Origin of the sequence: Streptomyces sp. NPDC093600, assembly GCF_044764755.1 — a bacterium.
Taxonomy (GTDB): domain Bacteria; phylum Actinomycetota; class Actinomycetes; order Streptomycetales; family Streptomycetaceae; genus Streptomyces.
Genome location: NZ_JBIWIU010000004.1, coordinates 253,192 through 310,862, shown reverse-complemented (window position 1 = coordinate 310,862; position 57,671 = coordinate 253,192). Strand labels below are relative to the sequence as shown.

Genomic DNA, 57,671 nt, shown 5'->3' with positions numbered 1-57,671 from the left:
CCGCTCCCTGGAGGGTACCTTCCTCGGTGGCTGCGTCTTCTCCGGCCGCGCGGCGGGCCGCGCCGCCGCGAAGGCGGTCGGCTAGGGCCGTGGTGCCGCCGGGCTTGCGCGGCGCGTCGGCGGGTACGACCCCTGCCGTACGGATGTCGCGGAAGCGGCCGAAGAGCGAGGAGTGTCAGAAGTGATTCGAAAGCTGCAGGCGGTAGCGCTGGACTGCGCCGATCCGGTACGGCTCGCGGGGTTCTACGCGGAACTGCTCGGCGGCCGGGTGGTCGCGGACGCCGGCGACGACGACTGGGTCGAGGTGCACGGGTTCGAGGGGACACCGCTGGCCTGCCAGCGGGTGGACGGCTACCGACCGCCCGAATGGCCCGGCCAGGGGCGCCCGCAACAACTCCACCTGGACTTCGACGTGGACGATCTCGACGGTGAGGAGAAGCGTGCGCTCGCCCTCGGCGCGACCGTGCTGGAGCGGACGGACCAGCTCCGCCCGGGGGCCAACTGGCGGGTCTACGCGGACCCGGCCGGCCATCCGTTCTGCCTCTGCCTCCACTGAGTCCACCGGACCCCCTGCCCTGGCTGCCAGGCGGTGGACGCGACCCTAGGGCGCGTCCCGCCTCGCGGTCGGCCGCTTCGGTGACTCCTCGGAGGCGGGCGCGAGCCGTTCCACCACCCGGAAGCGCTCCGCCACCACCATGGTCGCGTCGTCGACCGTGAACGCCGGGTCGCCCATCGCCTCGCGCATCTCGTCGCTGTGCCAGAAACGCTCGTGGTCGGCCCGCCACTCGGCCACCGACGTGTGTCCCTCGCCCTCGTCGAGCGCGTGCTGGAGATCGACGTCACCCAGCGGCAGGACCCGTACCTCCGTCACCTCCACGATCGCCACCTCGCGCCCGTCGGAGTCGATGAGCGCCGAGCGCTCGCCCACTTCGGGCAGCTCCTCCTTCTCCGCCTCCCACTCGGCGAAGAGCCCGGTCGTCGAGGTCTTCTCGCCGGAGAGCACCGCGGCCACGAGCCGGTCCCGCAGCGGTCCGGGAAAGGCGAGCAGGAACGGTTTCAGCGCATGAGGGCCGGTCATGGCCGACAGTGTGTCAGCCACGACCGGCCCGCGCCGCTCGATTTCGTACGGCTACGACATCAGGGTTCGTACGGCTACGACACCAGGGGTTCGGGCGGCTACAACACCAGCGAGAGCAGCAGCACGAAGACGATGCCGACGACCGAGATGATGGTCTCCATCACCGACCAGGTCTTGATCGTCTGGCCGACGTTCATCCCGAAGTACTCCTTCACCAGCCAGAACCCCGCGTCGTTCACATGGCTGAAGAAGAGCGATCCGGCACCGATCGCAAGGACCAGCAGCGCGCTCTCGCTCGCCGACATGCCCTCGGCGAGCGGGGCCACCAGACCGGCGGCCGAGATCGTCGCCACCGTCGCCGAGCCCGTCGCGAGCCGGATCGCCACCGCGATCAGCCAGGCGAGCAGCAGCGCGGGGATCGACCAGTCCTTGGAGAAGTCCAGGATCATCTGGCCCACGCCGACGTCGATCAGGGTCTGCTTGAAGCCGCCGCCCGCACCGACGATCATCAGCACGCCCGCGATCGGGGCGAGGGACTTCTCGACGGTCGTGGAGAGCCGCTGCCGGCTGAAGCCGGCCGCGCGGCCCAGGGTGAACAGACCGACGATCACGGCCGCGAGCAGCGCGATCAGCGGCGAGCCGATGACGTCGGTGACCTTCTGCAGACCGTTGGCCGGGTCGTCGACGACGATGTCGACCAGCGCCTTGACCAGCATCAGGACGACCGGCAGCAGCACCGTGGCGACGGTGGCGCCGAAACCGGGGCGCTTCTCCAGGTCCTCCGACGGCCGGGCCGGGATCATGTTCTCGGGTGCCGGGATGTCCACCCAGCGCGCGGCGTACCGGGCGAAGAGCGGACCGGCGATGATCACGGTCGGGATGGCGACGAGGACGCCCAGCGCGAGGGTGATGCCGAGGTTGGCGCCGAGCGCGTCGATGGCGACCAGCGGTCCGGGGTGCGGCGGGATCAGCCCGTGCATCACGGACAGGCCGGCGAGGGCGGGGACACCGATCCGCATCAGCGAATAGTTTCCGCGCTTGGCGACCAGCAGCACCACCGGGATCAGCAGCACGATGCCGACCTCGAAGAACAGCGGCAGGCCGATGACGGAGGCGATCAGCACCATCGCCCACGGCATGGCCCGGCCGCCCGCCCTGGCGAGGATCGTGTCGACGATCTGGTCGGCGCCCCCGGAGTCCGCGAGCAGCTTGCCCAGGATCGCGCCGAGGGCGATCAGCACGCCCACACCCGCGACGGTGTTGCCGAGCCCGGTGGTGAAGGAGCCGATGGTCGCCGCGAGCGGGGCGCCGGCGAAGGCGCCCAGGCCCAGGGACCCGATGGTCAGCGCCAGGAAGGCGTGCAGCTTGAACTTGGTGATGAGCAGGACGATGACGGCGATGCCCGCGAGCACGGCTATGCCCAGCTGGGCGTTGCCGGCCGAGGTGATCGGCTCGACGGCGTCCGCTGCCAGCATCTCGACGCTGAGACTGGTCACGGCGGGTTCCTTAGGTGACGGGTGGGCGGAGGAAGCTACGGGAGGTGGGGCGTACGGGCTGCGGTGGACAGGCCCGGGGCCGCGAGCGCGCGCAGCGCGGCGACGGCCCGGTCGGTGATCTCCTCGGGGCATCCGGAGACATCGACGGCGACGCCGGCCTCGTCGTCCTGGAGGGGCTGCAGGGCGGCGAACTGCGAGTCCAGGAGCGCGGTCGGCATGAAGTGGCCCCTGCGGGCCGTCATCCGCCGCTCGATCAGCTCGCGCTCGCCGGTCAGATGGAGGAAGACCACCCCGGGGGCCGCCGCCCGGAGCCGGTCCCGGTAGATCCGCTTGAGCGCGGAGCTGCTCACCACGCCGCCGCGCCCCGCCCTGCCGTGCGCCCACTGTCCGATCGCGTCGAGCCAGGGGCCGCGGTCCTCGTCGTCCAGCGGGACACCGGCCGACATCTTGGCGACGTTCGCGGCCGGATGGAAGTCGTCGCCCTCGGAGTAGGGGACGCCGAGCGCGTCGGCGACCAGCGGACCGATGGTGGTCTTGCCGGTGCCGGCGACGCCCATCACGACGACGACCGGGGGCGCCGGGCGTGCCGTCTGCGGGGTGGTGCTCATGGATGGTGCCTCGCTGTCTTCTTCGACATCGATTCCGTCGCGCTCATGAAACCCATTGGGTACGACTTATTCAAGAGCCTGTGACTTAAAAGTCATACTTTTCGTTCGGGCTTTTCGTTCCCGCGTGGGGCCCCCGCATAGGCTGACCCCATGACGACACCGGCCCAGGGGCTCCACACACACGTCCTCGCCGCCCTGGGCCTCGCGATCACCGCGGGGGAGTATCCGCCCGGCAGCGTGCTGCGCACCGACGAGCTCGCCCAGCGCTTCGACGTCTCCCGGACGGTGGTCCGCGAGGTCGTGCGCGTCCTGGAATCCATGCACCTCGTCGAGTCCCGCCGCCGCGTGGGCGTGACCGTCCTGCCGACGCAGCAGTGGAACGTGTACGACCCCCAGGTCATCCGCTGGCGCCTGGCCGGCGCCGACCGTCCCCGCCAGCTGCGCTCGCTCACCGTCCTGCGCTCGGCGGTCGAACCGGTCGCGGCCGGCCTCGCCGCCGTCCACGCCACCCCCGAGCAGTGCCGCGAGCTGACCGAGCAGGCGCTCGGCATGGTCGCCACCTCGCGCGGCCGGCAGCTGGAGGCGTACCTCGTCCACGACATCGCCTTCCACCGGGTCGTGCTCAACGCCTCGGGCAACGAGATGTTCGCCAGGCTCGGGGACGTGGTGGCCGAGGTGCTCACCGGCCGCACGCACCACCAGGTGATGTTCGAGGACCCGGACCCCGCCGCCGTCACCCTCCACGTCCAGGTCGCCGAGGCGGTACGGGAGAGGGACGCGACCCGCGCCGAGGAGCTGACCCGCCAGATCGCGGTCGGCGCACTGAAGGAACTGGACGTTCTCGCGCCGTAAGACCTGCGGACCCCAGGCATTCGCTTGGAGGAACCTCAGAATTAGCTCAAATATGGGCGAGCAGTGACATTGGCCACTGCCGAATTCCCGCCTTGACGTGACGATGTGCGCTGGCCGTAAACGGTGGACGACCTCCACGCGCGGCCGGGTACCGCACAGACCCTCCCCCTCACGAAGGCGAACAACTCCATGAGTGACCGCATCTCCCCTGCGGCCGACACGCTGTCCGCCACGCCACCGGCACCGGCGGGCTCCCCCCACGTCGACGCCGGTGACGCCGGGTACCGCAAGGACCTGAAGTCCCGGCACATCAACATGATCGCCATCGGTGGCGCCATCGGAACCGGCCTGTTCCTCGGTGCCGGCGGCCGCATGGCCAACGCCGGGCCGTCCCTCTTCATCGCCTACGCGGTCTGCGGCGTCTTCGCCTTCTTCGTGGTGCGGGCCCTCGGTGAGCTGGTCCTGTACCGCCCCTCCTCCGGCGCCTTCGTCTCGTACGCCCGTGAGTTCATGGGCGAGAAGGGCGCCTACACCGCCGGCTGGCTGTACTTCCTGAACTGGTCGACGACCGCGATCGCCGACATCACCGCGGCCGCCACCTACGCCCACTTCTGGGCGATGTTCAGCGACGTCCCGCAGTGGATCCTGGCCCTGATCGCCCTCGCGGTCGTCCTCGCCGCCAACCTCATCTCGGTGAAGTACTTCGGCGAGATGGAGTTCTGGTTCGCGATCATCAAGGTCGGCGCCCTCGTCGCCTTCATGCTGATCGGCATCTTCCTGATCGTGACGTCGCACGACGTCGGCGGCCACACCCCGGGCTTCTCCACCATCACCGACAACGGCGGCATCTTCCCCAGCGGTGTCATGCCGATGCTGCTGCTGATCCAGGGTGTCGTCTTCGCGTACGCCTCCGTCGAGCTGTGCGGCGTCGCCGCCGGTGAGACCGAGAACCCCGAGAAGATCATGCCGCGGGCGATCAACTCGATCATGTGGCGCGTGGGCCTCTTCTACGTCGGTTCCGTCGTCCTGCTCGCGCTGCTGCTTCCGTACACCGCGTACTCCGGCGACCAGAGCCCCTTCGTCACGGTCTTCGACAAGCTCGGTGTCCCCGGCGCCGCCGGCGTCATGAACCTGGTCGTCCTCACCGCCGCGCTCTCCAGCCTCAACTCGGGTCTCTACTCGACCGGCCGGATCCTGCGCTCCATGTCCCTGGCGGGCTCCGCCCCCAAGTTCACCGGCGTCATGAACAAGGGCGGCGTCCCCTACGGCGGCATCCTGCTCACCGCCGCCTTCGGTGTCCTCGGTGTCGGGCTGAACTACGTCATGCCCGGCGAGGCCTTCGAGCTCGTGCTGAACTTCGCCTCCATCGGCATCATCGGCACCTGGGCCATGATCATGGTCTGTTCGCTGCTGTTCGTGAACCGCTCCAAGGAAGGGCTGGTCACCCGGCCCGGCTACCGGCTGCCCTGGGCGCCCTACACCCAGCTCGTCACGCTGTTCTTCCTCGGCTCGGTCCTCGTCCTGATGTGGATGGACGGCGGCATCAGCCGCACCACGGTGAACTGCCTCCCGCTCATCGCCCTGATGCTGGTCGGCGGCTGGTTCCTGGTCCGCAAGCGGGTCCGCGCGACCGCGGTCACGCACAAGGACTGAACCCGCTTCCGTCCCCGCGAATGACGAGACCCCCGCAGACGCGCTCTGCGGGGGTCTCGCGCCGCGTCAGGAGATAGTGGTACCCAAGAGCCTTACCAGCGAAGGGGTGTCTGCCATGCCGCAGCAAGTCCAGGGGGTCGTCGCACCCGGCAGGAACGAGCCCGTGAGGATCGAGACGATCCTGATCCCCGATCCCGGACCGGGTGAGGCCGTGGTGAGGATCCAGGCCTGCGGTGTCTGCCACACCGACCTCCACTACAAACAGGGCGGCATCAACGACGACTTTCCCTTCCTCCTCGGCCACGAGGCGGCGGGCGTCGTCGAGTCGGTCGGCGCGGGAGTGACCGACGTGGCCCCCGGCGACTTCGTCGTCCTCAACTGGCGCGCCGTGTGCGGCGCCTGCCGGGCCTGCCTGCGCGGCCGCCCCCAGTACTGCTTCGACACCCACAACGCGCGGCAGAAGATGACCTTGTCGGACGGGACGGAGCTCTCCCCGGCGCTCGGCATCGGCGCCTTCGCCGAGAAGACCCTCGTCGCCGCCGGCCAGTGCACCAAGGTCGACCCCTCCGTCGCCCCCGAGGTCGCCGGTCTCCTCGGCTGCGGCGTCATGGCCGGCATCGGCGCCGCCATCAACACAGGAGACGTCGGCCGCGGCGACACCGTCGCCGTCATCGGCTGCGGCGGCGTCGGCGACGCGGCCGTCGTCGGCTCCCGGCTCGCCGGAGCGGCGAAGATCATCGCCGTCGACATCGACGACCGCAAACTCCACACGGCACGCTCGATGGGCGCCACCCACACGGTCAACTCCCGTACCACCGACCCCGTCGAGGCCATCCGCGACCTCACCGGCGGCTTCGGCGCCGACGTCGTCATCGAGGCCGTCGGCCGCCCGGAGACGTACAAACAGGCCTTCTACGCCCGCGACCTCGCCGGCACCGTCGTCCTCGTCGGCGTCCCCACCCCCGAGATGACGCTGGAACTCCCGCTCCTCGACGTCTTCGGCCGCGGCGGCGCGCTCAAGTCGTCCTGGTACGGCGACTGCCTGCCGTCCCGGGACTTCCCCATGCTCATCGACCTGCACCAGCAGGGCCGCATCGACCTCGGCGCCTTCGTCACCGAGACCATCGGCCTCGGCGACGTGGAGAAGGCCTTCGCCCGCATGCACGACGGCGACGTCCTGCGCTCGGTGGTGGTCCTCTGATGGCCGCCCGCATCGACCATCTGGTCACCTCCGGCACCTTCTCGCTCGACGGCGGCACCTGGGACGTCGACAACAACGTCTGGATCGTGGGCGACGACTCGGAGGCGATCGTCATCGACGCCGCCCACGACGCCTCCGCCATCCTCGCGGCGCTCGACGGCCGCACCCTGCGCGCCATCGTCTGCACCCACGCGCACAACGACCACATCGACGCCGCACCGGCCCTCGCCGCCGCCACCGGCGCCCGGATCCTGCTCCACCCCGACGACCAGCCGCTGTGGAAGCAGACCCACCCCGACCACACCCCGGACGGCGACCTCACCGACGGCCAGACCCTGACCATCGCGGGGACGGACCTCAAGGTCATCCACACCCCCGGTCACGCCCCCGGAGCGGTCTGCCTGTACGCCCCCGACCTGGCCACGGTCTTCACCGGCGACACCCTCTTCCAGGGCGGCCCCGGCGCGACGGGCCGGTCCTTCTCCCACTTCCCGACCATCGTCGACTCGATCCGGCACCGCCTCCTGACCCTCCCGCCGGAGACGGTCGTCCGCACCGGACACGGCGACCCCACCACCATCGGCGCCGAGGCCCCGCACCTGGAGGAGTGGCTGCGTTAGATGTGCGGCTCCGCCGCGTGGCCGAGGCCACTGAGCCGCTGCCGGCTCTCGAACCGCATACCGGCACCCGTGACCGGGTCGGTGAACTCCAGTCGCCGCGCGAGCAGTCGCAGCGGACGGCCGAAGTCCTCCGGCCCGTCCTCACGGACCACGGGATAGACGGGGTCGTTCTGGATCGGCAGGCCCAGGGCGTTCATGTGCACGCGCAGCTGATGGGTCTGCCCGGTCGTGGGCAGCAGCCGGTACCGCCCCAGACCGCCCCGGTGCTCCACCAGCTCGATCCGGCTCTCGCTGTTCGGCTCGCCCGGCATCTCCCGGGCGGCCATCACCCCGCGCTCCTTCACGATCCGGCTCCGCACCGTCACCGGCAGCGCGACCGCGGGATCGTACGGTGCCACCGCCTCGTACTCCTTGCGCACCAGCCGGTCCCGGAAGAGGTTCTGGTACGCGCCCCGGTCCTCCGGCCGCACGACGCACAGCACCAGGCCCGCCGTCAGCCGGTCCAGCCGGTGCGCGGGCTGCACGTCGGGCAGCCCCAGCTCCCGCCGCAGCCGCGCCAGTACCGTCTCGGTCACATGCCGCCCGCGCGGCATCGTCGCCAGGAAGTGCGGCTTGTCGACGACGACGATCCGCTCGTCCCGGTACACGACCCCGATCTCGAACGGCACCCGCTCCTCGGGCGGAAAGTCCCGGTGGAACCAGAGATACATCCCGGCGGTGTACGGCTCCTCCCCGGTGACGACCCCGTCCACCCCGACGAACCGCCCACCCCGCAGCATCTCCGCCACCCGCGCACCCCCGACGGCACCCCCGAAGCGATCCCGCAGATGGTCCCCGACGGTCACCCAGGCCCCGCCCCGGTCCTCGGGCAGCCGCACCCGCACCGGATCGACCCCCTCCCGCTGGGGCAGCGGGGCGGCGGGGGGCTTCGTCCTGCGTCTCACCGGATCACCCCGCCTCATCCACGAAGCCTCATCCACGAAGCCTCATCCACAAGCAAGAAGGACCCCACATGACGTGGGGTCCTTCGTTGGTGTCCGAGGGGGGACTTGAACCCCCACGCCCGATAAAGGGCACTAGCACCTCAAGCTAGCGCGTCTGCCATTCCGCCACCCGGACAAGGTGTCTGCCGTTCCGGCCGCTGGGCCGTTCCGACGTGGAAAACCATAGCAAACAATCGAGGCGGCCGATCACCACCCCGTGCCCACCCCCGGCCCCGCCCAAACCCGCCGCGGCGGGTGACGGCCCCATTCCGGCCGGGGACCGCCCTTGGGCGGGGGGCCCGGCCGGGGGAGGATGAGGGGGATCACCAGCAACCACGTGGGGCACGTAGTGGGAGGAAGCAGCGTGAGCGAGTCGAACACGGGCCGGAGCGCCAACGGCGGGGCGGCCGAGGACGAGGTCGTCGACCTCTGTCGCGACCTCATCCGCATCGACACCAGCAACTACGGCGACCACTCGGGCCCGGGGGAGCGCGCGGCGGCGGAGTACATCGCCGAGAAGCTGGCCGAGGTCGGTCTCGAGCCGAAGATCATCGAGTCGCACAAGGGGCGGGCCTCCACCGTCGCCCGCATCGAGGGCGAGGACCCGTCCCGGCCCGCCCTGCTCATCCACGGCCACACCGACGTCGTGCCGGCCGACGCGGACGACTGGACGCACCACCCCTTCTCCGGCGAGGTCGCCGACGGCTGCGTCTGGGGCCGCGGCGCCGTCGACATGAAGGACATGGACGCGATGACCCTCGCCGTCGTACGGGACCGGCTGCGCAGCGGCCGCAAGCCCCCGCGCGACATCGTCCTCGCCTTCCTCGCCGACGAGGAGGCCGGCGGCACCTACGGCGCGCGCCATCTGGTCGACCACCACCGGGACCTCTTCGACGGGGTGACGGAGGCCATCGGCGAGGTCGGCGGCTTCTCCTTCACCGTCAACGAGAACCTGCGGCTCTACCTGGTCGAGACGGCCCAGAAGGGCATGCACTGGATGCGCCTGACCGTCGAGGGCACGGCCGGTCACGGCTCGATGACCAACAACGACAACGCCATCACCGAGCTCTGCGAGGCCGTGGGGCGCCTGGGCCGCCACCAGTGGCCGGTCAGGGTGACCAAGACCGTACGGTCCTTCCTGGACGAGCTCTCCGACGCGCTGGGGACCCCGCTCGACCCCGAGGACATGGAGGCCACGCTCGCCAAGCTGGGCGGCATCGCCAAGATGATCGGCGCCACCCTGCGCAACTCCGCCGCCCCGACCATGCTCGGCGCCGGCTACAAGGTCAACGTGATCCCGGGACAGGCCACGGCGCACGTCGACGGGCGGTTCCTGCCCGGGTACGAGGACGAGTTCCTGGCCGATCTCGACCGGATCCTGGGGCCGCGGGTCAGGCGTGAGGACGTGCACGAGGACAAGGCCCTGGAGACCAGCTTCGACGGTGACCTCGTCGACGCCATGCAGCTGGCTCTCCGGGCCGAGGACCCGATCGCGCGGGCCGTGCCGTACATGCTCTCCGGCGGCACCGACGCCAAGTCCTTCGACGACCTCGGCATCCGCTGCTTCGGCTTCGCGCCGCTCAAGCTGCCGCCGGAGCTGGACTTCGCCGGCATGTTCCACGGCGTGGACGAGCGGGTGCCGGTCGACGGCCTCAGGTTCGGTGTCCGCGTGCTCGACCGGTTCATCGACGCGTCCTGATCAACCGATCTTCATATTCGTTCACGCGTGCGCGTGTGACCGGAAAGAGTGAATGCACTCATACAGTCGTAGCTTGGTTACCTCCCCCTCGTTACAGGTGGTGCGGTCGGCGGTAACGCGTGACCGCATTGCCAACAAGGAGGAATAATGATCAAGAAGGTCGTCGCTGCTGCGGCTGCCACCGGCGGTCTCGTTCTCGCGGGTGCGGGCATGGCCGTTGCCGATTCGGGTGCCCAGGGTGCCGCTATCGCGTCCTCGGGCGTGCTCTCGGGCAACGTCGTCCAGGTGCCGGTTCACATCCCCGTGAACGTGTGCGGCAACACGGTCTCCGTGATCGGGCTGCTGAACCCCACCTTCGGCAACACCTGTGTCAACGCCTGACGTTGAGTCTCGACCCACGAGGGTCTGAGCCCAGGCCGGCCCCGGAGTGCGTGCCATGCACTCCGGGGCCGGTGGGCATTTCCGCCTCGGGCGCGGTGTCCGAGGCCCTCTTCCGAAGCCGCGAAGGCAGAAGCCGAAAAGGCAGGGAAAACCTATGCGACAGGTCACACGCAAAGGCCTGATCACCGTTGCGGCCGCGGGCGGAGTACTCGCCCTCGGCGGCGGTTACGCGCACGCCGACTCCGGTGCGACCGGTACGTCCTCGAATTCCTCGGGCATCGCGTCCGGCAATACCGTCCAGGTGCCGGTACACATCCCGGTGAACGCGTGCGGAAACAGCGTCAACGTCGTCGGACTGCTCAACCCGACGTTCGGCAACTCGTGTGCCAACACCTCCAAGCCGGATCGCCCGGGCAATCCGGGCGGCGGCTCCTCGGCCGAGGGCGGCACCGAGAACTCGTCCGGCATCGGCTCCGGCAACACCGTGCAGGCGCCGGTCGACGCCCCCGTGAACGTCTGCGGGAACAGCGTCACGGGCGTCGGTGCCATCAATCCGGCGTTCGGCAACGAATGCGGCAACGGCGTCGAGCCGACGCACCCGGGCCACCCGGGAGAGCCGAGCAACCCCGGCAACCCCGGGAATCCGGAGAACCCGGGCAACCCCGGTAACCCCGGTAACCCGGGCAACCCCGGCGGTGACGGGGAGACCCCCGGCGGCCCCGCCACCCCGCAGGGGCCGAACACGCCGGGTACGCACACCATCACGCAGCCGGAGGCCACGGAGGAACTCGCGGCGACCGGCGCCGGGTCGCTCGGGCTGATCCTTCCGGCCGGCGCCGGGCTGCTGCTCGCCGGCTCCGTGCTCTACCGCCGCGCCCGCCAGTCCGCGTAGGACGGCAGGCGTACGCAGGGGCCCCGCCGCGGCGGGGCCCCTTGTCGTCTCACCAGGTGGCGCGGACCTGACGGATGATGCGCCGGCGCAGCCGCACCCTGCGGCTGCCGTCCCGGTGCAGGGTCAGGCGGTCCAACTCCCAGTGTCCGTACTCGGCATGGTCGGTCAAGAGCCGCGTCGCCTCCTTGCGGGAGACGCCGCGCGGCACGTACACGTCGACAAATTCGTATTCCGGCATCGCATCTATTGTGCGGGCACCGGCCCGGTACGGATAGCGTCTGTCCCATGTCTGATGCTGCGCAGCCCACCGCTGCCGAGGTACGTGCCGCCGCCGAGGCGGTCAAAGCCGCACTGGACCGTCACCTCGAGGCGGTCGAACGCCGCACGGGGGACGACGACCCGGCCGTCTACGAAGCCTTCAACGCCCTCGCCGCGGCGGCCGAGGCCTACGACGAGCGGCTCTACGACCGCTACGACGAGGTCACCCCCTTCGAGATCCCCGGCGCCGACGACTCCCTGCCGCCGTACGCCGGACCCGAGGAGCCCCATGCCCTCAGCGTGCTGATCCGCCGCGACTACGCCGTGGTGGAGCCGCAGCGACTCCTCGCCCAGGCCCAGCGCATCGCCGACCTGGACAGCGACGAGGAGGGCCCGGACGCCACCCCCGTGGTCGCCGCCGGCGCCCACGCGGCGCTCGGACTGCTCTTCGGTGAGTTCGAACCGGACGAGATCGCCTCACGGCACAAGGAGTTCGGCCTGGAGGAGGGCGACTCCACCCTCTGGGTCTGTGCCGCCGACGAGCTGCCGGACCCGGGGGACTGGCTCGCCGCCCCCTTCGAGCACGCCGATCCGGAGCGGATCGTCTGCCGCTTCGACGTCAGCGCCGTCTTCGACGACGAGCCGGACGACGACCTGAAGGGCCGGGGGGCCTGACCGCCCCCGCGAAGGGCGGGGCACCTCACGGGGCGCCCCGCCCTTCGCCGTCCCCCACGCCGCACAAAGGCGGCCTCAGCCCTCCGCGTCGGCCAGCAGCGCTTCGAGGAGCGGGCGCAGACGGGTGGTGCGGTCCTGGGAGACGCCCTCGGCGACCGCCCGGGGCAGCGCCTGATCCACACCGTGCACCACCGACAGATGACGCTCGCCGCGACCGAACGCTGTGTAGACCCAGGGCCGACTGAGCCCCTGCGCCGCGTCCCCCGGCAGGACCACGACCACGGCGGGCCAGCGCATCCCGGCCGCCTGGTGCGCGGTCAGCGCCCAGCCGTGCCGCAGCGCCGTCTCCACCCGCTCCTTCGGCACGAGCAGCTTCTCGCCGCTCTCCGACTCCAGCCGCAGCCCCTCGGCGTCCGCCGAGAGGACCGTCGCGCCCACCGTCCGCCCCGGAGCGGGCACGTAGGCCACCCGGTCGCCCGGGTCGAAGCCGCCGAAGCGGCCGGGACCCGGGTTGAGACGCTGCTTCAGGGCGGCGTTCAGCGCGCGGGTTCCCGCGGAGCCGCTGTGGCCGACGGTGATCACCCGCGTCTCCTCGGGCGGCACACCGATCGCCCGCGGGACCGAGTCGGCGACCAGCTGCACCGTGCGGTGCACGGCCTCGCCCGCGTCCCTCACCGGGACGATCACGACCTCCTTGCCGGGGGCCTCCACCTGGTTCAGCTCGCCGATGCCGATGCCCGAGACGAGCTCCCCGATCGGGCCCGGGTCGGGGACCCGGGAGGCGATCTGAGGGCACACCCGGGCCGCCAGCACATCGGCGAACACCCGGCCCGCGCCCGCGGACCCGAGGACGTTCGGGTCGCCGCTGAGGACCAGACGGCAGCCGTCCGGCAGGGACTCCACGAGCATCGCGGCGCTCTCCACGTCCAGCTGCGGGGCGTCCAGGACGACGAGCAGGTCCAGGGCGAGCGCGCCCTCCTCGTCACGGCCGGGACCCGCCTCGCCCGACAGCAGGGCGGCCACCGTCACCGCGTCGCCGCCGAGACGACGGCGGCCGTTCTCGCTGTGCACGGCGACCGCGACCCGCAGACCTCGCTCACGGGCCACCCGGGCGAGCGCCACGGCTTCGCCGCGGGCCGCCTCACCGCCGGTGTGGAGCACCAGACCGTGCGCCCCGGCGGCGGTCACCAGCTCCGGGCCCTCCCAGCTCTCCCCGGAGACGGTCCTGACCAGCCGGGCCAGCCCGTCGGCCAGGCTCTCCTCGGCGAGGGCGTACCGGTCGAGCCCCAGGAGCACGGGAACGTCGGCGGCCGGTGCCTCCTCGGCCGCCGCCGCCTCCCCCTCGTCCAGGGGCTCGTCCTCCGACGACGGCGCTTCCTCCTCCTGGAAGACGAGCACCGCCCCCTCGGAGATCGCCTCCTGGACCGCCGCGTCCGGGTCCGGCAGGGAGAGCTTGGCGAGGCCCGCCCGCACCTCGGCGGCCTCCAGGGCCGTGTGCCCCCGCACCGCGGCCCGTTCGAGCAGCCAGACGACCAGGGCGACGGCCCGGCGCGGGTCGCCAGGGCCGCACTCGGCGCCGAGCAGGGCCCGGGCGAAGCCGTCGGCGTGCTCAGGACCCACCCCGGGCACGGAGAGCAGCCGCCAGGGATCGTCGAGCAGCGCCTGCGCGGCGCCCTCGCCCAGGGTGGCCGCGGTCGGTCCGGCCAGCGTCTCGGGCGCCCCGCCGCGCGCGAGGACCTCCCGCACGGCGGCCAGCGTCTCGGGGACGGCCGTCGGCTGCTTCGGGGTGGGCCGCGCCGTCACGGCCGGCGCCGCGGCGGCGGGACGCCTGGGCGCGGGCTCCGGCTCCTCGAAGAACGCGGTGCCCGATGTCGTACCGCTCTCCACGGCGCGTACCGCCGCCAGCAGATCGGCGGCCTTGCCCCTGAGCTTCGCACCGGCCTCGATCGGCGCGTCCTTCTCGGACTTCCGCTGCTCGATCCGCGCCCGCAACTCCCGCTGCGCGGCCAGCTCGGCCTGCGCCTCGGAGACCCCGGCGGCCTCCGCCGCGCCCTCGCCGGATCCGGCACCATCCGATTCGGTACCGCCCGTCTCGTCACCGACCGCCGCGTCCTGGCTTTCGTCGCCGCCGCCGTCACCGTCGGCGGCCACGGGCTCCGCGGCGGACGGGCTCGCGAGGGCGTCGTCGTTCTCGCCCCGTACGGGCTCGGCGGCCTCGGGAGTGGTCTCCCGGGAAGGCTCGGTCACAGGGTGCTCCAGTCCTGGTCCGGATAGCGGTGCACGGGCGCCGACACGTCGTCGAGAGCCCGGCGGATCTCGTCAGGAAGACTAAGGGTCTCCACTGACAGCGCGGCCGTGAGCTGCCGGGTGTTGCGCGCGCCGACGACGGGAGCGACCACCCCGGGCCGGTCGCGCACCCACGCGAGCGCCACCTGCAACGGCGTGGCCGCGAGGCCGTCCGCGGCGGTGGCGACCGCGTCCACGATCCGGCCGGCCGCCTCGTCCAGATAGGGCTCCACGAACGCAGCCATGGTCTCCGAGCCGCCCCGGGAGTCCGTCGGCGTGCCGTGCCGGTACTTGCCCGTCAGCACACCGCGCCCCAGCGGCGAGGACGGCAGCAGGCCTATCCCGAGATCGAGGGCCGCCGGGAGCACCTCCCGCTCGACGCCCCGTTGCAGCAGGGAGTACTCCATCTGGGTCGCCGCGAGCCGGGTTCTCGCCCCGCTCCCGGCGCCGAGCTGCCAGGTGCCCGCCTTCGCCAGCTGCCAGCCGCAGAAGTTGGCCACCCCCACATAGCGGGCGCGACCGCTGCTCACGGCGATGTCCAGAGCCTGCAGGGACTCCTCCAGAGGGGTGTGCGGATCGAAGGCGTGCAGCTGCCACAGATCGACGTGGTCGGTCCCCAGCCGCTCCAGCGACGCGTCGAGGGCCGCCAGCAGATGGCCGCGCGAGCCGTCCGTCCGCCGGTCGGGATCCGGCACGCTGCCCGCCTTCGTGGAGATGACCAGATCCCGCCGCGGCACCAGCCGTTCCACGAGCTGTCCGAGCAGATACTCCGCCTCGCCCCCGCCGTACACGTCCGCGGTGTCGACCAGCGTCCCGCCCGCCTCCCAGAACGCCTTCAACTGGTCGGCGGCGTCATGCTCGTCGGTGTCCCGGCCCCACGTGAGGGTGCCGAGCCCGATGCGGGACACGCGCAGGCCGGTACGTCCGAGATGCCTCTGCTCCATGGGCGGGAGATTACTGGCCAGGGCCGTACGCGGAGAGAGCCTGTGGACAACCTCCTTCTGTCGGATCCCGCACCCGCGCGCTAGAGTCCGCCCCAAGAGACGTTACTGATCAGTAAAGACAGTGAAGAGGGAGCGGTCATGAGGCTCGGCATCAACCTCGGCTACTGGGGCGCGGGTATGGACGGCGACAACCTCGCCGTCGCCCAGGAGGCGGACCGCCTCGGCTACGACGTCTGCTGGGCCGCCGAGGCCTACGGTTCCGACGCGCCGACCGTGCTCGCCTGGGTGGCCGCCAAGACCGAACGGATCGACGTCGGTTCCGCGATCATGCAGATCCCCGCCCGCCAGCCCGCCATGACCGCGATGACCGCCGCCACCCTCGACTCGCTCTCCGGCGGCCGTTTCCGTCTGGGCCTCGGCGTCTCCGGGCCGCAGGTCTCCGAGGGCTGGTACGGCGTCAAGTTCGACAAGCCGCTCGCCCGCACCCGCGAGTACGTGGAGATCGTCCGCAAGGCCATGTCCCGCGAGCGGCTCAGCTACGAGGGCGAGCACTGGACGCTGCCGCTGCCGGACGGCCCCGGCAAGCCCATCAAGCTCACCGTTCACCCGCAGCGCGAGCACATCCCTCTCTACATCGCCGCGATCGGCCCCAAGAACCTGGAGCAGACCGGCGAGATCGCCGACGGCGCGCTGCTGATCTTCCCCTCCGCCGAGCACCTGGAGGACACCGCCCTGCGCCATCTGCGCGCGGGCCGCGAGAAGGCCGGGCTGACCATGGACGGCTTCGACGTCCACCCCACTCTGCCGATCGCCCTCGGCGACGACATCGACGCCCTGGCCGACGTGTTCCGCCCGTACACCGCGCTGTACGTCGGCGGCATGGGCAGCCGCAAGCAGAACTTCTACAACCAGCTCGCCCAGCGCATGGGCTACGAGAAGCAGGCCGCCGAGATCCAGGACAAGTACCTGTCCGGCGACAAGACCGGCGCCGCGGCCGCCGTACCGCGGCAGCTGATCGACCAGACCACCCTGCTCGGCTCCGTCGAGCGCATCGCCGACCGGATGAAGGCCTACGCCGCCGCCGGCGTGACCACCCTCACCCTCGCCCCGGCCGGCTTCACCCTGGACGAGCGGGTGGCGGCGCTGCGGGCCGGCACGGAGGCCCTGGAGCTGGCGGGCCTGGCCTGACGTCCGCGGCCGTGGTGGGGGCTCGGGGGTCTTCCCCGCCACGGCCGTCACGCAGCACAACGCTCCACCGCCACGCCCGGTTACGCACCGGCGACTCCGTCTTTCGGGCGAGTTGCGGGCTCCGGTTGTTGCCCGCGCCCCCGCGGCGCACTTGACTCGTGCTCTGCGGACGTGCGGCGTGCGGACGCCCGTATGAGAGGTGGCGGCAATGCTGACGGCCAAGGGGCTGTTCCAGGAGATCATCGACGACGACGAGGCCTTCCGGCTCTTCTGTTCCATCGCCGCCAGCGGCGAGGCCCAGGGAGGCTGGGAGAACGGCCGGATCGCCGCACTCGTCCCACCCGGCATGCGGGAGATGACGCCCAAGATCACCCGGCACGGAGCGGACGAGGACAAGCACGGCCGGATCTTCAACGCGTTGATGAGGAAACGCGGCCTGGAGCCCGTACCGGTGCCGCCGGACACCGACTACACGATGCTGCTCGAACAGCGTGGCATCGGACTCGCCCACGACAAGCTCCGCCGCGACGAACCCCTGAGCGAGCGGGACATCATCGTCTACCTCGCGCACAGCCGGGTCACCGAACAGCGGGCCGCCGCGCAGATGGACATGCTGGCCTCCCACTTCGGGGACCACCCCGACCTCGGCAAGGCCGTCCGCATGATCGCCGACGACGAGGTCAACCACCTCGCGTACTGCCACGAGGAGCTGCTGCGCCTCGCCTCCGCCGGACACGGCCCGCTCATCCACCGGACGCTGCGCGAGGCGGCCCTCGCCGAGATCCGGGTCCACCGCGACGTCAGCCTCGCCGTGATGCGGCACATGGGCCGCATCCTGAAGTGGCCCAAGGCGAAGTCCGCGGCCCTCGCCGCCGGTATCCACGTCATGTACGCGTACGAACGCGTCGCCGGCCGGCGCACGATGGTCGGCCTCCGGATGCCCGAGCGGCGCAACGCGCTGGGCGGCCCGCCGACTCCGGCCTCGGCCGTCTGAGCACTCCTCAGGCCCCGAGGGCCCGGTGAGCGGCGGGGCGTGGTGGCCGGGACCGGCTACATCCAGCCCCTGCGCTTGAAGAGGCGGTACAGGCCGAACACGGCCCCCGCCATCAGCCCGACCACCGCCGGGTACGACCACACCCACCGCAGCTCGGGCATGTGGTCGAAGTTCATGCCGTAGACACCCGCGACCATCGTGGGGACCGCGGCCATGGCCGCCCACGCCGAGATCTTCCGCATGTCGTCGTTCTGCCGCACGCCCATCTGCGCCAGATGCGCGGACAGCACGTCCGAGAGCAGCCGGTCGAGCCCCTCCACCTGTTCGTTGGCGCGGATCAGATGGTCGCTGACGTCCCGGAAGAACGGCTGCGCGTGCTCGTTCACGAACGGCACGGTCCCGGCCGCCAGCCGCTCCATCGGCGCCGCCAGCGGACTGGTGGCCCGGCGGAACTCCAACACCTGCCGCTTGGCGGTGTAGATCCGCTCCGCCGTGTTCGCCGGATTCCCGCCGGTCGGCGCGAAGACGTCCGCCTCCAGCTCCTCCAGGTCGATCTGGAGCTCACCGGCCACGTCGAGATAGTGGTCCACGACCGCGTCGCTGATCGCGTACAGCACGGCCGTCGGACCGTGCCGCAGCACCTCGGGCTCGGCCTCCAGACGGCGCCGTACGGCCGCGAGCGGCGCGCCCTCGCCGTGCCGGACGGTGACCACGAACGAGTCGCCTATGAACACCATCAGCTCGCCGGTGCTCACCCGGTCGCTCTCCGGCTCGTACAGCACCGGCTTGAGGACCACGAAGAGCGAGTCGTCGTACACCTCCAGCTTGGGCCGCTGATGGGCCTTCAAAGCGTCCTCGACCGCCAGCGGGTGCAACGCGAACTCGTCCGCGACATGGTCGAACTCGTCGGCCGTCGGCTCGTGCAGACCGACCCACAGGAAGGAGTCACCGATCGCCCGCGCCTGCGCGAGCGCGTCGGACAGGTCGGCGGGCCCGGTGGCCCGGGCACCGTTCTTGTACAGGGCGGAGTCGACGATCACGCGGCGTATTCTCCCCCGCCGGGGAACGGCCCGCACGCCTGCCGTGGACCGGCCACGGCGCCCGGCCCCACGCGCGCGTGCGGCGGCTGTTCCGCCCGACCACCACCCACCCGCGCGTGCCTCCGCCTACCCTTGCCGCCATGGCCACGCTGATCCTCGTCCGTCATGGACGCTCCACCGCCAACACCTCCGGAGTCCTCGCCGGGCGGACGCCCGGGGTGGCGCTCGACGAACGGGGGACCGCTCAGGCCGCCGCGCTGCCCGGACGGCTGGCGGGCGTGCCGCTCGCCGCCGTCGTGAGCAGTCCGCTGCAGCGCTGCCGCGAGACCCTGCGGCCGCTCCTCGACGCCCGGCCGGGGCTGCCGCTGCACACCGACGAGCGGATCAGCGAGTGCGACTACGGCGACTGGTCGGGGCGCAAGCTCGCCGAACTCGCCGACGAGCCCCTGATGGAGATCGTCCAGGCCCACGCCTCCGCGGCGGCCTTCCCCGGCGGCGAGTCGATGCGCGCCATGCAGGCGCGGGCCGTCGACGCCGTACGCGACTGGAACGCCCGGATCGAGGCCGAGCACGGCGAGGACGCGGTCTATGCCATGTGCTCGCACGGCGACATCATCAAGTCGGTCGTCGCGGACGCCCTCGGCATGCACCTCGACCTCTTCCAGCGAATCCATGTCGACCCGTGTTCCCTGACCGTCATCCGCTACACCCGGCTGCGCCCCTTCCTCGTACGCCTCGGCGACACCGGTGACTTCGCCGCCCTCGCCCCGCGCGAGAGCGGTGACAACGGCGGCGCCGCGGAGGTAGGGGGCGGTGCGGGCGCACCGTGATCCATCCGCGCAGTAGGGTGGACGGGCCGCTGTAGGCCCCCGATTGTCGAGAACCAAGGGAGACAGGGACGTGTCCCGTCAGGTGTTCCTCTACGACCCACCGGAGCGTTTCGTGGCCGGCACGGTCGGGCTGCCTGGCCGCCGTACGTTCTTCCTCCAGGCGTCCGCGGCCGGCCGGGTCACGAGCGTGGCCCTGGAGAAGACCCAGGTCGCGGCGCTCGCCGAACGCATCGACGAACTGCTCGACGAGGTCGTGCGCCGCACCGGCGGCAACGCCCCCGTCCCGGCCATGGCCCCCGCCGACATCGCCGACACCGCCCCGCTGGACGCCCCGGTGGAGGAGGAGTTCCGGGTCGGCACCATGGCGCTGGCCTGGGACGGCGAGGAACAGCGCATGATCGTCGAGGCCCAGGCGCTCGTCGAACTCGACGCGGATTCCGAGGAGGACCTCGCCGAGGCCGAGGAACGGCTGCTGCAGGACGAGGAGAACGGCCCGCCGATGCTGCGGGTCAGGCTCACCGGTGCCCAGGCCAGGGCCTTCGCCAAGCGCGCCCTCGACGTGGTCAACGCCGGCCGGCCGCCGTGCCCGCTGTGCAGTCTGCCGCTCGACCCGGAGGGCCATGTGTGCCCGCGCCAGAACGGATACCGGCGCGGAGCATGACCGACGTGCCGACCCCGCCGACCACGCCCGCCGCGCCGTCGGCGACCGACGTAACGCCCGTGCCTGACGCGCCGACCACGCCCGCCGCGCCGACCACGCCTGACGCGCCGACCACGCCCGCCGCGCCGACCACGCCCGCCGCGCCGTCGGCGACCGCCGCGCCGACCACCCCCGACGGGCCCGCCGCGCCGGGCCCGTCGGGCGTCGCGGTCGTCGAGCTGCTCGCCAAGGGGGAGCTCACCGTCCGCGGCCAGGTCCGTGAGGCGTCCAACGCCGTGCTCTTCTGCTCCGTCGCCCTCGACGGCGAGGAGACCGCCTGCGTCTACAAGCCCGTCGCGGGCGAGCGGCCGCTGTGGGACTTCCCCGACGGCACCCTCGCCCAGCGCGAGGTCGCCGCCTACGAGGTCTCCGAGGCGACGGGCTGGGGACTCGTACCTCCCACCGTGCTGCGCGACGGCCCCTACGGCGAGGGCATGGTCCAGCTCTGGATCGAGGCCGACCCCGGCGCCGGCCTGCTCGCCCTCACCGAGGCCGAGGAGGCGGAGGAGGGCTGGAAGGCCGTCGGCCCCGCCCAGATCGGCGAGGACCGCACCGCCCTCCTCGTGCACGCCGACAGCCCCGACCTGCGCCGCCTCGCCGTCCTGGACGCGGTCATCAACAACGGCGACCGCAAGGGCGGCCATCTGCTCCCCGCCCCCGACGGGCGCCTGTACGCCATCGACCACGGCGTCACCTTCAACGTGGACGACAAGCTGCGTACCCTGCTGTGGGGCTGGGCCGGCGAGGAGCTGCCCGCCGAGGCCACCGAGGTGCTGGACCGGCTCGACGTCTCACTCGCCCCCGGCACCCCGCTCGCCACCCGGCTGGCCGAGCTGCTCACCGCGGCCGAGGTGGACGCGCTGCGCGGCCGGGTCGCCGCGCTGCGTGCGAGCGGCCGGCACCCCGAGCCCTCCGGGCAGTGGCCCGCGATCCCCTGGCCGCCGGTGTGAGCGACCGGATCCGGCCATGCCGGAAACGGCCGCTCGCACCCCCCAGGGGTATGCATGGACGGCCCTGAGCCGCAAGACCGCCTATTCGGTCAAGATCCCGGATCCGGTTCGTATCCGGAACAGGTGTCCGGTTACGCTCAGGACATGCATGCCTGGCCCGCTTCTGAGGTCCCCGCCCTGCCCGGCAAGGGCCGCGACCTCCGGATCCACGACACCGCGACCGGCGGACGAGTGACCCTCGCCCCCGGTCCCGTCGCCCGTATCTACGTCTGCGGCATCACGCCGTACGACGCGACCCACATGGGTCACGCGGCGACCTACAACGCGTTCGACCTCGTTCAGCGCGTGTGGCTCGACACCAAGCGGCAGGTGCACTACGTCCAGAACGTGACCGACGTGGACGATCCCCTCCTGGAGCGGGCCCTGCGCGACGGCATCGACTGGGTCGGCCTCGCCGAGCGCGAGACCGCCCTGTTCCGCGAGGACATGACCGCCCTGCGGATGCTGCCGCCGCAGCACTACATCGGTGCCGTCGAGGCCATACCGGGCATCGTTCCGCTCGTCGAGCGGCTGCGTGACTCCGGCGCCGCCTACGAACTGGACGGCGACATCTACTTCTCGGTCGAGGCGGACCCGCACTTCGGCCAGGTGTCGAACTACGACACCGAGCTGATGCGGCACCTCTCCGCCGAGCGCGGGGGCGACCCGGACCGCCCCGGCAAGAAGAACCCGCTCGACCCCATGCTGTGGATGGCCGCCCGCGAGGGCGAGCCGAGCTGGGACGGCGGCAGCCTCGGCCGGGGCCGTCCCGGCTGGCACATCGAGTGCGTCGCCATCGCCCTCGACCACCTCGGCATGGGCTTCGACGTGCAGGGCGGCGGCTCCGACCTGATCTTCCCGCACCATGAGATGGGCGCCTCCCACGCCCAGGCGCTCACGGGCGAGTTCCCCATGGCCAAGGCGTACGTCCACGCCGGCATGGTCGCGCTGCACGGACAGAAGATGTCCAAGTCCAAGGGCAACCTGGTCTTCGTCTCCGCGCTCCGCCGCGACGGCGTCGACCCGGCCGCCATCCGTCTCGCGCTCCTCTCGCACCACTACCGCGCCGACTGGGAGTGGACCGACCAGGTCCTCCAGGACGCCGTGGAGCGCCTCGGCCGCTGGCGCGCCGCCGTCTCCCGCCCCGACGGCACGTCCGCCGACGCGCTCGTCGAGGAGATCCGCGAGGCGCTCGCCGACGACCTCGACGCCCCCGCCGCGCTCGCAGCGGTCGACCGCTGGGCGGAGCGGCAGAGCGCGGAGGGCGGCACGGACGAGTCCGCGCCCGGCCTCGTCTCGCGCGCCGTGGACGCCCTGCTCGGAGTGGCGCTGTAACGGACCCTCCCGCGCGACCTCTTTCACGCGGCCGCCCCCGGACTTCTTGGTGAAGTCCGGGGGCGGTTCCGTTTTGTCCTATCCCTGATGCTCGTTTCTGCGCTAAATACGCTCCATGCAATCAACAATGCGCATGAGGGTCGCAGTCAGCGGCGCTTTGCTCGGACTCCTCGCGGTGCTCGCGGGGCCCGGAAGCGCCCAGTCCGCCGAGCCGCCCCCGACCACCGTCGGGGACGTCACCGGCTTCTCCGCCGACGGAGCCGTCTACCACCTGACCGCAGGCCAGGCCCGGGCCCGCGTCAGCTTCGTCTCCGACGACACCTTCCGTATCGAACTCGCCCCCGACGGCACGTTCACCGACCCCACCGGACAGGACATCGTCCTGCCCCAGGGAGCGCCCCCCACCACCCGCTGGTCCGACCGCGGGGACCGCTACGAACTCTCCACCGCGAAGGTCACCCTGCGCGCCTACAAGGCGCCCCTGCGCTTCGCCGCCTTCCGCGCCGACGGCACCCCGCTGTGGTCCGAGACCAAGGGCCTCACCTGGAACGGGGACCGCACCACCCAGACCCTGGCCCGCGCCGCCGACGAGCAGTTCTACGGCGCCGGCATGCAGAACGGGCGCGGCAACACCTCGCACCGGGGCAAGACCGTCGAGGTCGGCGTCGACTACAACTGGAACGACGGCGGCCACCCCAACTCCGTGCCGTTCTACCTCTCCTCGGCCGGCTACGGCGTCTACCGCAACACCTACGCCCCCAACACCTACGTCTTCGGCGAACCCGTCACCGCCACCGCCCGCGAACAGCGCTTCGACGCCTACTACTTCACGGGCTCCGGCCGCGACGCCCTCAAGGACGTCATCGGCCGCTACACCGACCTGACCGGCAAGCCCTTCCTGCCGCCCGTCTACGGCCTGGAGATAGGCGACGCCGACTGCTACCTCCACAACGCCAACCGCGGCGAGCGCCACACCCTCGACGCCCTGAAGGTCGCCGACGGCTACGTCCAGAACGACATGCCCAACGGCTGGATGCTCGTCAACGACGGTTACGGCTGCGGCTACGAGGACCTCGCCGAGACCGCCGCCGGCCTCCAGCAGCGCAAGATGCAGCTCGGCCTGTGGACCGAGGACGGCCTCGACAAGCTCGCCGACCAGGTGAAGGCCGGCCAGCGGGTCGCCAAGCTCGACGTCGCCTGGGTCGGCGCGGGCTACAAGTTCGCCCTGGACGGCTGCAAGGACGCCTACGCCGGAATCGAGGCCCACAGCGACGCACGCGGCTTCACCTGGGCCCCCGAGAGCTGGTCCGGCGCCCAGCGCTGTGGTGTGCAGTGGTCCGGTGACCAGTCCGGCACCTGGGAGTACATCCGCTGGCAGATCCCCACCTACGCCGGTGCCTCCATGTCCGGCCTCGCCTACACCACCGGCGACGTCGACGGCATCTTCGGCGGCAGCGCCAAGACGTACACCCGCGACCTGCAGTGGAAGATGTTCCTGCCCGTCACCATGACCATGGACGGCTGGGCCGCCAACGACAAGCAGCCGTTCCGCTACGGCGAGCCGTACACCTCGATCAACCGCGACTACCTCAAGCTCCACGAAGCCCTGCTGCCCTACATCTACTCCCACGCCCACCGGGCCACCCAGGACGGCGTCGGCCTGGCCCGCCCCCTCGTCCTCGAATACCCCGACGACCCCAGGGCCGCAGGTGACGCCGCGAAGTACGAATTCCTCAGCGGCGAGGACTTCCTGGTCGCCCCCGTCTACCAGGACACCGTGGAGCGCGACGGGATCTACCTGCCGAAGGGCACCTGGATCGACTACTGGAGCGGCCGCGTCCACGAAGGCCCCGTCACCGTCGACGACTACAGCGCCCCGCTCGACACCCTGCCCCTGTTCGTACGGGCCGGGGCCACCGTCCCGATGTGGCCCGGCGGCATCCGCTCGTACGCCGACCGGGCCCCGGACTCCCCGCTCGCCTGGGACGTCTACCCGCAGGGCGCCTCGTCGTTCGAGCTGTACGAGGACGACGGCGTCACCCGCGCCCACCGCACCGGCCAGTACGCCACCCAGCGCGCCGACGTCCTCGCCCCGAGGCGCGGGGCGGGCGACGTGACCGTACGGATCGGCGCGAGCAAGGGCAGCTACGCCGGCAAGGCCGCCGCACGGCCCTACCAGTTCACCGTGCACACCGGCGACGCGCCGAGCACCGTACGGCTCGGCGACCGCGCGCTGCCCCGGATCACCTCACGGGCCGCGTTCGACGCCGCCGCCCAGGGCTGGTGGTACGACCGCGACCACCGCGGGGGAGTGGTGCGGGTCAAGACGACCGCGCAGCGCACCGACCGCGGCTTCGTCCTCGAACTGAAGGACACCAGCGCGGTCGGCGGAGCCGTCCCCGGCGCCGCCGCCACGGTCGCCGCACCGGCCGGCCAGGAGCTGGGCGCGGGCACGCCCGGAACCGTCGCCGTCGACGTCACGGCCGGCACCAGGGACGCCACCGGCGTCCAGGTGTCCCTCCAGGCCCCGGCCGGCTGGCAGGTCACCCCCGCCGTCGTCGACCGCGTCCGGGCCGGCACCACCCGGCGGGTCGAGGTCGCCGTGACCCCCGCCCAGGACGCGAAGCCCGGGGAGGCGACCCTGACCGCGACCGCCCGCCACCGCTCCGCGGGACAGGACCGCACCGCCGTCCAGCGGTTCGCGGTCGGCGTGATGCCCCAGCCGCCGTCCGCCGACGCCTGGGCGAGCGATCTCGTCTGGCTGAAGTCCACCAACGGCTGGGGCCCGCCCGAACGCGACCGCTCCAACGGCGAGTCGGGCGCGCACGACGGCCGTACGCTCACCCTGGCCGGCAAGACCTACGAGAAGGGCATCGGCGCCCACGCCGATTCCGGCATCGAGGTCTACCTCGGCGGCCGCTGCACCGCCTTCACCGCCGACGTCGGCATCGACGACGAGATCAACGGCTACGGGGAGGTGGCGTTCTCGGTCGAGGCCGACGGCGAGGTGCTGTGGACCTCACCGAAGCTGACCGGCGCCTCCGCGACCGTACCGGTGCACGTCGACGTCAGCGGCGCCCGTCACGTCCGGCTGCGGATCACCGACACCAACGGCTCCAAGAGCGGTGATCACGGGGACTGGGCGGCCGCCCGCTTCGACTGCGCCTGACACCGTCGAGCGGGTGTGAGCACGCGGAAGGGGGCCGCGCCGGTCCCGGCGCGGCCCCCTTCCGTACGACTCACTCCTCGGCTTCACCGTCGGAGCCATCGCCCTCGCGGGGCGGCTCCTGCTCGGCCGGCCCCGGGGCCGCCTCCGGCCCGGGCTGCTCCGGCTTCGGCGGTCGTGTCCGGCCGCTGGAGGTGTCGCGGAGATACGAGGCGTCGCCGCTGTCCGTCGCGAGGCCGGGCGCCTGGCCCGGGCCCTGTCCCGGCTCGCGCCGCCGCAGATACCGCTCGAACTCGCGGGCGATCGCCTCGCCCGAGGCCTCCGGCAGCTCCGCCGTGTCCCGGGCCTCCTCCAGCGTCTGGACGTACTCCGCCACCTCGCTGTCCTCGGAGGCCAGCTGGTCCACGCCCAGCTGCCAGGCCCGCGCGTCCTCCGGCAGCTCGCCCAGCGGGATGCGCAGACCGATCAGGTCCTCGAGACGGTTCAGGAGCGCCAGCGTCGCCTTGGGGTTGGGCGGCTGCGACACATAGTGCGGGACGGCCGCCCACAGGCTCACCGCCGGCACACCGGCGTGCGTGCACGCCTCCTGGAGGATGCCCACGATGCCCGTCGGGCCTTCGTAGCGCGTCTCCTCCAGATCCATCGTCCGCGCCAGATCCGGGTCGGAGGTGACCCCGCTGACCGGTACGGGCCGGGTGTGCGGGGTGTCGCCGAGCAGCGCGCCCAGGATCACCACCATCTCCACACCCAACTCGTGGGCGAAGCCCAGGATCTCGTTGCAGAACGAGCGCCAGCGCATCGACGGCTCGATCCCGCGCACCAGGACGAGATCGCGCGGCTTCTCGCCGCCGACGCGGACCACCGAGAGCCGGGTCGTCGGCCAGGTGATCTTCCGGACACCGTTGTCCAGCCAGACCGTCGGCCTGTTGACCTGGAAGTCGTAGTAGTCCTCGGCGTCGAGCGCCGCGAACACCTCGCCCTTCCATTCCCGGTCCAGATGGGCGACCGCGGTGGAGGCGGCGTCGCCGGCGTCGTTCCAGCCCTCGAACGCGGCCACCATGACCGGGTCGATCAGCTCGGGAACCCCCTCGAGCTCGATCACCCAGTGCCTCCTTCTTCGAAGTTCCTGTCGTACGGCACAACCTTACGGCTTTCCGGCGGTCCGTCCGCAGCCCTCGTCGGACGCCCGGGGGCCTTCGTCGCCGTGATCGACTACCCAGGAAATCCCGTCGGCACACGGGCCCCCGGCGCCGGGCGGGCACGCGTGAGGGGCGGCCTCCCCTCCGGGAGACCGCCCCTCAACCCCGGCTCACCGGCCGAGCATGTCCTCGACCCTGCGGCGGATGTCGTCCGTCGCCAGACCGCGGATGGTCAGCGTCGTACGGCGGCGCAGCACGTCGTCCGCCGTCTCGGCCCACTCGTGGTCGCGGGCGTAGGCGACCTGCGCCCAGATCTCCGGCGCGTCCGGGTGGACGCGCTCGCCCAGCTCCGGGTTCTCGTTCGCCATCCGGGCGATGTCGAAGGCGAGCGAACCGTAGTGCGTCGCCAGGTGCTTGGCGGTGTCGGCGGCCATCCGGGGGCCGGGCGCCGGGCCGTCCACGAGCAGGCGGTGCGCGACCGCGTTCGGGTTGGCTATACCGGGCAGCGGCAGCCGCTTGGGCAGCGTGGAGACCGGCTCGTAGTCCTCACCGAGCGGGCCGCCCGGCAGGGACTCCAGCTTCCGCATCACCGTACGGCCGATGTGGCGGAAGGTCGTCCACTTGCCGCCGGCCACCGACAGCATGCCGCCCCGGCCCTCGGTGACGACCGTCTCGCGCTTGGCCTTGGAGGTGTCACCCGGGCCGCCCGGCAGCACGCGCAGCCCGGCGAAGGAGTAGGTGATCAGATCGCGGGACAGCTGCTGGTCGCGGATGGAGAACGCGGCCTCGTCCAGGATCTGCGCGGTGTCCTTCTCGGTGACCTCGACCTGGCCGGGATCGCCCTCGTACTCCTCGTCGGTGGTGCCGAGCAGCAGCATGTCCTCCCAGGGGAGGGCGAAGGTGATGCGGTACTTGTCGATCGGGGTCGCGAGCGCGGCCTTCCAGGGGGAGGTGCGCTTGAGGACCAGGTGGGCGCCCTTCGACAGCCGGATCGAGGGAGCCGCGTTCGGGTCCTCCATCTTCCGCAGGTGGTCGACCCACGGGCCGGTCGCGTTGAGCACCAGCCGGGCGGTGACGCCGAACTCGTCGCCGCTGGTGCGGTCCTTGAGCTCCGCGCCCGTGACCCGGCCGCGGGTGAAGCGCAGTCCGGTGACCTCGGCGTGGTTGAGGACGGTGGCGCCGGCCTCGACCGCCGCGCGGACCGTCATCAGCGCCATGCGCGCGTCGTTCATCTGGTCGTCGCCGTAGACGGCCACGGCCTTGAGGTTGTCCGTGCGCAGCTCCGGCACGTCCTGCGCGGCCTTCGAGGGGCTGAGCAGGTGCCCGACACCGTCACCGAACGCCGACAGGGCGCTGTACGCGAACACGCCCGCGCCGAGCTTGGCCGCGCCGTGCGGGCCGCCCTTGTAGACGGGCAGGTAGAAGGTGAGGGGGTTGGCGAGGTGCGGTGCCACCTGGCGCGAGACCGCACGCCGCTCGAAGTGGTTCTCCGCCACCAGCTTCACCGCGCCGGTCTGCAGGTAGCGCAGGCCGCCGTGGAGCAGCTTGGAGGAGGCGGAGGAGGTGGCGCCGGCGAAGTCGCCGGCGTCCACCAGGGCCACCCGCAGGCCCGACTGCGCGGCGTGCCAGGCGGTGGAGATGCCCAGGATGCCGCCGCCGATGACCAGGAGGTCGTACGTCGCCTTGGACAGCTGCTCCCGAGTCTCGGCGCGGCTCGGAAGGGAGCCGGCAGCCGGGTGCGTCCCCAGGGCGGGGACGCTCTGCAAGGTGGTCATGTCGCTTTACTCCTCGTCAGTTCTCTTCTTCGAGCCAGCCCATGGAGCGCTCGACGGCCTTCAGCCAGCTCTTGTACTCGCGGTCCCGCTTGTCGGCGTCCATGCGAGGGGTCCACTCCGCGGCACGGCGCCAGTTGGCGCGCAGCGCGTCGGTGTCCGGCCAGAAGCCGACGGCCAGGCCGGCGGCGTAGGCGGCGCCGAGGCAGGTCGTCTCGGCGACCATCGGACGCACCACGGGCGCGTCCAGGAAGTCCGAGAGGGTCTGCATCAGCAGGTTGTTGGAGGTCATGCCGCCGTCGACCTTGAGCGCGGTCAGCTCGACGCCGGAGTCCTTCGTCATGGCGTCGGTGATCTCGCGGGTCTGCCAGGCGGTGGCCTCGAGTACGGCACGGGCGATGTGCGCCTTGGTGACGTACCGGGTGAGGCCCGCGATGACACCGCGGGCGTCGGAGCGCCAGTACGGGGCGAACAGTCCGGAGAAGGCCGGCACGAAGTACGCGCCGCCGTTGTCCTCGACGGAGGAGGCGAGCGTCTCGATCTCGGCGGCGGACTTGATCAGGCCCATCTGGTCGCGCATCCACTGCACCAGCGAACCGGTGACGGCGATGGAGCCCTCGAGGGCGTACACCGGAGCGTCGTCGCCGATCTTGTAACCGACGGTGGTGATCAGCCCGGAGTACGAGTTGATGATCTTCTCGCCGGTGTTCATCAGCAGGAAGGTGCCGGTGCCGTACGTGGACTTGGCCTCGCCCTCGGCGAAGCACGTCTGGCCGAACAGGGCGGCCTGCTGGTCGCCGAGTGCGGAGGCGACCGGGACGCCGTCCAGGACGCCGCCCTTGACGTGGCCGTACACCTCGGCGGAGGAGCGGATCTCCGGCAGCACCGCCGCCGGGACCGCCATGGACTCGAGGATCTTCTGGTCCCACTCCATGGTGTGGAGGTTCATCAGCATGGTGCGCGAGGCGTTGGTGACGTCGGTGACGTGGTGGCCGCCGTCGACGCCGCCGGTGAGGTTCCAGATGACCCAGGAGTCCATGGTGCCGAAGAGGATGTCGCCGCGCTCGGCGCGCTCGCGCAGCCCCTCGACGTTGTCCAGCAGCCAGCGGACCTTGGGACCGGCGAAGTACGAGGCGAGCGGGAGGCCCGTCTCGCGGCGGAACCGGTCCTGGCCGACGTTGCGGCCCAGCTCCTTGCAGAGGGAGTCGGTGCGGGTGTCCTGCCAGACGAGGGCGTTGTGCACCGGCTCGCCGGTGTGCTTGTCCCACAGCAGGGTGGTCTCGCGCTGGTTGGTGATGCCGATGGCCTTGACGTCGGCGGCGGTGATGCCCGCCTTGTCGACGGCGCCGGCCACCACTTCCTGGACGTTGGCCCAGATCTCGGCCGCGTCGTGCTCCACCCATCCCGGCTTCGGGAAGATCTGCTCGTGCTCCTTCTGGTCGACGGAGACGATGCGTCCGTCGCGGTCGAAGACGATGCAGCGGGACGAGGTGGTGCCCTGGTCGATGGCCGCGATGAACGGTCCGGCGGTGTGTGCGTCGGTCACGGTGTACTCCAAGGGGGTCTGGAAGAAGGACGGCTCAGGCGAACGCGATGTTGTAGATACCCGCCGCGAGGGCGCCACCGATCAGCGGACCGGCGACCGGGATCCAGGCGTAGCTCCAGTCGGAGCCGCCCTTGTTCGGCAGCGGCAGCAGTGCGTGCACGATGCGCGGGCCGAGGTCGCGGGCCGGGTTGATGGCGTAGCCGGTCGGGCCGCCGAGCGAGAGACCGATGGAGACCACGACGAAGGCCGTGATCAGGGCGCCGATGACGCCGAGGCCCTTGCCGCTGTCGTTGAGGCCCTGGGTGAGCACCGCGAGGACCAGGACGACGGTGCCGATGATCTCGGTGGCCAGGTTCTGCCACACGTTGCGGACCTCGGGGCCGGTGGAGAAGATGCCGAGCACCGGGCCGCTGCGGCCGTCGCCCTCGTGGTGCGGGCCTTCGACGGCCTTCTTCTCCGGGTCGCCGACGATCTCCGGGTCCGTGAGGTGGGCCTGGAACTGGCCGTAGTAGGCGATCCAGACCAGGAACGCGCCGAGCATGGCACCGAGCAGCTGGCCGGCGAAGTAGACCGGAACGTTGCTCCAGTCGCCGTCCTTGATCGCGATGCCGACGGTGACGGCCGGGTTCAGGTGAGCGCCGGAGAGGGTACCCGTCATGTAGACGGCCGTCATGACGGCGAAGCCCCACCCGAAGGTGATCGCGAGCCAGCCGGCGTTCCGCGCCTTGGAGCGCTTGAGCACGACGGCGGCGACCACGCCGCCACCGAGCAGGATGAGCACGGCGGTACCAATGATCTCGCCGATGAAGATGTCGGAGCTGGACACCCGCGACTCCTTTGTCCTTCGTCCAGGGGAAGGCGAACCCCGGGTCCCTCCGGTGGTCCGCGCCCTCAGGTGAGGGCGTAGCCGGCCCTTGGCACTGCCACACTCTAGCGTGTATTGCCGGTAAGTGTTCGACAATGCCGACCGATGAACGGAAGTTTTGCCCTGGGGTTAACAGCACGTCAAGGGTCTGAGGAGCGAAAAACCCGCCGATAACGCGATCGTTACCGACGGGTCGAGTGGTGTCGTACGAACCTCTCAGAAGCGGTTGGCTCCCAGGTCCCGCGAGACGGCCCGCGCGCAGTCCCGTACCGCCGCGATCAGCTCCGAACGCAGCTCGCCGTCGCCGCAGACCCGTTCCACCGCGCCCGTGATGGCCACCGCGCCCACCGGCATCCGGCGCCGGTCGTGGATGGGTGCGGCCACCGACGCCACGCCCTCCCAGGTCTCCTCCATGTCCGCGGCCCAGCCCCGCGCCCGGGTCAGGTCGAGCAGGGTCTCGAACTCCTCGAGATCCGTGACCGTACGAGGGGTGAACGCCTCCCGCGGCACGTCCATGGCCTCGCTGTGCGCCACCGGGTCGTAGGCCGAGATGACCTTGCCCAGGGCCGTGGAGTGCAGCGGCTGCATGGCCCCCACCTCCAGGACCTGGCGGCTGTCGTCCGGCCGGAAGACGTGGTGGACGATCAGCACGCCCTGCTGGTGCAGCACGCCCAGATGGACGCTCTCGCCGCTGGAGCGGGCCAGGTCGTCCGTCCAGACCAGCGCGCGGGCCCGCAGCTCGTGCACGTCCAGATAGCTGTTGCCCAGGCGCAGCAGCTCCGCGCCCAGCTGATAGCGGCCCGAGGCCGCGTCCTGCTCCACGAAGCCCTCGGCCTGCAGCGTGCGCAGGATGCCGTGCGCCGTCCCCTTCGCGAGCCCCAGGGAGGAGGCGATGTCGGACAGGCCGAGCCGGCGCTCGCCGCCCGCGAGCAGTCGCAGCATCGCCGCCGCCCGTTCAAGCGACTGGATGTTCTTCGCCATCGCCCGGCCCTTCTCCCTCTCCTCGCCCCCGCCAGGTCCGCGGGGATCCTACGGACAGGATCCCGTGGATCATGCCGTTCGACAATGCTGAACACTATCGGTCGATGCCGACCCTGTGTTACCCGGTCGATGGCAGCCCGCAACATGTGCGACCCCGAGTCCCCGCACACAGGATGCCGTCCGGTCACTGGGACGCCATGTCCACCCCGGCACCCACACGGTTACGCTGGGCCCCGTGCACCCTCCTCCGAGCGTGCAAAGCCGACAGCCGTCGCATCCCAGGGAGCTCATCCATGGCCTCGTCGCCGACCCTTTCCGCTGACAGCCGGAACCGCGCCGCCGCCCTACGCGAGGCACTCGCCACCCGAGTCGTCGTCGCGGACGGCGCCATGGGCACCATGCTCCAGGCACAGGACCCCACGCTGGAGGACTTCGAGAACCTCGAAGGCTGCAACGAGATCCTGAACGTGACCCGGCCCGACATCGTGCGCACGGTCCACCAGGAGTACTTCGCCGCCGGCGTCGACTGCGTCGAGACCAACACCTTCGGCGCGAACTTCGCCGCGCTGGGGGAGTACGACATCCCCGAGCGCGTCTACGAGCTGTCCGAGGCCGGCGCCCGGATCGCCCGCGAGGTCGCCGACGAGTTCACCGCCTCCACCGGACAGCAGCGCTGGGTCCTCGGCTCCATGGGCCCCGGCACCAAGCTGCCGACCCTCGGCCACGCCCCGTACACCGCCCTGCGCGACGCCTACCAGCAGAACGCCGAGGGCATGCTCGCCGGCGGCGCCGACGCGCTGCTCGTCGAGACCACCCAGGACCTGCTGCAGACCAAGGCCTCCGTCATCGGCGCCCGCCGCGCCCTCGACGCCCTGGGCGCCGACGTACCCCTGATCTGCTCCGTCACCGTCGAGACCACCGGCACCATGCTGCTGGGCTCCGAGATCGGCGCCGCGCTGACCGCCCTGGAGCCGCTCGGCATCGACATGATCGGGCTGAACTGCGCCACCGGCCCGGCCGAGATGAGCGAGCACCTGCGCTACCTCGCCCGCCACTCCCGCATCCCGCTGTCCTGCATGCCCAACGCCGGCCTGCCCGTCCTCGGCAAGAACGGCGCGCACTACCCGCTCTCCCCGGCCGAGCTCGCCGACGCCCAGGAGACCTTCGTCCGCGAGTACGGACTCTCCCTCGTCGGCGGCTGCTGCGGTACGACCCCCGAGCACCTGCGCCAGGTCGTCGAGCGGGTCCGCGGCCTCAGCCCGGCCGCCCGCGACCCGCGCCCCGAGCCCGGCGCCGCCTCGCTCTACCAGACGGTCCCCTTCCGCCAGGACACCTCCTACATGGCGATCGGTGAGCGGACCAACGCCAACGGCTCCAAGAAGTTCCGCGAGGCCATGCTGGAGGGCCGCTGGGACGACTGCGTCGAGATGGCCCGCGACCAGATCCGCGAGGGCGCGCACATGCTCGACCTGTGTGTGGACTACGTCGGTCGCGACGGCGTCGCCGACATGGAGGAGCTCGCCGGCCGCTTCGCCACCGCCTCCACGCTGCCCATCGTCCTCGACTCCACCGAGGTGGACGTCATCAAGGCGGGCCTGGAGAAGCTCGGCGGCCGCGCCGTCATCAACTCCGTCAACTACGAGGACGGCGACGGGCCCGAGTCGCGGTTCGCCAAGGTCACCCGCCTCGCCAAGGAGCACGGCGCCGCGCTGATCGCGCTCACCATCGACGAGGAGGGCCAGGCCCGCACCGTCGAGCACAAGGTCGCCATCGCCGAGCGGATCATCGACGACCTCACCGGCAACTGGGGAATCCACGAGTCGGACATCCTCATCGACACCCTCACCTTCACCATCTGCACCGGGCAGGAGGAGTCCCGCAAGGACGGCATCGCCACCATCGAGGCCATCCGCGAGCTCAAGCGGCGCCACCCGGACGTCCAGACCACGCTGGGCCTGTCCAACATCTCCTTCGGGCTGAACCCGGCCGCCCGCATCCTGCTCAACTCCGTATTCCTCGACGAGTGCGTGAAGGCGGGGCTCGACTCGGCGATCGTCCACGCGTCGAAGATCCTGCCGATCGCCCGCTTCGACGAGGAGCAGGTCAACACCGCCCTCGACCTGATCTACGACCGGCGCGCCGAGGGCTACGACCCCCTGCAGAAGCTGATGGCCCTCTTCGAGGGCGCCACCACCAAGTCGCTGAAGGCAGGCAAGGCGGAGGAGCTGCTCGCCCTCCCGCTGGAGGAGCGCCTCAAGCGCCGCATCATCGACGGCGAGAAGAACGGCCTGGAGGCCGACCTCGACGAGGCCCTGCAGACCACGCCCGCCCTGGACATCGTCAACGAGACGCTGCTGGACGGCATGAAGGTGGTCGGTGAGCTGTTCGGCTCCGGCCAGATGCAGCTGCCGTTCGTGCTCCAGTCCGCCGAGGTGATGAAGACGGCCGTGGCCTACCTCGAACCTCACATGGAGAAGGTCGAGGGTGACGAGGGCAAGGGCACGATCGTCCTGGCGACCGTCCGGGGCGATGTCCACGACATCGGCAAGAACCTCGTGGACATCATCCTGTCCAACAACGGCTACAACGTGGTCAACCTGGGCATCAAGCAGCCGGTCTCCGCGATCCTGGAGGCGGCCGAGGAGCACCGCGCCGACGTCATCGGCATGTCGGGCCTGCTGGTCAAGTCCACGGTGATCATGAAGGAGAACCTGGAGGAGCTGAACCAGCGCGGACTGGCCGCCGACTTCCCCGTCATCCTCGGCGGCGCCGCCCTGACCCGGGCCTACGTCGAGCAGGACCTCCACGAGATCTACCAGGGCGAGGTGCGCTACGCCCGCGACGCCTTCGAGGGCCTGCGGCTCATGGACGCCCTGATCGCCGTCAAGCGCGGCGTCCCCGGCGCCGCGCTCCCCGAGCTCAAGCAGCGCCGGGTCGCGCAGCGCGCCACGGCCCTCGAAGTCGCCGAGCCCGAGCCGGCCGGCCGTTCGGACGTCGCCACCGACAATCCCGTCCCCACCCCGCCGTTCTGGGGCACCCGCGTCGTCAAGGGCATCCCGCTCAAGGACTACGCGAGCTGGCTCGACGAGGGCGCCCTCTTCAAGGGCCAGTGGGGCCTCAAGCAGAACCGGACCGGTGACGGGCCCTCGTACGAGGAGCTGGTCGAGACCGAGGGCCGGCCGCGGCTGCGCGGCTGGCTGGAGCGGCTGCACACCGAGAACCTGCTGGAGGCCGCCGTCGTCCACGGCTACTTCCCGTGCGTCTCCAAGGGCGACGACCTGATCCTGCTCAACGAGGACGGCTCCGAGCGCACCCGCTTCACCTTCCCGCGCCAGCGCCGCGGCCGGCGGCTGTGCCTGGCCGACTTCTTCCGCCCGGAGGAGTCGGGCGAGACCGACGTCGTCGGCCTCCAGGTCGTCACCGTCGGCTCCCGGATCGGCGAGGCCACCGCCAAGCTCTTCGAGTCCGACTCCTACCGCGACTACCTCGAACTGCACGGTCTGTCCGTCCAGCTCGCCGAGGCCCTCGCCGAGTACTGGCACGCCCGGGTCCGCGCCGAGCTCGGCTTCGCGGGCGAGGACCCGTCCGACGTCGAGGACATGTTCGCGCTCAAGTACCGCGGCGCCCGCTTCTCCCTCGGCTACGGCGCCTGCCCCGACCTGGAGGACCGGGCGAAGATCGCCGAGCTGCTGCGGCCCGAACGGATCGGGGTCCAGCTCTCGGAGGAGTTCCAGCTCCACCCCGAGCAGTCCACCGACGCGATCGTCATCCACCACCCCGAGGCGAAGTACTTCAACGCGCGCTGAGCGACACCGCGACGCACGTCACGCGCTATTACCGGCATCCCGCATGATCGGGACGTACACTTGTCGGTCCAGCGCAGGCCGGTCTCCCTCTCCGTACCGGGGAGGGAGGCCGGCCTTCTCGTCCCTCCATGGAGGTGTGCCGGATGACCAGTACGGTCCCCGCGTCCCTGATCCACGCCAACGGAAGCTCCGCCCTGCAGGCGGTCTTCCTCGACATGGACGGCACCCTCGTCGACACGGAGGGGTTCTGGTGGGACGCGGAGGTCGAGGCCTTCGCCGATCTCGGGCACCGGCTGGACGAGTCCTGGCGGGACGTCGTCGTCGGCGGGCCCATGACCCGCAGCGCCGGGTACCTCATCGAGGCCACCGGCGCCGACATCACGCTCGCCGAGCTGACCGTGCTGCTCAACGAGAAGTTCGAGCAGCGCATCGACCGCGGGGTGCCGCTGATGCCGGGCGCGGAACGGCTGCTGGCCGAGCTGGCGCACCACAACATCCCCACCGCCCTGGTCTCCGCCTCCCACCGCCGCATCATCGACCGTGTCCTGGCCTCGCTCGGCGCCGACCGCTTCGCCCTCACCGTCGCGGGCGACGAGGTGGTCCGCACCAAGCCGCACCCGGAGCCCTACCTCACGGCCGCCCGCGGGGTCGGCGCCGAGCCGGCGCTGTGCGCCGTCATCGAGGACACGGCGACGGGTGTGGCGGCCGCGGAGGCGGCCGGCTGCCGGGTGGTCGCCGTGCCTTCCGTGGCCCCGATCGCGCCGTCCGAGGGCCGTGTCGTCGTACGGTCCCTGGAGGACGTCGACGTGCCCTTTCTGAGAACCCTGATCACCGGGCCCTGATCACCGGGCCCTGATCACCGGGCCCTGATCACCGGGGGCCTTCCTTGATCACCGGGCCTTGATCGCCTGGCTCTGATCGTTTGAGCTCTCTCTGAGCTTTCCGGGAGCTTTCTCCGGAGTCCTTTCCGAATGCGCTCACGGAAACGCGCGGCGCGTGACCGTGCGTCATCCGCCGCCGTATCGGGATTGTCGACGGGGTTGTATTCCGGCCATCCGCCGAGAAGCCAAAGGCGTGACCTTGGTCACGCAGTGTGCCGACCGGCGGGTGGCCTCCGTGTGCGCGGTGTCCGGTACGCGGGGGTTGCGCCCTCCCCGTGTGTCCCGATTCGTGCACTCCGTAACGAAACATTCCGGCGCATGACTATAGGGCCCGCCGCATCCATGATCACTATGCGATTACGCATCGAGCCGCCCTCGGTCCGGCAATAGGTGCGGCGCCCACTAACCTTTCGCGAGTACTTCGCCGCACCCTCCGAGTGCCCCGGCGCATACCCCAGTCGCCGCGAACACAGGACCGATCGCTCACCATCCCGGCCCGATCTCCCGCCCCGACCGGGCGGCAGCGGCGCAGTGTCCGTACCCGCTGTATCCCAGTGCCGGATGAGGAGAACGACCCCGATGAACCGCAAGACCCTGGTGCTGCCGGCTCTGGCCGCCTCACTGCTCGCCCCGCTGCTCGTCTCGTGCGGTGACTCGGACGAGACCGGCGCCATCGTCGTCGGCACCACGGACCAGTTCGTCGCCACCGAAGAGGCTCCCGCCCCCCTCGACCCGGCCTTCGCCTACGACACCGGCGCCTGGAACATCCTGCGGCAGACCGTCCAGACCCTCCTGCACGTGCCGCGCGGTGGCGGCGAGCCCGTCCCGGAGGCCGCCGAGAGCTGCGGTTTCAGCGACCGGGCCAGCGAGAGCTACCGCTGCACCCTGCGGGAGGGGCTCTCCTTCGCCGACGGCACGCCCGTCACCGCCGAGGACGTCAAGTTCTCCGTCGAGCGCGTGCTGGCCATCAAGTCCGACAACGGAACGGCCGCCCTCCTCGCCAACATCGACACCGTCGAGACCAACGGCGAGCGCGACATCGTCTTCCACCTCAAGACGCCCGACGCGACCTTCCCGTACAAGCTCTCCACCCCGGTCGCCGGCATCCTCAGCAAGAGCAGGTACAGCGCCGACAAGCTGCGCGAGGGCTTCGACGTCGACGGCTCCGGCCCCTACGCCATGAAGGTCGAACGCGACGGCGACAAGATCGCCAAGGTCGTGTTCACCAAGAACCCGAAGTACAAGGGTGACATCACCCTGCGCAACGACCGGGTCGAGCTGCGCTCCTTCGCCGACGCGGAGAGCATGGGCGAGGCGCTCCGGGACCGCACGATCGACATGATGACCCGCTCCATGTCGCACGAGCAGATCAAGGAACTCACCGAGAGACCCCAGGAGGGCATCGAGCTCACCGAGGTCCCCGGCCTGGAGATCCGTTACCTCGCCTTCAACACCGACGCCCCCGCCGTCAAGGACGCGGCCGTCCGGCAGGCCGTCGCCGCCGTCGTCGACCGCGGCGCACTCGTCAACGACGTCTACGGCCCCACCGCCAAGCCGCTCTACTCGCTGGTGCCCTCCAGCGTGACCGGGCACTCCACCGCCTTCTTCGACGCCTACGGCGAGCCCAGCGCCGCCAAGGCGGCCGGCATCCTGCGCAAGGCGGGCATCGACGAGACCGTCGAACTGACCCTGCACTACACCAACGACCACTACGGCTCCGGTACGAAGAAGGAGTTCGAGGCGCTGCGCGACCAGCTCAACGCCAGCGGGCTCTTCGACGTCACCCTGCAAGGCACCGAGTGGTCGAAGTTCCGCCCGGCGCAGAAGCGCGGCGAGTACGCCGTCTACGGCCTCGGCTGGTTCCCCGACTTCCCGGACCCGGACAACTACGTCGCCCCGTTCCTCGACGCCGACAACTTCCTCAACACCCCGTACGTCAACAAGGCCGTACGCGACAAGCTGATCCCGCAGTCGCGCCGCTCGGCCGACCGCACCGCCGCGAGCCCCGTCTTCGGTCAGATCCAGAAGATCGTCGCCAAGGACGTGCCCGTCCTGCCGTTGTGGCAGGGCAAGCAGTACGTCGCCGCACGCGACGACCTGGCCGGCGTCGAATGGGCGCTCAACACCTCCTCGGACCTGCTCCTGTGGGAGCTCGGCCGGGGCACCGCCTGACCCCCTCACCCAGCTCGGTTACACCGGCCGCGCACGGCGCGCGGCCGGCCTGGCAAGAGATCAAGAGGCAAGTTCTGTGAAGCACAACAAGTGGCTGACGGCCCCGCTCGCCGCGGGTCTGTCCGCCGCCCTGCTCAGCGGCTGCGGCGCGGAGCAGGGCGGGGACTCCGGCGGTACCGGCGGCAGCGTCCGCGTCGGCATGTCGGACGAGATCCTCGCCACGGATCCGGCCGCCGGATACGACCCCGGCTCCTGGCTCCTGTTCAACAACGTCTTCCAGTCCCTCCTCAGCTTCCCGAAGGGGACCTCCTCGCCCGAGCCGGAGGCCGCCGAGGAGTGTGGCTTCGAGAGCGGCAGCAAGGTCTACCGCTGCACCCTGCGCGAGGGCCTCACGTTCTCCAACGGCAACCCCCTCACCTCGGAGGACGTCAAGTTCTCCTTCGAGCGGGCGCTGAAGATCGACGACCCCTCGGGCCCGGCGCCCCTGCTGTCGACGATCGACTCCATCGAGACCCCCGACGACCGGACCGTCGTCTTCCGTCTCAAGGTCCCCGACGCCACCTTCCCGAGCAAGATCGCCTCGGGCGCGGGCTCCATCGTCGACCACCGCGAGTACGCCGCCGACGCGCTGCGCACCGACGGCAAGGCCGTCGGCTCCGGCCCGTACAAGCTGGACTCCATCAGCGACACCGAGGCCGTCTTCTCCGTCAACAGCGGCTACAAGGGCAGCGCCAAGCCGCAGAACGGCGGCGTCACCCTCAAGCTGTACGGCGGCGACCGGGAGGCCCTCTCCAAGGCCCTCGCCGCCGACGACATCGACGTCGCCTACCGTGGCCTCGCCGCCGACGACATCGCCGCACTCGAGGCCTCCGAGACCACGGACGACAAGGGCATCGAGATCGTCCAGGGCACCAGCGCCGAGGTCCAGCACCTGGTCTTCAACGTCAAGGACCCCGTCGTCGGCAAGCTCGGCGTCCGCCAGGCCATCGCCCACCTCGTCGACCGCGAGGCCCTGGTCCAGGACGTGTACAAGTCCACGGCCACCCCGCTCTATTCGATCGTCCCGGCCGGTATCGCGGGCCACAACACCGCGTTCTTCGACACCTACGGCAGCCCCGACGCCGCCAAGGCGAAGAAGGCGCTCCGCAAGGCCGGCATCACCGGCAAGGTGAAGCTCACCCTCTGGTCCACGCCCAGCCGTTACGGCCCCGCCACCGACCAGGAGCTCAAGGCGATAGCCGGCCAGCTCAACGCCAGTGGCCTGTTCGAGGCCGACGTGAAGTCGGTCGAGTTCGAGCAGTACGAGAAGGACATCGAGGCCGGCAAGTACGGCGTGTACGTCAAGGGCTGGGTGCCCGACTACCCCGACGCCGACAACTTCACCGCCCCGTTCTTCGGCGAGGGCAACGTCCTCGGCAACAACTACGAGAACGCGACCGTCACCGGCCGGCTCATCCCGAAGACCTCCGCCGCCGCCGAGCGTGCCTCCACCGCGGCGGACTTCGGCAAGCTCCAGGACATCGTCGCCGAGGAACTGCCCCTCCTCCCGCTGTGGCAGGGCAAGCAGTACGCGGTCGCCCGCGACAACGTCACCGGCCTGGAGTGGACCCTGGACGCCTCCACCGTCTTCCGCTTCTGGGAGATCAAGAAGAGCTGACGCCCTGTCCGGCCCCACCCGACGGAAGGGCCCGGCGCGCACCTCGCGCGCCGGGCCCTTCCGCCGTTCCCACCACCGTTCTACCGCTGTGCGGCGCTGTTCAGTGCCGTGCGCGCTACTGGGAGGCGCCCGGGCGGACCAGACCGCTCTCGTACGCGTACACCGCCGCCTGCACCCGGTCGCGCAGCCCCAGCTTCGTCAGCACATGCCCCACATGCGTCTTCACCGTCGTCTCGCTGACGAACAGATCCGCCGCGATCTCCGCGTTCGACAGCCCCCGCGCCACCAGCTTCAACACCTCGACCTCACGGTCGGTGAGCGTGTTCAGCGTGTCCGGCACCTGCTCGTCGCCCGAGGGGAGATGCGCCGAGTACTTGTCGAGGAGCCGCCGCGTGATCGACGGCGCCAGCATCGCCTCACCCGCCGCCACCACCCGGATCGCCTGCACCAGTTCATTGGCCGGAGCGTCCTTCAGCAGAAACCCGCTGGCCCCGGCCCGCAGCGCCTCCACCACGTACTCGTCCAGATCGAACGTGGTGAGCACCAGCACCTTCGCCGGTCCGTCCCGTCCCGGCCCGGTGATCTGCCGCGTGGCCTCCACCCCGTCCATCCGCGGCATCCGGATGTCCATCAGCACCACATCGGGCTGCAGCGCCCGCACCTGGTCCAGAGCCTGGAGACCGTCCCCGGCCTCACCGACGACCGCGAGGTCCTGCTCCGCCTCCAGAATCATCCGGAAGCCGGTGCGCAACAGCGGCTGGTCGTCGACCAGTAGGACGCGGATAGCCACGAGAACTCCTTCAGGGGGCGGGCGGGACCGGGCCCATTCTGCCCTGCCCCGATTCGCCCGACTCCGCCGGGCGCGCGGAAACGATCTCCAGCGGATACACCGGGGGAGTCCCGCCGAACTCCGGGCACACCTCCTGGTGGTCGCACCAGCCGCACAGCTTCGTCGGCCGCGGCCGCCAGTCACCCGTCTCCGTCGCCTCCCGGATCGCCTCCCACAGCGCGAGCAGCTTCCGCTCCACCCGCAGCAGATCCGCCTCGACGGGGTCGTACGTCAACACATCGCCACTGCCGAGGTACACGAGCTGGAGACGGCGCGGCACCACCCGCTTCCACCGCCAGATCACCAGGGCGTAGAACTTCATCTGGAACAGCGCGCCCTCGCTGTACTCCGGCCGAGGCGCCTTACCGGTCTTGTAGTCGACGATCCGCACCTCGCCCGTCGGCGCCACGTCGATCCGGTCGATCACCCCGCGCAGCCGCAGCCCGGACTCCAGCTCCGTCTCCACGAACAGCTCACGCTCGGCCGGCTCCAGGCGCGTCGGGTCCTCCAGCGTGAACCACCGCTCGACCAGCCGCTCCGCCTCGCTCAGCCAGCGCGCGAGCCGCTCACCCTCCTCGTCCTGCGCGAACAGCTCACCCAGCTCCGGCTTCGACTCGAGCAGCCGGTCCCACTGCGCCGGGATCATCGCCTTCGCCCGCGGCGCCGTCCGCTCCACCGCCGGATCGTCGAACAGCCGCTCAAGCACCGCGTGCACCAGCGTGCCCCGGGTCGCCGCCTCACTCGGCTTCTCCGGCAGCCTGTCGATCACCCGGAACCGGTACAACAGGGGACACTGCATGAAGTCGCTCGCCCGAGAAGGGGACAACGACATGGGCGTCCGGGCCCCCGCCGGAGGCTGCTCGCTCGTACTCATGACCCAGACCCTACGGCCCGCCACCGACAGCGAGCGGAATACCATCGACGACAGAGCCCGTCGCACTGCATGATCGAACCGTGACGCAGTGACGCAGGTCATGCAGTCCGGCGACGAAAGGAACCCGTGAACCAGGACGACGAGCGCGGCGACAAGCACCGGCCGCAGTCCGGTGAAGCGGAATCGAAGCCCGCGGCACCGAACCCCGCCGGAAGCCCCGCCGGCACGAACGCGGACAAGCCCCGGCGCGCCGAGGAACCCGGCGGCGGCCTCCTGATGGGCCGCCCCTTCGGCGTACCCGTCTACGTCGCCCCCAGCTGGTTCCTGGTCGCCGCCCTCATCACCTGGGTCTTCGGCGACCAGATCGAGCGCGTCCTGCCCGAGCTCGGCGCCGCCCGCTATCTCGTCTCGCTCTTCTTCGCCATCGCCTTCTACGCCTCCGTGCTGGTCCACGAGCTCGCCCACACCATCGCCGCACTGCGCTTCCGGCTCCCGGTCCGCCGCATCCAGCTCCAGTTCTTCGGCGGCGTCTCCGAGATCGAGAAGGAGACAGAGACCCCCGGCCGCGAATTCGTCCTCGCCTTCGTCGGCCCCCTGCTCTCCCTCGCCCTCGCGGGCCTCTTCTACGTCTCCCTGTACGCCGTCGAGCCCGGCACAGTCCCCGGCGTCCTGCTCGCCGGGCTGATGATCTCCAACCTGATCGTCGCGGTCTTCAATCTGCTCCCCGGCCTCCCCCTCGACGGCGGCCGCATGCTCCGCGCCGTCGTGTGGAAGATCACCGGCAAGCCCATGAGCGGCACCGTCGCCGCCGCCTGGGTCGGCCGCGCCCTTGCCGTCGCCGTCCTCATCGGCCTGCCGCTGCTCACCCGCACCGGACTCCTCGGCAACTCCACCGACGACATCAGCGGCCTGGACACCGTCACCGACGCACTCCTCGCCGCCATCCTCGCCGGCATCATCTGGACCGGCGCCGGCAACAGCCTGCGCATGGCCCGGCTGCGCGAGCACCTGCCCGAGCTGCGCGCCCGCACCCTCACCCGCCGCGCCATCCCCGTCGAACCCGCCACACCGCTCTCCGAAGCCCTGCGGCGCGCCAACGAGGCCGGCGCCCGCGCTCTCGTCGTCGTCGACGGCCATGGCAGCCCCACCGCCCTCGTCCGGGAGACCGCCATCGCCGGCGTCCCCCAGCACCGCCGCCCCTGGGTCGCGGTCAGCGGCCTCGCGCAGGACCTCACCGACGGCATGAGGGTCCCCGCCGAACTCACCGGCCAGCCCCTCCTCGACCACCTCCGCGCCAGCCCCGCCACCGAGTACCTCGTCGTCGAGGACACCGGGGAGATCTACGGCGTCCTGTCCACCGCCGACGTGGAACGCGCCTTCGTCCGGGCCATGGCAAGACCCTCCTCATAACCCCGGTACTCGGCTTGCGAGCCGAACGCCGACTTGAGCGGACCGCAGGTGAGTAAGCCCTTGATATGGTGCTCACATGTCCGAACCGACCGGTGCCGCCCGCCGTCGCGGCCCCTTCAAGGTCGGGGACCAGGTCCAGCTCACCGACCCCAAGGGACGCCACTACACGTTCACGCTCGAAGCCGGGAAGAACTTCCACACCCACAAGGGTTCCTTCCCCCACGACGAGCTGATCGGTGCTCCCGAGGGCAGTGTTGTCCGTACCACGGGAAACGTCGCCTACCTCGCGCTGCGCCCCCTGCTCCCCGACTACGTCCTGTCCATGCCCCGCGGCGCCGCCGTGGTCTACCCCAAGGACGCGGGGCAGATCCTCGCCTTCGCCGACATCTTCCCCGGCGCACGCGTCGTCGAAGCCGGTGTGGGCTCGGGCTCGCTCAGCAGCTTCCTGCTCCGCGCCATCGGCGACAGCGGCATGCTGCACTCCTACGAGCGCCGCGAGGACTTCGCCGAGATCGCCAAGGGCAACGTCGAGCGCTACTTCGGCGGCCCCCACCCCGCGTGGCAGCTGACCGTCGGCGACCTCCAGGACAACCTGTCCGACAGTGATGTCGACCGCGTCATCCTGGACATGCTCGCCCCCTGGGAGTGCCTGGACGCCGTCTCCAAGGCGCTCGTCCCCGGCGGCATCCTCTGCTGCTACGTGGCGACCACCACCCAGCTCGCCCGCACCGTGGAGTCCATCCGCGAATTCGGCTGCTACGCCGAACCGCAGCCCTGGGAATCCATGATCCGCAACTGGCACGTCGAGGGCCTCGCCGTCCGTCCGGACCACCGGATGATCGGCCACACCGGCTTCCTCGTCACCGCCCGCCGCCTGGCCGACGGAGTCGAGCCCCCGATGCGCCGCCGCCGCCCCGCCAAGGGCGCCTACGGCGAGGACTACGAGGGGCCCAACAAGGGCTGACGCCTCCCGACTGACGCACCGACAACGAAGGCGCGCCGCCGCCCAGTTCCCGCCCCGCCGCGGGAACTGGACGGCGGCGGCTTCACGTTCGGCACCTTCGCGCCCACATTCCCACGGCCGCCCTCACCCCGGCTGTTCCACCCACCTGTGACGTGTGGCACGATGCCCGCAACTCCTTCCGCGCCACCCTCACAGGAGACTTCCCGCGTGCAGCCCTCCGCCGTCACGGATCTCGCGCACACCCACGCCCGGCCGGTGCACTGGCTGGCCACCGCGACCGCGATGGCCGCCGTCGTCGCGGCCGCGGGCCTGCTGCAGCCCGGCGCCGCGACCGCCACCTCCGCGGGCGGACCCCACGCCGCCCCCGCCCCCGCCACCGCGCCCGCCCCGGACGCCCGCACGGCCACCTACCCCCTCGCATGCGGCGGAGCGGCGAGCACCGTCGCCCAGCAGGCCCGCGGCGACCTCGACGGCGACGGACACCCCGAAACCGTCGCGGTCGCGCACTGCGAAGCCGGCTCCGGCACGCCCCCCAGCGGGGTCTACGTCCTCACCCGCGGCACGGGCGCCGGCGCGCGCGTGGTCGCCACCCTCGTGGAACCCGCGGAGCAGAAGAACGTCGCCGAGCTCGCCGTACGTGACGGAGCGGTCACCGCGACCCTCCTCGGTTACTCGTCCCCCGACGTCCCGAGCTGCTGCCCCGACGAGCGGGAGCGCGTCGAATGGCACTGGAAGGGCGGCGCGTTCGTCCGCACCGCCCTCGCCGAACCCGTCGCCATGTGAACCACGCGGCGTGCGCGCGCCGTCACTCCGCGTCGGGGCCGTACACCTCGACGCTGTCCGAAACCCGGCGCACATGGATGCAGTCGCCCGGGCACTCCTTCGCGGAGTCCACCACGTCCCGCAGCAGCGGCAACGGCACCGGCGTCGTCGCCCCCGGATCCTGTAGAAGCTCGTCGTCCGGGCTCTTCACATAGGCCAGACCGTCGATGTCCAGCTCGAAGACCTCGGGCGCGTACTGCACGCAGATGCCGTCCCCAGTGCAGAGATCCTGGTCGATCCAGACCTCCAGAGCCTCGCCGGCGCCCGTCGTCGGGGCCTCGTGCCGCACGGTCATGTCTCCTGCCGTTCCTGAGCTTCTGAAGAGATCGTTCTGCTAAGTCCGGCCAACCCTGGCGGGTGTTGGCCACCGACGACGATACAACCGGCCGCTTTCCGATGTTGATGGGTGGGTATCCCCCTGGCGTGAGGGGAAGCGCAAGGGTGAAGATCGGACACGTCCCGCAGTCTTTGTGATCTAGGGGTTTCAATCACCACCCACGCAGGTAGGGTCAGGAAGCGTCCAGCTCCCCTTGGAGGAGGTGAGGACCGTGGCAGCCCACGACGATGACATCAACCGCGGCATCCGGCCGGGGCGGGGGTCTGAAGACCCCGCCGGTCAGGTTGCCTATCTCGAGCAGGAAATCGCCGTCCTGCGCCGCAAGCTCGCCGACTCTCCGCGTCATACGAGGATTCTCGAAGAGCGGATCGTCGAGCTGCAGACCAACCTGGCCGGCGTGTCCGCACAGAACGAGCGGCTCGCCAACACCCTCCGTGAGGCCCGCGACCAGATCGTGGCCCTCAAGGAGGAGGTCGACCGGCTCGCACAGCCACCGGCAGGCTTCGGTGTCTTCCTGCAAGCCAACGAGGACGGCACCTGCGACATCTTCACCGGGGGCCGCAAGCTCCGGGTGAACGTCAGTCCCAGCGTCGAGCTCGACGAGCTCCGGCGCGGCCAGGAAGTCATGCTCAACGAAGCGCTCAACGTGGTCGAGGCCATGGAGTTCGAGCGGGCCGGGGACATCGTCACCCTCAAGGAGATCCTTGAGGACGGCGAGCGCGCCCTGGTCATCGGGCACACCGACGAGGAACGGGTGGTCAGGCTCGCCGAGCCGCTGCTGGACATCACCATCCGCCCCGGCGACGCCCTGCTGCTCGAACCCAGGTCCGGCTACGTCTACGAAGTGGTTCCCAAGAGCGAGGTCGAAGAGCTCGTCCTCGAAGAGGTCCCGGACGTCGACTACAACAAGATCGGCGGCCTGGGCAACCAGATCGAACTGATCCGCGACGCGGTCGAGCTCCCGTACCTCTACCCGGATCTCTTCAAGGAGCACGAACTGCGGCCGCCGAAGGGCATCCTGCTCTACGGCCCGCCCGGCTGCGGCAAGACGCTCATCGCCAAGGCGGTGGCCAACTCCCTTGCCAAGAAGGTCGCCGAGGTGACCGGCCAGCCCGCGGGGAAGTCTTACTTCCTGAACATCAAGGGCCCCGAGCTCCTCAACAAGTACGTCGGTGAGACCGAGCGGCACATCCGCCTCGTCTTCCAGCGTGCCCGGGAGAAGGCGAGTGAGGGCACCCCCGTCATCGTCTTCTTCGACGAGATGGAATCCCTCTTCCGCACCCGCGGATCCGGAGTCAGCTCGGACGTGGAGAACACCATCGTCCCCCAGCTGCTCGCCGAGATCGACGGTGTGGAGGGCCTGGAGAACGTCATCGTCATCGGCGCCTCCAACCGCGAGGACATGATCGACCCCGCGATCCTGCGGCCCGGCCGACTCGACGTCAAGATCAAGATCGAGCGTCCGGACGCGGAGGCCGCGAAGGACATCTTCGCGAAGTACCTCACGTCTTCGCTGCCGCTGCACTCCGACGACCTCTCCGAGCACCAGGGCTCCAAGGAAGCCGCCGCCCACGCGATGATCCAGTCCGTGGTCGAGCAGATGTACGCGGAATCCGAGGAGAACCGCTTCCTCGAGGTCACCTACGCCAATGGCGACAAGGAAGTCCTGTACTTCAAGGACTTCAACTCCGGTGCCATGATCCAGAACATCGTGGACCGGGCCAAGAAGATGGCCATCAAGGCCTTCCTCGACCACAACCAGAAGGGCATTCGCGTCTCCCACCTCCTCCAGGCATGCGTGGACGAGTTCAAGGAGAACGAGGACCTGCCCAACACCACCAACCCGGACGACTGGGCCCGTATCTCCGGAAAGAAGGGCGAGCGGATCGTCTTCATCCGCACCCTCGTCACCGGAAAGCAGGGCGCCGACACCGGTCGCTCCATCGACACGGTGGCGAATACCGGTCAGTACCTGTAGATCGCGACCCGGCTGCGGATGTCCGGACCACGGGCATCCGCAGCCGGGCTCTTTTCCCCCAGCCATCAGACGAGCAAAAGACGTATTCGATCTCCCCACCGGCGCGGAGTCGCTCTAGGCTCTTCGGTACCGCCGATTCGCGCAGTGCGGGGACGGGCACCGCATGCACGAGAAGAGCGGTACTTGAGCGCCGCACCCGAAGGGGGAGCGCCGCCGGGCAAGGAGGGCCGCATGACCGTACGGCGAGTAATGGGCATCGAAACGGAGTACGGGATCTCCGTTCCGGGGCACCCGAACGCCAATGCCATGCTCACCTCGTCCCAGATCGTCAACGCCTACGCGGCGGCGATGCACCGGGCGCGCCGCGCCCGCTGGGATTTCGAGGAGGAGAACCCCCTGCGGGACGCCCGAGGCTTCGACCTCGCCCGCGAAGCCGCCGACTCCAGCCAGCTCACCGACGAGGACATCGGCCTGGCCAACGTGATCCTCACCAACGGAGCCCGGCTCTACGTCGACCACGCCCACCCGGAATACAGCGCCCCCGAGGTCACCAACCCCCGCGACGCCGTCCTGTGGGACAAAGCCGGCGAACGGATCATGGCCGAGGCCGCCGAACGGGCCGCCCAGCTCCCCGGCGCTCAGCCGATCCACCTCTACAAGAACAACACCGACAACAAGGGCGCCTCCTACGGCACGCACGAGAACTACCTGATGAAGCGGGAGACCCCCTTCTCGGACATCGTGCGCCACCTGACCCCGTTCTTCGTCTCCCGGCAGGTCGTCACCGGCGCCGGCCGCGTCGGCATCGGACAGGACGGCCGCGAGCACGGCTTCCAGATCAGCCAGCGCGCCGACTATTTCGAGGTCGAGGTCGGCCTGGAGACCACCCTGAAGCGGCCCATCATCAACACCCGTGACGAGCCGCACGCCGACGCCGAGAAGTACCGCCGCCTCCATGTGATCATCGGCGACGCCAACCTCTCGGAGATCTCCACCTACCTCAAGCTGGGCACCACATCCCTGGTCCTGTCCATGATCGAGGACGGGTTCATCAACGTCGACCTCGCCGTCGACCAGCCGGTGCGCACCCTGCACGAGGTCTCCCACGACCCCGGCCTCGCGTATCTGATCACTCTGCGCAGCGGCCGGACACTGACCGCCGTGCAGCTCCAGATGGAGTACTTCGAGCTGGCCAGGAAGTACGTGGAGGAGCGTTTCGGCGCGGACGCCGACGACCAGACCAAGGACGTCCTCGTCCGGTGGGAGGACACCCTCAACCGGCTCGAGAACGACCCGATGAGTTTGGCCGGGGAGCTGGACTGGATCGCCAAGCGCGAGGTGATGGAGGGCTACCGCCGGCGCGACGGCCTGGACTGGGACGCGGCCCGGCTGCACCTGGTGGACCTGCAGTACGCCGACGTACGCCCCGAGAAGGGCCTGTACAACCGTCTGGTGGACCGTGGGCGCATGAAGCGGCTCCTGACCGAGGACGAGGTCCAGCGGGCCGAGACGAAGCCTCCTGAGGACACCAGGGCCTATTTCCGGGGCCGCTGCCTGGAGCAGTACGCGGACGACGTGGCCGCCGCGTCCTGGGACTCGGTGATCTTCGACCTCCCGGGTCGCGACTCCCTCCAGCGGGTGCCCACCCTGGAGCCTCTGCGGGGCACCCGGAACCACGTGAAAGAGCTTCTGGACCGGTGCAGGACCGCGGAGGAACTGGTCCGCGTCCTCTCCGGCGGCTGAAGTGGCCGGGTAATGGGAATCATGGAAGTGGTGCCCGGACGTTGTAGCGACTGCGGGGCCGATGTCAGACCCGCCTTGTAGGGTCTGATCTTGAGAGACCCAACCGAGCGGGCCGATTCGAGCGGGGTGAGGATATGGCGACCAAGGACACCGGCGGCGGACAGCAGAAGGCGACGCGTTCCACGGAGGAGGTCGAGGAGACCGCCACCGAGGAAAGCTCCGACCTCAAGGAGCGCCAGGAGAAGCTGAGCGACGACGTCGACTCGGTACTGGACGAGATCGACGACGTCCTTGAGGAGAACGCCGAGGACTTCGTCCGGTCCTTCGTGCAAAAGGGCGGACAGTAAGAGCGATCCACCTTCGAATCGAAGGTGGGGGCTGGTCGGCGGACGGACGTCACGGGGATCGCGCGCGGTGCGGCTGAGAACGCCCGCGCGCGGCCTTCGTTCCGGTGGGCCGCTCCACGTCCCTGGGGCTCATGGGGGGAATCACCGGAGCCGACGAAGCCCGCGGCTGCCCGGTCCGATCATGTTGATCACCGTCACATGGCGGGTAGGGTCCGTGGCGTACTGTGCTTCAACTGCAAATCGGCCAACGGCATGTGGGGAGACGTTCCCGACTCTCTGTGTCGGGCCGTCTCATACTTGGAGGGACACGCGTGGAAGCCAACACTCGTAGCACCGGGCGTCTACCAGCTGCCTTCCTGACGCCGGGATCGTCCTCGTTCATGGACTTCCTCTCCGATCACTCGCCGGAGCTCCTCCCACGCAACCGCACGCTGCCGGACGGGATCGTCGAGGCCCCGCACGGCACCACGATCGTGGCCGTCACGTTCCCCGGCGGGGTCGTGCTCGCCGGTGACCGGCGCGCGACCATGGGGAACATGATCGCGCAGCGCGACATCGAGAAGGTCTTCCCGGCCGACGAGTTCTCGGCCGTCGGCATCGCCGGCACGGCCGGGCTCGCCGTGGAGATGGTCAAGCTGTTCCAGCTGGAGCTCGAGCACTTCGAGAAGGTGGAGGGCACGACCCTCTCCCTCGAGGGCAAGGCCAACCGCCTCTCCACCATGATCCGCGGCAATCTCGGCATGGCCATGCAGGGCCTCGCCGTCGTCCCGCTGTTCGCGGGCTGGGACGAGGGCAAGGAGAAGGGCCGGATCTTCTCCTACGACGTGACGGGCGGCCGCTCGGAGGAGCACGGCTTCGCGGCCACCGGCTCCGGTTCGATCTTCGCCCGGGGTTCCATGAAGAAGCTCTACCGTCCCGACCTGACGGAGGAGCAGGCCACCACGCTGGTCGTCCAGGCGCTGTACGACGCGGCCGACGACGACTCGGCGACCGGCGGTCCGGATCTGTACCGCAAGATCTATCCCATCGTCACCGTCATCACCGACGAGGGCTTCCGCAGGCTCACCGAGGCGGAGTCCTCGGCGCTCGCCCGCTCGGTCACCGATCGGCGCCTGGTGCAGCCCGACGGGCCGCGCGCCGAGCTGCTCTGACCTCTCCTCGTCCGCAGAATCCCAGAAGAAAGGGACGGATAGCCGGTGTCGACTCCGTTCTACGTCTCACCCCAGCAGGCCATGGCCGACCGGGCGGAGTACGCCCGCAAGGGCATCGCCCGCGGCCGCAGCCTGGTCGTCCTCCAGTACACCGACGGGATCGTCTTCGTCGGCGAGAACCCGTCCCGTGCGCTGCACAAGTTCAGCGAGATCTACGACCGCATCGGCTTCGCCGCGGCCGGCAAGTACAACGAGTACGAGAACCTCCGTATCGGCGGTGTGCGCTACGCCGATCTGCGGGGCTACACCTACGACCGGGGCGATGTGACCGCCCGGGGCCTCGCCAACGTCTACGCCCAGACGCTGGGCACGATCTTCTCCAGCGCGGGGGAGAAGCCGTACGAGGTGGAGCTGGTCGTCGCCGAGGTGGGCACGGAGCCCGAGGGCGACCAGATCTACCGTCTGCCCCATGACGGTTCGATCGTGGACGAGCACGGCTCGGTCGCGGTCGGTGGCAACGCCGAGCAGATCGGCAGCTTCCTGGACCAGCGCCACCGTGACGGGATGTCCCTGGCCGAGGCGCTGAAGCTGGCGGTCCAGGCGCTGTCCCGGGACACCAACGGCAGTGAGCGGGAGATTCCCGCGGAGCGGCTGGAGGTGGCGGTCCTGGACCGCACGCGCCCGCAGCAGCGGAAGTTCAAGCGGATCGTCGGACGGCAGCTGGTCCGCCTGCTGGAGGCGGACAACGCTGCGATCGCCAAGACCGACGAACCGTCGGACGAGATCCCGGAGGACACGGAGGAGTAACCCCTTCGTCGAGCCCGTACGACGGCCCCGGCCCGCGCTCGCGGACCGGGGCCGATGTGTGCCCGACCGGTCAGGCGGCGGGGGGAGGGCCGGAGGAGCCCCGGGCCATCAGGGTCACTGGGAGGTCGCCGGGCTCGGGAGGCCGGCCGGCGAGGACGGCGAGGAGGGCCGCCATACCGCGCTCGCCGATGCGTTCGGCGGGGAGGCGGACGGTCGTGAGCTCCGGTTCGACGGCGGTCGCGAGGGCGAGGTCGTCGAAGCCGGTGACCGAGACGTCCTCGGGAACCCTCAGGCCGAGCCGCCGGGCCGCCTTGCAGGCACCGGCGGCCAGGATGTCGTCGTCGCAGACGATCGCGGTCGGCCTCGCGCCCGGACCTGTGAGGGCCTTTTCGGCGGCGGTGCGGGCGCCGTCGACGTCGAGCGGCGCGCGGACGGTGCGTACGGACACCTCGCGCAGCGCGTCGGCCAGGGCCGCGCCGCGTACGTCGAAGGTCCAGGAGGGCACCGCCGAGGCGAGGTGGACGAACCGGCGGTGTCCGAGGGAGAGCAGGTGCCCGGTCACCTGGCGCATGCCGTCGGCGATGTCGAGGTTGACGTGTGCGGCGGCGCCGGTGTCGGCGGGGTCGCTGTCCAGCATCACCAGCGGCAGGTCCGTGCCGCGGAAGGCTTCGAGGGCGACGGCCGCCATGGAGGAGGCGATGACGCCGTCGAGGGCCGCGCGGGCGGAGGCGAAGGGGTCCCTGGCCGGGCCGACGCCTTCGGGGGAGGGGTAGAGGACCACGCCGAAGCCGTGCCGGGCGGCGACGGATGCGGCGCCGGTGTAGACGCGGGCGAAGAACTCGTTGGTGAGCGCCGGGACGACGAGCAGCGCGGTCCGGGTGCTGCCGAGCCGGAGGTTGCGGGCGGCGAGGTTGGGGCGGTAGCCGAGGCCGCGGGCAGCTTCGCGTACGGAATCCGCGGTGCGTTCGGAGACCCGTCCGCGCCATTTGTCGCCGAGGACCAGGGAGACGGTGGCCTGCGACACTCCGGCGGCGCGGGCGACGTCCCGGCTGGTGGGCCGCGTTCCGCCGGACGGTTCCGGGGCGTGTTCCGGGGTCTGCTCCGGGGTGTGCACTCATGCCTCCGCGAGGGACGGTCCGTTCTCGCGGGGGTGGACCCGCGGGCTGGAGCCATGGTACGTATGACGCGGTACGTTATACGTAAAACCTCGGGCGTGACGCCGGGGGAGAGGAGACCGACATGGCCACCGAGGCCACGGCGAGCGGCGGCTATCGCGACATCCTCGGGGCGCCGCACGCCCTGCGGCTCCTCACCGGCACCCTGGTCGGCCGGCTGCCCAACGGCACCGGCCCGATCGCGGCGGTGGTCTTCACCCGCGCCGAGGGCGGCAGCTACAGCCTCGCCGGAGGTCTCGTCGCGGCCTACGGTGTGGCCACCGCCGTGGGCCAGCCGCTCCTCGGCCGCGCGGTCGACCTGAAGGGGCAGCCGCGGGTGCAGCTGCCGGCGGCGATCGTCTCCGCCCTCGGCATGGCGGTCCTCGCCCTGGCGGGGATCGGCAACATCGCCCTCGCCTACGCCGCGATCGTCGTCGCGGGCCTCTTCACCCCGCCCCTCGAAGGCGGGCTGCGGGCCCTGTGGCCGAGCGTCCTGGGCCGCGAGGACCGGGTCCACCGGGCCTACGCCCTGGACGCGGTCGCCCAGGAGGTCATGTTCACCGTCGGCCCCCTCCTCGTGACCCTCCTGGTCGCGCTGTGGTCACCGGCCGCCGCCCTCCTGGTCATCAACGTCCTCGGCGTCCTGGGCGCCCTCTCCGTCGTCCTTTCGGAACCCTCGCGCGCGTGGCGCTCGGATCCCCGCGAGGCTCATTGGCTCGGCGCCCTGCGCTCGCCCGGCCTGCTGGCCCTGCTCGGCTCGTTCTTCTTCGTAGGGCTCGCGCTCGGCTCCATCACCGTCGCCGGTCTGGCCTACGCCGACGACCGGGGCAACGCGTCCGCCTACGGGTGGATCATGGCCGCCCTGGGCCTCGGCGCCCTCGTCGGCGGTGTCCTCTACGGCGCCCGCCGGTGGACGGGCGCTCCCGAGAAGCGGCTGCGCGTCCTGGTCGGCCTGCTCGCGCTGGGGTACCTGCCACTGATGCTCACCCCCGGTGTGGTCCCGATGACGGGGCTCGCCGCCCTCTCCGGGGTCTTCCTGGCACCGGCACTGGCCTGCGGTTTCATCGTGGTCGACCGGCACGCGCCCCGCGGAACCGTCACGGAGGCGTTCTCCTGGCTCGTCACCACCTTCGGCGTGGGGGCGGCCCTCGGCTCGGCCGTCGCCGGGCCCGCCGTCGAACTCGCCGGGACCACCGCGGGCTTCGCCGTGGCCGGCGCGGGAGGTCTCGTGGCCCTGCTGGTCCTGCTCGCCACCGGACGGGTCCTCGCCGTCCCCGGCCCCGGTGTGCGACACGCCGTCAGTGCCGGAAGCGCCGACCCCGGCCACACCGAAAAGAACACGCACTCATCGGAAAATGATCGAAACGGGGCCGCCCAACCCGGTTTCAGCTCAGGCCATCAGGCGTAATGTTCAGACATGGACCGCCGCATTTTCGGGCTGGAGAACGAGTACGGCGTCACGTGCACGTTCAGGGGACAGCGCCGACTGTCTCCTGACGAAGTGGCGCGCTACCTCTTCCGCCGTGTCGTGTCATGGGGCCGCAGCAGCAATGTCTTCCTGCGGAACGGCGCCCGTCTGTACCTCGACGTGGGCTCGCATCCGGAATACGCAACTCCCGAATGCGACAACGTGACCGAACTGGTCACGCACGACAAGGCCGGCGAGCGCATTCTCGAAGGCCTGCTCGTCGACGCCGAACGCCGCCTGCACGAGGAGGGAATCGCCGGCGACGTCTATCTCTTCAAGAACAACACCGACTCGGCGGGAAACTCCTACGGCTGCCACGAGAACTATCTCGTCGCCCGCCACGGAGAGTTCTCCCGTCTCGCGGACATCCTCATTCCGTTCCTGGTCACCCGCCAGCTCATCTGCGGCGCCGGAAAGGTGCTGCAGACCCCGCGCGGCGCGGTCTACTGCGTCTCGCAGCGCGCCGAGCACATCTGGGAGGGCGTCAGTTCGGCGACCACCCGCTCGCGGCCGATCATCAACACCCGCGACGAACCGCACGCGGACGCCGAGCGCTACCGCCGTCTGCACGTCATCGTCGGTGACTCGAACATGTCCGAGACGACCATGCTCCTCAAGGTCGGCGCGACCGACCTCGTACTGCGCATGATCGAGGCGGGCACGGTCATGCGCGACCTGACGCTGGAGAACCCCATCCGGGCGATCCGGGAGGTCAGCCACGACATCACCGGCCAGCGCAAGGTCCGCCTCGCCAGCGGCCGCGAGGCCTCCGCCCTGGAGGTCCAGCGTGAGTACTACGAGAAGGCGGCGGACTTCGTCGACCGCCGCGGCATCCGTACGGGCACGGTCGCACAGGTCCTGGAGCTCTGGGGCCGGACCCTGGACGCCATCGAGGCCGAGGACCTCGACCGTATCGGCACTGAGATCGACTGGGTCATGAAGTACAAGCTCATCGAGCGGTACCGGGCCAAGAACAACATGACCATGTCGCACCCCCGGGTCGCCCAGATAGACCTCGCGTACCACGACATCCACCGTCGGCGCGGGCTCTACTACCTCCTGGAGAAGAAGGGCCAGGCCGCCCGGATCTGCAACGACCTGAAGATCTTCGAGGGCAAGTCCGTGCCCCCGCAGACCACCAGGGCGCGGTTGCGCGGCGACTTCATCCGCCGCGCACAGGAGCAGCGGCGGGACTTCACCGTCGACTGGGTCCACCTCAAGCTCAACGACCAGGCGCAGCGCACGGTGTTGTGCAAGGACCCCTTCCGGTCGGTCGACGACCGGGTGGAGAAGCTGATCGCCGGCATGTGATCCGGTGAGCCGTCGACGGACGGGGCCGGCGCTCGGCGAGGTGCACCTCGCGGACCGCCGGCCCCGTCCGTCACCGCGCGCCCTCCTCCGTTCGGGTGTCGTGGAACCCGTACGGCGCTTGGCGCGCACCGTAGAGTGGGGCCCATTGCCATGGCCTCGACTCCCAGTTGGACTGATGAACTACAACACGAAGAGCCGTATCGCCGCCCTGGTGGCGGTACCCGCCCTGCTGTTCACCGCCGCCTGCGGATCCGACTCGGACGCGCAGAAGGCCGACGTGGCCAAGGTCACGGGGAAGTTCGGGGCCGCCCCCGAGATCTCCATCCCGAAGGACGCGGAGCCCGCCGACAAGACGGTGATCGAGACCGTCTCCGAAGGTGACGGCGCGACGGTCAAGAAGGGCGACTTCGTCCGGCTGGACTGGACCGTCGAGAAGTGGAAGGGCGCCGAGTCGCTCGGCGGCACCTGGACCCAGCAGACCCCCGGCGCCAAGGGACCGCGCCGCCAGGCCGTGGAGCGGGTCGGCCAGCCGAGCCAGCAACTGCCCGAGAAGATCCTGAACGCCGTCGTGGACCGCAAGGCCGGCAGCCGCGTCCTCGTGCAGGGCACCGCGGGCGACCTCATCGGGCAGACCCTCAACCCGCAGTCCGGCCTGACCGCGGAGGACTCCCTGGTCTGGGTCGTCGACGTGGTCGCAGCGGCCTCCGTGGACCCGAAGGCCGAGGCCAAGGGGCAGCAGGCGCCGACCGCGGCCGGGATGCCCGAGGTGAAGGCCCCGTCGCAGGCGGCCGCCACGATCACGGTCCCGAAGGGTGAGAAGGCCCCCACCACGCTCAAGGAGCAGGTGCTCATCAAGGGCACCGGGCCCAAGGTCCAGGCGGGTCAGGGCCTGATCGCCCAGTACACCGGCGTGAAGTGGGAGGACGGCAAGAAGTTCGACTCCTCCTGGGACCACGGCGGCGCCACCGCCTTCCAGATCGGCTCCGGCTCCGTCGTGGAGGGCTGGGACAAGGGCCTGGTCGGCAAGAACGTCGGCGACCGCGTACTCCTGGTGATCCCGCCGTCCCTCGGCTACGGCGCCAACCCGTCCAGTGAGCTGGCGAAGAACACGCTGGTCTTCTCGGTCGACATCCTGGGCACCGTCTGACCGCCCATCTGTGAGACTGTCCCGGTTGTACGCAACGCTACAAGGAGCACACTGCAGTGAGCATCGAGAAGCCTGAGGTCGACTTCCCGGGCGGCGAGCCGCCGAAGGACCTGGAGATCAAGGACATCTGGGAGGGCGACGGCCCGGAGGCCAAGGCCGGCGCCACCGTCTCCGTCCACTACGTGGGCGTCTCCTTCTCCACCGGCGAGGAGTTCGACTCCTCGTGGAACCGTGGCACCCCGCTGCGGTTCCAGCTCGGTGCCGGCCAGGTCATCGCCGGCTGGGACCAGGGCGTGCAGGGCATGAAGGTCGGCGGCCGCCGCCAGCTGATCATCCCCGCCCACCTCGCCTACGGGGACCGCGGCGCCGGCGGCAAGATCGCCCCGGGCGAGACCCTGATCTTCGTCTGCGACCTGGTCGCGGTCTGATCGGACCCGAAGTGACCGGTTTCTGACAAGGAAACGATCACCACGAGGGCCCATGCCGTCCGGCATGGGCCCTCGGCTTTTGCCGCGACACCCCGGGGCGGTACGGTCGGACGTCTGAGAAGTCAATCCGGCAGAAGAGGTGCAGGGCGTCGATGGCGATTGCCAAGGCCGAGCGGCTGATGAATCTGGCGCTGTGCCTGCTCGGAACCCGCCG

General features: G+C 70.7%; 51 protein-coding genes, 1 tRNA gene and 1 pseudogene (2 of these 53 only partly in view). 35 read left to right on the top strand and 18 right to left on the bottom strand.

The genetic code is table 11. The features are described from left to right. Nucleotides 1–85, top strand: the 3' end of a protein-coding gene (locus tag ACIRB4_RS14150) for an FAD-binding dehydrogenase (protein WP_403291042.1). It extends 1,571 nt beyond the left edge of the window; the window shows 85 of its 1,656 coding nt (coding positions 1,572–1,656); its start codon lies beyond the left edge, outside the window; its stop codon occupies nt 83–85. Between the two features lie 96 nt (nt 86–181). Further along, nucleotides 182–556 (top strand): VOC family protein, encoded by a 375-nt coding sequence (locus ACIRB4_RS14145; RefSeq protein ID WP_403291040.1) that lies wholly within the window; start codon nt 182–184, stop codon nt 554–556. A gap of 45 nt (nt 557–601) precedes the next feature. Here ACIRB4_RS14145 and ACIRB4_RS14140 read toward each other — a convergent pair whose 3' ends face one another. From ACIRB4_RS14140 to ACIRB4_RS14130, 3 genes are all read right to left on the bottom strand, one after another. Further along, nucleotides 602–1,078, bottom strand: coding sequence for an ASCH domain-containing protein (locus ACIRB4_RS14140; protein WP_403291038.1), 477 nt, complete (start codon nt 1,076–1,078; stop codon nt 602–604). A 98-nt stretch (nt 1,079–1,176) separates the two neighbouring features. Next, nucleotides 1,177–2,574, bottom strand: a complete 1,398-nt coding sequence (locus ACIRB4_RS14135) for a gluconate:H+ symporter (RefSeq protein WP_403291037.1) — start codon at nt 2,572–2,574, stop codon at nt 1,177–1,179. A gap of 35 nt (nt 2,575–2,609) precedes the next feature. Next, complete coding sequence (locus ACIRB4_RS14130; RefSeq protein ID WP_403291035.1) at nt 2,610–3,182, bottom strand: gluconokinase; 573 nt, start codon at nt 3,180–3,182, stop codon at nt 2,610–2,612. Between the two features lie 150 nt (nt 3,183–3,332). On the opposite strand from ACIRB4_RS14130, the gene ACIRB4_RS14125 reads away from it, so the two are divergent. From ACIRB4_RS14125 to ACIRB4_RS14110, 4 genes are all read left to right on the top strand, one after another. Then, nucleotides 3,333–4,034 (top strand): FadR/GntR family transcriptional regulator, encoded by a 702-nt coding sequence (locus tag ACIRB4_RS14125; protein ID WP_403291033.1) that lies wholly within the window; start codon nt 3,333–3,335, stop codon nt 4,032–4,034. A gap of 189 nt (nt 4,035–4,223) precedes the next feature. After that, entirely contained in the window at nt 4,224–5,687 is a 1,464-nt protein-coding gene (locus ACIRB4_RS14120; protein WP_403291031.1) for an amino acid permease, read from the top strand. A gap of 115 nt (nt 5,688–5,802) precedes the next feature. Further along, nucleotides 5,803–6,888 (top strand): S-(hydroxymethyl)mycothiol dehydrogenase, encoded by a 1,086-nt coding sequence (locus tag ACIRB4_RS14115; RefSeq protein WP_403291030.1) that lies wholly within the window; start codon nt 5,803–5,805, stop codon nt 6,886–6,888. Then, entirely contained in the window at nt 6,888–7,508 is a 621-nt protein-coding gene (locus ACIRB4_RS14110; protein WP_403291028.1) for an MBL fold metallo-hydrolase, read from the top strand. The genes ACIRB4_RS14115 and ACIRB4_RS14110 overlap by 1 nt, the downstream gene beginning before the upstream one ends. On the opposite strand, the gene ACIRB4_RS14105 is transcribed toward ACIRB4_RS14110, so the two are convergent. Next, complete coding sequence (locus ACIRB4_RS14105; RefSeq protein WP_403291026.1) at nt 7,505–8,452, bottom strand: pseudouridine synthase; 948 nt, start codon at nt 8,450–8,452, stop codon at nt 7,505–7,507. The two genes, ACIRB4_RS14110 and ACIRB4_RS14105, sit on opposite strands and share 4 nt — an antisense overlap. 87 nt (nt 8,453–8,539) lie before the next feature. Then, a tRNA-Leu gene (locus ACIRB4_RS14100) sits at nt 8,540–8,627 on the bottom strand. Between the two features lie 228 nt (nt 8,628–8,855). Here ACIRB4_RS14100 and ACIRB4_RS14095 point away from each other — a divergent pair. The 3 genes from ACIRB4_RS14095 (at nt 8,856) to ACIRB4_RS14085 (ending at nt 11,463) form a co-directional block, all read left to right on the top strand. Next, on the top strand, nt 8,856–10,190 hold the full coding sequence (locus tag ACIRB4_RS14095) for a M20/M25/M40 family metallo-hydrolase (protein ID WP_403291025.1): 1,335 nt from the start codon (nt 8,856–8,858) through the stop codon (nt 10,188–10,190). Between the two features lie 147 nt (nt 10,191–10,337). Further along, nucleotides 10,338–10,571 carry a chaplin ChpH gene (gene chpH / locus ACIRB4_RS14090; RefSeq protein ID WP_403291023.1) on the top strand — a complete coding sequence of 78 codons (234 nt, stop codon included), beginning with the start codon at nt 10,338–10,340 and terminating at the stop codon, nt 10,569–10,571. Nucleotides 10,572–10,725: 154 nt separating this feature from the next. Then, nucleotides 10,726–11,463, top strand: coding sequence for a chaplin (locus tag ACIRB4_RS14085; protein WP_403291021.1), 738 nt, complete (start codon nt 10,726–10,728; stop codon nt 11,461–11,463). 49 nt (nt 11,464–11,512) lie between these two features. On the opposite strand, the gene ACIRB4_RS14080 is transcribed toward ACIRB4_RS14085, so the two are convergent. Further along, nucleotides 11,513–11,701 carry a DUF5703 family protein gene (locus tag ACIRB4_RS14080; RefSeq protein ID WP_100106356.1) on the bottom strand — a complete coding sequence of 63 codons (189 nt, stop codon included), beginning with the start codon at nt 11,699–11,701 and terminating at the stop codon, nt 11,513–11,515. A 47-nt stretch (nt 11,702–11,748) separates the two neighbouring features. Here ACIRB4_RS14080 and ACIRB4_RS14075 point away from each other — a divergent pair, with 47 nt between their 5' ends. Continuing rightward, nucleotides 11,749–12,396: a hypothetical protein gene (locus ACIRB4_RS14075; RefSeq protein WP_403291019.1), complete on the top strand. Its 648-nt coding sequence runs from the start codon at nt 11,749–11,751 to the stop codon at nt 12,394–12,396. A gap of 75 nt (nt 12,397–12,471) precedes the next feature. Here ACIRB4_RS14075 and ACIRB4_RS14070 read toward each other — a convergent pair whose 3' ends face one another. Both ACIRB4_RS14070 and ACIRB4_RS14065 read right to left on the bottom strand, forming a co-directional pair. Further along, complete coding sequence (locus ACIRB4_RS14070; RefSeq protein ID WP_403291017.1) at nt 12,472–14,643, bottom strand: helix-hairpin-helix domain-containing protein; 2,172 nt, start codon at nt 14,641–14,643, stop codon at nt 12,472–12,474. Further along, a complete protein-coding gene (locus ACIRB4_RS14065) occupies nt 14,640–15,626 on the bottom strand; it encodes an aldo/keto reductase (protein WP_403291015.1) in 987 nt (328 codons plus the stop codon). Before ACIRB4_RS14065 ends, ACIRB4_RS14070 begins: the two co-directional genes overlap by 4 nt. A gap of 138 nt (nt 15,627–15,764) precedes the next feature. On the opposite strand from ACIRB4_RS14065, the gene ACIRB4_RS14060 reads away from it, so the two are divergent. Both ACIRB4_RS14060 and ACIRB4_RS14055 read left to right on the top strand, forming a co-directional pair. Then, nucleotides 15,765–16,814 (top strand): LLM class F420-dependent oxidoreductase, encoded by a 1,050-nt coding sequence (locus tag ACIRB4_RS14060; RefSeq protein WP_403291013.1) that lies wholly within the window; start codon nt 15,765–15,767, stop codon nt 16,812–16,814. Nucleotides 16,815–17,022: 208 nt separating this feature from the next. Continuing rightward, complete coding sequence (locus tag ACIRB4_RS14055; RefSeq protein WP_403291012.1) at nt 17,023–17,808, top strand: ferritin-like domain-containing protein; 786 nt, start codon at nt 17,023–17,025, stop codon at nt 17,806–17,808. A gap of 56 nt (nt 17,809–17,864) precedes the next feature. Here ACIRB4_RS14055 and corA read toward each other — a convergent pair whose 3' ends face one another. Beyond that, complete coding sequence (corA, locus tag ACIRB4_RS14050; RefSeq protein ID WP_403291232.1) at nt 17,865–18,857, bottom strand: magnesium/cobalt transporter CorA; 993 nt, start codon at nt 18,855–18,857, stop codon at nt 17,865–17,867. Between the two features lie 131 nt (nt 18,858–18,988). Between corA and ACIRB4_RS14045 the strand changes: the two genes are divergently transcribed. From ACIRB4_RS14045 to ACIRB4_RS14025, 5 genes are all read left to right on the top strand, one after another. Then, nucleotides 18,989–19,678, top strand: a complete 690-nt coding sequence (locus ACIRB4_RS14045) for a histidine phosphatase family protein (RefSeq protein WP_403291011.1) — start codon at nt 18,989–18,991, stop codon at nt 19,676–19,678. A 70-nt stretch (nt 19,679–19,748) separates the two neighbouring features. Beyond that, nucleotides 19,749–20,339 carry a DUF3090 domain-containing protein gene (locus tag ACIRB4_RS14040; RefSeq protein ID WP_356892350.1) on the top strand — a complete coding sequence of 197 codons (591 nt, stop codon included), beginning with the start codon at nt 19,749–19,751 and terminating at the stop codon, nt 20,337–20,339. 218 nt (nt 20,340–20,557) lie between these two features. Further along, the gene (locus ACIRB4_RS14035) at nt 20,558–21,328 is read left to right on the top strand and encodes an SCO1664 family protein (RefSeq protein WP_403291231.1); all 771 of its coding nucleotides are present in this window, start codon (nt 20,558–20,560) and stop codon (nt 21,326–21,328) included. A gap of 144 nt (nt 21,329–21,472) precedes the next feature. Continuing rightward, the gene (gene mshC / locus ACIRB4_RS14030; protein ID WP_403291009.1) at nt 21,473–22,702 is read left to right on the top strand and encodes a cysteine--1-D-myo-inosityl 2-amino-2-deoxy-alpha-D-glucopyranoside ligase; all 1,230 of its coding nucleotides are present in this window, start codon (nt 21,473–21,475) and stop codon (nt 22,700–22,702) included. A gap of 115 nt (nt 22,703–22,817) precedes the next feature. Next, nucleotides 22,818–25,871, top strand: a complete 3,054-nt coding sequence (locus ACIRB4_RS14025) for an NPCBM/NEW2 domain-containing protein (RefSeq protein WP_403291008.1) — start codon at nt 22,818–22,820, stop codon at nt 25,869–25,871. Between the two features lie 70 nt (nt 25,872–25,941). Here ACIRB4_RS14025 and ACIRB4_RS14020 read toward each other — a convergent pair whose 3' ends face one another. The 5 genes from ACIRB4_RS14020 to ACIRB4_RS14000 all read right to left on the bottom strand — a co-directional run bounded on the left by ACIRB4_RS14020 (nt 25,942) and on the right by ACIRB4_RS14000 (nt 32,171). Beyond that, complete coding sequence (locus tag ACIRB4_RS14020; RefSeq protein WP_403291007.1) at nt 25,942–26,970, bottom strand: PAC2 family protein; 1,029 nt, start codon at nt 26,968–26,970, stop codon at nt 25,942–25,944. A gap of 207 nt (nt 26,971–27,177) precedes the next feature. Continuing rightward, nucleotides 27,178–28,782, bottom strand: a complete 1,605-nt coding sequence (locus ACIRB4_RS14015) for an FAD-dependent oxidoreductase (RefSeq protein WP_403291005.1) — start codon at nt 28,780–28,782, stop codon at nt 27,178–27,180. Between the two features lie 16 nt (nt 28,783–28,798). Further along, a complete protein-coding gene (gene glpK / locus ACIRB4_RS14010; protein ID WP_403291003.1) occupies nt 28,799–30,325 on the bottom strand; it encodes a glycerol kinase GlpK in 1,527 nt (508 codons plus the stop codon). A gap of 34 nt (nt 30,326–30,359) precedes the next feature. After that, a complete protein-coding gene (locus ACIRB4_RS14005) occupies nt 30,360–31,151 on the bottom strand; it encodes an MIP/aquaporin family protein (RefSeq protein ID WP_403291001.1) in 792 nt (263 codons plus the stop codon). Nucleotides 31,152–31,406: 255 nt separating this feature from the next. Next, nucleotides 31,407–32,171, bottom strand: coding sequence for an IclR family transcriptional regulator (locus tag ACIRB4_RS14000; RefSeq protein WP_403291000.1), 765 nt, complete (start codon nt 32,169–32,171; stop codon nt 31,407–31,409). A 293-nt stretch (nt 32,172–32,464) separates the two neighbouring features. Between ACIRB4_RS14000 and metH the strand changes: the two genes are divergently transcribed. The 4 genes from metH (at nt 32,465) to ACIRB4_RS13980 (ending at nt 40,687) form a co-directional block, all read left to right on the top strand. Then, nucleotides 32,465–35,977 carry a methionine synthase gene (gene metH, locus ACIRB4_RS13995; RefSeq protein ID WP_403290999.1) on the top strand — a complete coding sequence of 1,171 codons (3,513 nt, stop codon included), beginning with the start codon at nt 32,465–32,467 and terminating at the stop codon, nt 35,975–35,977. Nucleotides 35,978–36,120: 143 nt separating this feature from the next. Further along, nucleotides 36,121–36,819, top strand: coding sequence for an HAD family hydrolase (locus tag ACIRB4_RS13990; protein ID WP_403290998.1), 699 nt, complete (start codon nt 36,121–36,123; stop codon nt 36,817–36,819). A 618-nt stretch (nt 36,820–37,437) separates the two neighbouring features. After that, entirely contained in the window at nt 37,438–39,030 is a 1,593-nt protein-coding gene (locus tag ACIRB4_RS13985) for an ABC transporter substrate-binding protein (protein ID WP_403290996.1), read from the top strand. A gap of 76 nt (nt 39,031–39,106) precedes the next feature. Next, nucleotides 39,107–40,687: an ABC transporter substrate-binding protein gene (locus ACIRB4_RS13980; RefSeq protein WP_403290995.1), complete on the top strand. Its 1,581-nt coding sequence runs from the start codon at nt 39,107–39,109 to the stop codon at nt 40,685–40,687. A gap of 115 nt (nt 40,688–40,802) precedes the next feature. Here the strand turns inward: ACIRB4_RS13980 and ACIRB4_RS13975 are convergent, their stop codons facing one another. Together ACIRB4_RS13975 and ACIRB4_RS13970 are read right to left on the bottom strand one after the other, a co-directional pair. Next, nucleotides 40,803–41,477: a response regulator gene (locus tag ACIRB4_RS13975; RefSeq protein ID WP_403290993.1), complete on the bottom strand. Its 675-nt coding sequence runs from the start codon at nt 41,475–41,477 to the stop codon at nt 40,803–40,805. Nucleotides 41,478–41,487: 10 nt separating this feature from the next. After that, entirely contained in the window at nt 41,488–42,390 is a 903-nt protein-coding gene (locus ACIRB4_RS13970; protein WP_403290991.1) for a RecB family exonuclease, read from the bottom strand. A gap of 126 nt (nt 42,391–42,516) precedes the next feature. Here ACIRB4_RS13970 and ACIRB4_RS13965 point away from each other — a divergent pair, with 126 nt between their 5' ends. The 3 genes from ACIRB4_RS13965 (at nt 42,517) to ACIRB4_RS13955 (ending at nt 45,547) form a co-directional block, all read left to right on the top strand. After that, complete coding sequence (locus tag ACIRB4_RS13965; protein WP_403290989.1) at nt 42,517–43,800, top strand: site-2 protease family protein; 1,284 nt, start codon at nt 42,517–42,519, stop codon at nt 43,798–43,800. A gap of 76 nt (nt 43,801–43,876) precedes the next feature. After that, complete coding sequence (locus tag ACIRB4_RS13960) at nt 43,877–44,764, top strand: tRNA (adenine-N1)-methyltransferase (protein ID WP_403290986.1); 888 nt, start codon at nt 43,877–43,879, stop codon at nt 44,762–44,764. A 207-nt stretch (nt 44,765–44,971) separates the two neighbouring features. Continuing rightward, entirely contained in the window at nt 44,972–45,547 is a 576-nt protein-coding gene (locus ACIRB4_RS13955) for a hypothetical protein (protein WP_403290983.1), read from the top strand. Between the two features lie 22 nt (nt 45,548–45,569). Here ACIRB4_RS13955 and ACIRB4_RS13950 read toward each other — a convergent pair whose 3' ends face one another. Further along, nucleotides 45,570–45,881 (bottom strand): ferredoxin, encoded by a 312-nt coding sequence (locus tag ACIRB4_RS13950; protein ID WP_403290980.1) that lies wholly within the window; start codon nt 45,879–45,881, stop codon nt 45,570–45,572. 253 nt (nt 45,882–46,134) lie between these two features. On the opposite strand from ACIRB4_RS13950, the gene arc reads away from it, so the two are divergent. From arc to prcA, 6 genes and pseudogenes are all read left to right on the top strand, one after another. After that, complete coding sequence (arc, locus tag ACIRB4_RS13945) at nt 46,135–47,901, top strand: proteasome ATPase (protein ID WP_403290977.1); 1,767 nt, start codon at nt 46,135–46,137, stop codon at nt 47,899–47,901. 231 nt (nt 47,902–48,132) lie between these two features. Beyond that, entirely contained in the window at nt 48,133–49,644 is a 1,512-nt protein-coding gene (dop, locus tag ACIRB4_RS13940; protein WP_403290974.1) for a depupylase/deamidase Dop, read from the top strand. Between the two features lie 134 nt (nt 49,645–49,778). Next, the gene (locus ACIRB4_RS13935; protein WP_356896980.1) at nt 49,779–49,991 is read left to right on the top strand and encodes a ubiquitin-like protein Pup; all 213 of its coding nucleotides are present in this window, start codon (nt 49,779–49,781) and stop codon (nt 49,989–49,991) included. Nucleotides 49,992–50,159: 168 nt separating this feature from the next. Beyond that, nucleotides 50,160–50,351, top strand: a pseudogene (locus tag ACIRB4_RS13930) (endonuclease domain-containing protein); the annotation flags it as partial. Next, on the top strand, nt 50,303–51,142 hold the full coding sequence (gene prcB / locus ACIRB4_RS13925; protein WP_403290972.1) for a proteasome subunit beta: 840 nt from the start codon (nt 50,303–50,305) through the stop codon (nt 51,140–51,142). The pseudogene ACIRB4_RS13930 and the gene prcB, both read left to right, overlap by 49 nt. Nucleotides 51,143–51,187: 45 nt before the next feature. Further along, nucleotides 51,188–51,949, top strand: coding sequence for a proteasome subunit alpha (gene prcA, locus ACIRB4_RS13920; RefSeq protein ID WP_403290969.1), 762 nt, complete (start codon nt 51,188–51,190; stop codon nt 51,947–51,949). 70 nt (nt 51,950–52,019) lie between these two features. On the opposite strand, the gene ACIRB4_RS13915 is transcribed toward prcA, so the two are convergent. Beyond that, entirely contained in the window at nt 52,020–53,063 is a 1,044-nt protein-coding gene (locus ACIRB4_RS13915; RefSeq protein WP_403290966.1) for a LacI family DNA-binding transcriptional regulator, read from the bottom strand. 125 nt (nt 53,064–53,188) lie between these two features. On the opposite strand from ACIRB4_RS13915, the gene ACIRB4_RS13910 reads away from it, so the two are divergent. The 5 genes from ACIRB4_RS13910 to ACIRB4_RS13890 form a co-directional block, all read left to right on the top strand. Beyond that, entirely contained in the window at nt 53,189–54,511 is a 1,323-nt protein-coding gene (locus tag ACIRB4_RS13910; protein WP_403290963.1) for an MFS transporter, read from the top strand. Between the two features lie 9 nt (nt 54,512–54,520). After that, nucleotides 54,521–55,882: a Pup--protein ligase gene (gene pafA / locus ACIRB4_RS13905; protein WP_158985679.1), complete on the top strand. Its 1,362-nt coding sequence runs from the start codon at nt 54,521–54,523 to the stop codon at nt 55,880–55,882. A gap of 175 nt (nt 55,883–56,057) precedes the next feature. Then, complete coding sequence (locus ACIRB4_RS13900; protein ID WP_403290960.1) at nt 56,058–57,029, top strand: FKBP-type peptidyl-prolyl cis-trans isomerase; 972 nt, start codon at nt 56,058–56,060, stop codon at nt 57,027–57,029. A 56-nt stretch (nt 57,030–57,085) separates the two neighbouring features. After that, nucleotides 57,086–57,457 (top strand): FKBP-type peptidyl-prolyl cis-trans isomerase, encoded by a 372-nt coding sequence (locus tag ACIRB4_RS13895; protein ID WP_403290958.1) that lies wholly within the window; start codon nt 57,086–57,088, stop codon nt 57,455–57,457. 152 nt (nt 57,458–57,609) lie between these two features. Then, on the top strand, nt 57,610–57,671 hold the 5' portion of the coding sequence (locus ACIRB4_RS13890; RefSeq protein ID WP_403290955.1) for a helix-turn-helix transcriptional regulator. The gene runs 895 nt beyond the window's last position; 62 of the gene's 957 nt are visible here — the first part of the coding sequence; the start codon lies at nt 57,610–57,612; the stop codon falls past the right edge of the window.

Bases quoted from the DNA above. Each gene is read 5' to 3' on its own strand.
- ACIRB4_RS14140 (WP_403291038.1), bottom strand. From the start codon at position 1,078: ATGACCGGCCCTCATGCGCTGAAACCGTTCCTGCTCGCCTTTCCCGGA.
- ACIRB4_RS14130 (WP_403291035.1), bottom strand. From the start codon at position 3,182: ATGAGCACCACCCCGCAGACGGCACGCCCGGCGCCCCCGGTCGTCGTC.
- ACIRB4_RS14125 (WP_403291033.1), top strand. From the start codon at position 3,333: ATGACGACACCGGCCCAGGGGCTCCACACACACGTCCTCGCCGCCCTG.
- ACIRB4_RS14120 (WP_403291031.1), top strand. From the start codon at position 4,224: ATGAGTGACCGCATCTCCCCTGCGGCCGACACGCTGTCCGCCACGCCA.
- ACIRB4_RS14115 (WP_403291030.1), top strand. From the start codon at position 5,803: ATGCCGCAGCAAGTCCAGGGGGTCGTCGCACCCGGCAGGAACGAGCCC.
- ACIRB4_RS14110 (WP_403291028.1), top strand. From the start codon at position 6,888: ATGGCCGCCCGCATCGACCATCTGGTCACCTCCGGCACCTTCTCGCTC.
- chpH (WP_403291023.1), top strand. From the start codon at position 10,338: ATGATCAAGAAGGTCGTCGCTGCTGCGGCTGCCACCGGCGGTCTCGTT.
- ACIRB4_RS14085 (WP_403291021.1), top strand. From the start codon at position 10,726: ATGCGACAGGTCACACGCAAAGGCCTGATCACCGTTGCGGCCGCGGGC.
- ACIRB4_RS14080 (WP_100106356.1), bottom strand. From the start codon at position 11,701: ATGCCGGAATACGAATTTGTCGACGTGTACGTGCCGCGCGGCGTCTCC.
- ACIRB4_RS14075 (WP_403291019.1), top strand. From the start codon at position 11,749: ATGTCTGATGCTGCGCAGCCCACCGCTGCCGAGGTACGTGCCGCCGCC.
- ACIRB4_RS14065 (WP_403291015.1), bottom strand. From the start codon at position 15,626: ATGGAGCAGAGGCATCTCGGACGTACCGGCCTGCGCGTGTCCCGCATC.
- ACIRB4_RS14060 (WP_403291013.1), top strand. From the start codon at position 15,765: ATGAGGCTCGGCATCAACCTCGGCTACTGGGGCGCGGGTATGGACGGC.
- ACIRB4_RS14055 (WP_403291012.1), top strand. From the start codon at position 17,023: ATGCTGACGGCCAAGGGGCTGTTCCAGGAGATCATCGACGACGACGAG.
- ACIRB4_RS14045 (WP_403291011.1), top strand. From the start codon at position 18,989: ATGGCCACGCTGATCCTCGTCCGTCATGGACGCTCCACCGCCAACACC.
- mshC (WP_403291009.1), top strand. From the start codon at position 21,473: ATGCATGCCTGGCCCGCTTCTGAGGTCCCCGCCCTGCCCGGCAAGGGC.
- ACIRB4_RS14025 (WP_403291008.1), top strand. From the start codon at position 22,818: ATGCAATCAACAATGCGCATGAGGGTCGCAGTCAGCGGCGCTTTGCTC.
- ACIRB4_RS14015 (WP_403291005.1), bottom strand. From the start codon at position 28,782: ATGACCACCTTGCAGAGCGTCCCCGCCCTGGGGACGCACCCGGCTGCC.
- ACIRB4_RS14000 (WP_403291000.1), bottom strand. From the start codon at position 32,171: ATGGCGAAGAACATCCAGTCGCTTGAACGGGCGGCGGCGATGCTGCGA.
- metH (WP_403290999.1), top strand. From the start codon at position 32,465: ATGGCCTCGTCGCCGACCCTTTCCGCTGACAGCCGGAACCGCGCCGCC.
- ACIRB4_RS13990 (WP_403290998.1), top strand. From the start codon at position 36,121: ATGACCAGTACGGTCCCCGCGTCCCTGATCCACGCCAACGGAAGCTCC.
- ACIRB4_RS13985 (WP_403290996.1), top strand. From the start codon at position 37,438: ATGAACCGCAAGACCCTGGTGCTGCCGGCTCTGGCCGCCTCACTGCTC.
- ACIRB4_RS13970 (WP_403290991.1), bottom strand. From the start codon at position 42,390: ATGAGTACGAGCGAGCAGCCTCCGGCGGGGGCCCGGACGCCCATGTCG.
- ACIRB4_RS13960 (WP_403290986.1), top strand. From the start codon at position 43,877: ATGTCCGAACCGACCGGTGCCGCCCGCCGTCGCGGCCCCTTCAAGGTC.
- ACIRB4_RS13950 (WP_403290980.1), bottom strand. From the start codon at position 45,881: ATGACCGTGCGGCACGAGGCCCCGACGACGGGCGCCGGCGAGGCTCTG.
- dop (WP_403290974.1), top strand. From the start codon at position 48,133: ATGACCGTACGGCGAGTAATGGGCATCGAAACGGAGTACGGGATCTCC.
- ACIRB4_RS13935 (WP_356896980.1), top strand. From the start codon at position 49,779: ATGGCGACCAAGGACACCGGCGGCGGACAGCAGAAGGCGACGCGTTCC.
- ACIRB4_RS13910 (WP_403290963.1), top strand. From the start codon at position 53,189: ATGGCCACCGAGGCCACGGCGAGCGGCGGCTATCGCGACATCCTCGGG.
- pafA (WP_158985679.1), top strand. From the start codon at position 54,521: ATGGACCGCCGCATTTTCGGGCTGGAGAACGAGTACGGCGTCACGTGC.
- ACIRB4_RS13900 (WP_403290960.1), top strand. From the start codon at position 56,058: ATGAACTACAACACGAAGAGCCGTATCGCCGCCCTGGTGGCGGTACCC.